This is a genomic window from Pseudomonas nunensis (genome assembly GCF_024296925.1).
In the GTDB taxonomy this organism is placed as follows: Bacteria; Pseudomonadota; Gammaproteobacteria; order Pseudomonadales; family Pseudomonadaceae; genus Aquipseudomonas; species Aquipseudomonas nunensis.
Map to the genome: position 1 here is coordinate 401,088 of NZ_CP101125.1, position 57,671 is coordinate 458,758.

Annotated in this window: 37 protein-coding genes (2 of these 37 cut by a window edge); 20 read left to right on the forward strand and 17 right to left on the reverse strand. The window is 60.5% G+C overall.

Annotation, left to right across the window (positions count from 1 at the left end; translation table 11 throughout):
* A protein-coding gene (gene pobA, locus NK667_RS01870) for a 4-hydroxybenzoate 3-monooxygenase (RefSeq protein ID WP_413786138.1) crosses the window boundary here: on the reverse strand, window positions 1-322 show its start. 863 nt of this gene lie to the left of the window's left edge; only the first 322 of its 1,185 coding nucleotides appear in the window; its start codon is at window positions 320-322; the stop codon falls past the left edge of the window.
* Window positions 323-510: 188 nt separating this feature from the next.
* On the opposite strand from pobA, the gene NK667_RS01875 reads away from it, so the two are divergent.
* Window positions 511-1,407, forward strand: coding sequence for a helix-turn-helix domain-containing protein (locus tag NK667_RS01875; protein WP_054045115.1), 897 nt, complete (start codon window positions 511-513; stop codon window positions 1,405-1,407).
* Window positions 1,408-1,416: 9 nt separating this feature from the next.
* Here the strand turns inward: NK667_RS01875 and NK667_RS01880 are convergent, their stop codons facing one another.
* Together NK667_RS01880 and NK667_RS01885 are read right to left on the reverse strand one after the other, a co-directional pair.
* Window positions 1,417-1,593, reverse strand: a complete 177-nt coding sequence (locus NK667_RS01880) for a hypothetical protein (RefSeq protein WP_166656028.1) — start codon at window positions 1,591-1,593, stop codon at window positions 1,417-1,419.
* A 355-nt stretch (window positions 1,594-1,948) separates the two neighbouring features.
* Entirely contained in the window at window positions 1,949-2,854 is a 906-nt protein-coding gene (locus NK667_RS01885) for a LysR family transcriptional regulator (protein WP_054613693.1), read from the reverse strand.
* Window positions 2,855-3,120: 266 nt separating this feature from the next.
* Here NK667_RS01885 and NK667_RS01890 point away from each other — a divergent pair, with 266 nt between their 5' ends.
* Together NK667_RS01890 and NK667_RS01895 are read left to right on the forward strand one after the other, a co-directional pair.
* Window positions 3,121-4,002 carry an MBL fold metallo-hydrolase gene (locus NK667_RS01890; protein WP_054613694.1) on the forward strand — a complete coding sequence of 294 codons (882 nt, stop codon included), beginning with the start codon at window positions 3,121-3,123 and terminating at the stop codon, window positions 4,000-4,002.
* Window positions 4,003-4,218: 216 nt separating this feature from the next.
* Window positions 4,219-4,833 carry an NAD(P)-dependent oxidoreductase gene (locus NK667_RS01895; protein ID WP_054613695.1) on the forward strand — a complete coding sequence of 205 codons (615 nt, stop codon included), beginning with the start codon at window positions 4,219-4,221 and terminating at the stop codon, window positions 4,831-4,833.
* Between the two features lie 164 nt (window positions 4,834-4,997).
* Here the strand turns inward: NK667_RS01895 and NK667_RS01900 are convergent, their stop codons facing one another.
* Window positions 4,998-5,879, reverse strand: a complete 882-nt coding sequence (locus tag NK667_RS01900; RefSeq protein ID WP_054045108.1) for a LysR substrate-binding domain-containing protein — start codon at window positions 5,877-5,879, stop codon at window positions 4,998-5,000.
* A 159-nt stretch (window positions 5,880-6,038) separates the two neighbouring features.
* Here NK667_RS01900 and NK667_RS01905 point away from each other — a divergent pair, with 159 nt between their 5' ends.
* From NK667_RS01905 to NK667_RS01930, 6 genes are all read left to right on the forward strand, one after another.
* The gene (locus NK667_RS01905) at window positions 6,039-7,676 is read left to right on the forward strand and encodes a 5-guanidino-2-oxopentanoate decarboxylase (protein ID WP_054613696.1); all 1,638 of its coding nucleotides are present in this window, start codon (window positions 6,039-6,041) and stop codon (window positions 7,674-7,676) included.
* Window positions 7,673-9,121 (forward strand): aldehyde dehydrogenase family protein, encoded by a 1,449-nt coding sequence (locus NK667_RS01910; RefSeq protein WP_054613697.1) that lies wholly within the window; start codon window positions 7,673-7,675, stop codon window positions 9,119-9,121. Before NK667_RS01905 ends, NK667_RS01910 begins: the two co-directional genes overlap by 4 nt.
* A gap of 217 nt (window positions 9,122-9,338) precedes the next feature.
* Window positions 9,339-10,442, forward strand: a complete 1,104-nt coding sequence (locus NK667_RS01915) for an ABC transporter substrate-binding protein (protein ID WP_054045101.1) — start codon at window positions 9,339-9,341, stop codon at window positions 10,440-10,442.
* A 195-nt stretch (window positions 10,443-10,637) separates the two neighbouring features.
* Window positions 10,638-11,549 carry an ABC transporter permease gene (locus NK667_RS01920; RefSeq protein ID WP_054045100.1) on the forward strand — a complete coding sequence of 304 codons (912 nt, stop codon included), beginning with the start codon at window positions 10,638-10,640 and terminating at the stop codon, window positions 11,547-11,549.
* Complete coding sequence (locus NK667_RS01925) at window positions 11,546-12,394, forward strand: ABC transporter permease (RefSeq protein WP_054613698.1); 849 nt, start codon at window positions 11,546-11,548, stop codon at window positions 12,392-12,394. The genes NK667_RS01920 and NK667_RS01925 overlap by 4 nt, the downstream gene beginning before the upstream one ends.
* 15 nt (window positions 12,395-12,409) lie before the next feature.
* Window positions 12,410-13,465, forward strand: a complete 1,056-nt coding sequence (locus NK667_RS01930) for an ABC transporter ATP-binding protein (protein ID WP_054045096.1) — start codon at window positions 12,410-12,412, stop codon at window positions 13,463-13,465.
* A 136-nt stretch (window positions 13,466-13,601) separates the two neighbouring features.
* Here NK667_RS01930 and NK667_RS01935 read toward each other — a convergent pair whose 3' ends face one another.
* On the reverse strand, window positions 13,602-14,531 hold the full coding sequence (locus NK667_RS01935; protein WP_054045094.1) for an AraC family transcriptional regulator: 930 nt from the start codon (window positions 14,529-14,531) through the stop codon (window positions 13,602-13,604).
* Window positions 14,532-14,867: 336 nt separating this feature from the next.
* Between NK667_RS01935 and NK667_RS01940 the strand changes: the two genes are divergently transcribed.
* Both NK667_RS01940 and NK667_RS01945 read left to right on the forward strand, forming a co-directional pair.
* Entirely contained in the window at window positions 14,868-15,221 is a 354-nt protein-coding gene (locus tag NK667_RS01940; protein ID WP_054045091.1) for a putative quinol monooxygenase, read from the forward strand.
* 41 nt (window positions 15,222-15,262) lie between these two features.
* Window positions 15,263-15,493: a hypothetical protein gene (locus NK667_RS01945; protein ID WP_054045089.1), complete on the forward strand. Its 231-nt coding sequence runs from the start codon at window positions 15,263-15,265 to the stop codon at window positions 15,491-15,493.
* On the opposite strand, the gene NK667_RS01950 is transcribed toward NK667_RS01945, so the two are convergent.
* The 9 genes from NK667_RS01950 to NK667_RS01990 all read right to left on the reverse strand — a co-directional run bounded on the left by NK667_RS01950 (window position 15,494) and on the right by NK667_RS01990 (window position 33,919).
* Window positions 15,494-16,123 carry a flavin reductase family protein gene (locus NK667_RS01950; RefSeq protein ID WP_054613699.1) on the reverse strand — a complete coding sequence of 210 codons (630 nt, stop codon included), beginning with the start codon at window positions 16,121-16,123 and terminating at the stop codon, window positions 15,494-15,496.
* Window positions 16,124-16,377: 254 nt separating this feature from the next.
* Complete coding sequence (locus NK667_RS01955) at window positions 16,378-16,611, reverse strand: hypothetical protein (RefSeq protein WP_054045085.1); 234 nt, start codon at window positions 16,609-16,611, stop codon at window positions 16,378-16,380.
* A gap of 454 nt (window positions 16,612-17,065) precedes the next feature.
* On the reverse strand, window positions 17,066-18,388 hold the full coding sequence (locus NK667_RS01960; protein WP_054613700.1) for an MFS transporter: 1,323 nt from the start codon (window positions 18,386-18,388) through the stop codon (window positions 17,066-17,068).
* A gap of 317 nt (window positions 18,389-18,705) precedes the next feature.
* On the reverse strand, window positions 18,706-20,040 hold the full coding sequence (locus NK667_RS01965) for a sigma-54-dependent transcriptional regulator (RefSeq protein ID WP_054613701.1): 1,335 nt from the start codon (window positions 20,038-20,040) through the stop codon (window positions 18,706-18,708).
* Window positions 20,034-21,800 carry a sensor histidine kinase gene (locus NK667_RS01970; RefSeq protein WP_054614068.1) on the reverse strand — a complete coding sequence of 589 codons (1,767 nt, stop codon included), beginning with the start codon at window positions 21,798-21,800 and terminating at the stop codon, window positions 20,034-20,036. The genes NK667_RS01965 and NK667_RS01970 overlap by 7 nt, the downstream gene beginning before the upstream one ends.
* Window positions 21,801-21,885: 85 nt before the next feature.
* Complete coding sequence (locus tag NK667_RS01975) at window positions 21,886-24,639, reverse strand: RHS repeat domain-containing protein (RefSeq protein WP_249574210.1); 2,754 nt, start codon at window positions 24,637-24,639, stop codon at window positions 21,886-21,888.
* Between the two features lie 112 nt (window positions 24,640-24,751).
* Window positions 24,752-27,598 (reverse strand): RHS repeat-associated core domain-containing protein, encoded by a 2,847-nt coding sequence (locus tag NK667_RS01980; RefSeq protein ID WP_054613703.1) that lies wholly within the window; start codon window positions 27,596-27,598, stop codon window positions 24,752-24,754.
* Window positions 27,595-32,052 (reverse strand): SpvB/TcaC N-terminal domain-containing protein, encoded by a 4,458-nt coding sequence (locus tag NK667_RS01985; protein WP_054613704.1) that lies wholly within the window; start codon window positions 32,050-32,052, stop codon window positions 27,595-27,597. Before NK667_RS01985 ends, NK667_RS01980 begins: the two co-directional genes overlap by 4 nt.
* A 343-nt stretch (window positions 32,053-32,395) precedes the next feature.
* On the reverse strand, window positions 32,396-33,919 hold the full coding sequence (locus tag NK667_RS01990) for a fumarate hydratase (RefSeq protein ID WP_054045073.1): 1,524 nt from the start codon (window positions 33,917-33,919) through the stop codon (window positions 32,396-32,398).
* A gap of 484 nt (window positions 33,920-34,403) precedes the next feature.
* Here NK667_RS01990 and NK667_RS01995 point away from each other — a divergent pair, with 484 nt between their 5' ends.
* Genes NK667_RS01995 through NK667_RS02005 form a run of 3 tightly spaced genes read left to right on the forward strand, consistent with a single transcriptional unit; the run spans window position 34,404 to window position 37,219 of the window.
* Window positions 34,404-35,510, forward strand: coding sequence for a GGDEF domain-containing protein (locus NK667_RS01995; RefSeq protein WP_054613705.1), 1,107 nt, complete (start codon window positions 34,404-34,406; stop codon window positions 35,508-35,510).
* On the forward strand, window positions 35,503-36,438 hold the full coding sequence (locus tag NK667_RS02000; protein WP_054613706.1) for an iron-sulfur-binding ferredoxin reductase: 936 nt from the start codon (window positions 35,503-35,505) through the stop codon (window positions 36,436-36,438). The genes NK667_RS01995 and NK667_RS02000 overlap by 8 nt, the downstream gene beginning before the upstream one ends.
* Window positions 36,439-36,469: 31 nt before the next feature.
* Entirely contained in the window at window positions 36,470-37,219 is a 750-nt protein-coding gene (locus tag NK667_RS02005) for an enoyl-CoA hydratase (RefSeq protein ID WP_054613707.1), read from the forward strand.
* 209 nt (window positions 37,220-37,428) lie between these two features.
* On the opposite strand, the gene pyk is transcribed toward NK667_RS02005, so the two are convergent.
* Window positions 37,429-38,880: a pyruvate kinase gene (gene pyk / locus NK667_RS02010; protein WP_054045066.1), complete on the reverse strand. Its 1,452-nt coding sequence runs from the start codon at window positions 38,878-38,880 to the stop codon at window positions 37,429-37,431.
* 157 nt (window positions 38,881-39,037) lie between these two features.
* Between pyk and NK667_RS02015 the strand changes: the two genes are divergently transcribed.
* Together NK667_RS02015 and NK667_RS02020 are read left to right on the forward strand one after the other, a co-directional pair.
* Window positions 39,038-39,424, forward strand: a complete 387-nt coding sequence (locus NK667_RS02015) for a tetratricopeptide repeat protein (protein WP_054045064.1) — start codon at window positions 39,038-39,040, stop codon at window positions 39,422-39,424.
* A gap of 248 nt (window positions 39,425-39,672) precedes the next feature.
* Window positions 39,673-40,032, forward strand: a complete 360-nt coding sequence (locus NK667_RS02020; protein WP_054613708.1) for a PilZ domain-containing protein — start codon at window positions 39,673-39,675, stop codon at window positions 40,030-40,032.
* A gap of 149 nt (window positions 40,033-40,181) precedes the next feature.
* Here the strand turns inward: NK667_RS02020 and NK667_RS02025 are convergent, their stop codons facing one another.
* A complete protein-coding gene (locus tag NK667_RS02025) occupies window positions 40,182-40,547 on the reverse strand; it encodes a DUF6124 family protein (protein WP_054613709.1) in 366 nt (121 codons plus the stop codon).
* Window positions 40,548-40,999: 452 nt separating this feature from the next.
* On the opposite strand from NK667_RS02025, the gene NK667_RS02030 reads away from it, so the two are divergent.
* The 4 genes from NK667_RS02030 (at window position 41,000) to NK667_RS02045 (ending at window position 56,329) form a co-directional block, all read left to right on the forward strand.
* Complete coding sequence (locus tag NK667_RS02030; protein WP_236708549.1) at window positions 41,000-44,119, forward strand: Ig-like domain-containing protein; 3,120 nt, start codon at window positions 41,000-41,002, stop codon at window positions 44,117-44,119.
* 138 nt (window positions 44,120-44,257) lie between these two features.
* Window positions 44,258-47,860 (forward strand): Tc toxin subunit A, encoded by a 3,603-nt coding sequence (locus NK667_RS02035; RefSeq protein ID WP_054613710.1) that lies wholly within the window; start codon window positions 44,258-44,260, stop codon window positions 47,858-47,860.
* A gap of 47 nt (window positions 47,861-47,907) precedes the next feature.
* Window positions 47,908-52,017 carry a Tc toxin subunit A-related protein gene (locus NK667_RS02040; RefSeq protein ID WP_054613711.1) on the forward strand — a complete coding sequence of 1,370 codons (4,110 nt, stop codon included), beginning with the start codon at window positions 47,908-47,910 and terminating at the stop codon, window positions 52,015-52,017.
* Window positions 52,010-56,329: an Ig-like domain-containing protein gene (locus NK667_RS02045; protein ID WP_054613712.1), complete on the forward strand. Its 4,320-nt coding sequence runs from the start codon at window positions 52,010-52,012 to the stop codon at window positions 56,327-56,329. The genes NK667_RS02040 and NK667_RS02045 overlap by 8 nt, the downstream gene beginning before the upstream one ends.
* A 16-nt stretch (window positions 56,330-56,345) precedes the next feature.
* On the opposite strand, the gene NK667_RS02050 is transcribed toward NK667_RS02045, so the two are convergent.
* Window positions 56,346-57,671, reverse strand: the 3' portion of a protein-coding gene (locus tag NK667_RS02050) for a DUF58 domain-containing protein (protein ID WP_054613713.1). 6 nt of this gene lie beyond the right edge of the window; only the last 1,326 of its 1,332 coding nucleotides appear in the window; its start codon lies beyond the right edge, outside the window; it ends in the stop codon at window positions 56,346-56,348.

Genomic DNA, 57,671 nt, shown 5'->3' on the forward strand with positions numbered 1-57,671 from the left:
CGCGGGTGACTTCGGTCTGGCCGTAGATCATCACGGTTTTGCCGCCGGTCAGGGCCTGCAGATCGATGTGCACCTGGCGACCATCGAGGGCCAGGTCGAAGCCGCCATGCACCAACCCTTCGGCGTCCATGCGCTGACCCACGCCAGCCTGGCGCAGGAGCTCTACCATGCCTTGTTCGAGGACGCCGGCGCGAATTCGGCCGAGCACATAATCGGGTGTCTGGCGTTCGAGAATGACGGTGTCGATGCCGGCGTTGTGCAGCAATTGGCCGAGCAATAAACCGGACGGACCGGCGCCAATGATGGCGATTTGGGTTTTCAGCGTTTTCATTGTTTTTATGACTCGCAAGCTTCACGCGACCAGGGCCGGTGAATAATTTTTATGGATCGAGTGCTTGCATTTTTCCCTCGCGAGTCTGTCAATTGAAGGTGAAAACTGAGCCGATACCTGTACATTCTGCCAATCGGTGCGATTATCGCCCCGTCTACCTCGAGGCCTGGATTGAAGTGATGAACAAGCCTGACCTGCCTTCGATTCCGGTGTTCAAGCTCTACGGTGAAAGCCTGGACTGGCCGACCCCCGACTTGTTGCACTGTGAAACCATTTCCAAACGCAGCCGCGAACATCAATGGGAAATCAAACCCCACCGCCACGCTGATCTGTGCCAATTACTCTTCGTCTTCAAAGGTCAGGCAGAGCTTGAAATCGAAGGGAAACGCACACAACTGACCGAGCCGGCGATGCTGATCCTGCCGCCGCTGTCAGTGCACGGTTATCGTTTTTCCGAGGACGTCGAAGGATTTGTCGTAACCCTCGCCGCGCCGCTGGTGGCGCATTTGCAGTCGCAACTGGGCAATTCGGTGAATGCCCTGGCCCAGGCCGAAAGCTATCCGGCGGGCAAGGACAGCGAGTACCTCAACAGCCTGTTTGCCGCGCTGCAAAGCGAATACACCGGCCATCAACCGGCCCGGGAAATGCTCATGCATTCCCTGGTCAGCGTGATCATGGTCTGGGTCAGCCGCCAGGTGCTCCAGCGCCGCAGCGCCACTCAGCGTCCGCAGCGGGCGCGGGAATACCTCAACGGTTTTATTCAACTGGTGGAAGAGACCTACCGCCAGCACGTCAAGGTCGAGGACCTGGCCCATCGGCTGGGGATTTCCGTGTCCCACCTCAACGGCACGTGCCGAGAGCTGGCGGGGCAACCGGCGTTGCAGATCATGCACGAGCGGCAGTTGCTGGAGGCCAAGCGCTTGCTGACCTATACCAGCATGACCATTTATGAAATGTCCGACGTGTTGGGGTTTTCCGATCCGACCAACTTCACGCGTCTGTTTCGACGCCGGGTGGGGATCTCGCCCAAGGCGTTCCGCGACCGCTTGAAGGCCGATCAGGACAACGAGGCCTGACGGGCTGCGTTAGCGCAGGGCGTTGAGGGTCGCGTTGTGGGGAATGCAGCGTTCGTAGTTGCAGCTCGCAAACTCACGGGGCAGGTTTCGCAACTGCTCGACCCGCCAGGCTGCGGTGCCATACAGCGCCAGCGTCGCCGCGCAGGTGATGAAAATGGCGAGGTATCTTCTTGTTCTGATGTTCATGGCGTTGACCTCTGAACGAATACCCTTGGGTACTTACATTCAGCATAGGTCAGCGCTCATGAGTTGCCAGCCAGTCGGGTCATGGATGTAACCCGATATTCAGAACACTGATATCTCCCTTGTGGGAGCGGGCTTGCTCGCGAAAGCGGTGTGTCAGGCAACGTTGATATCGACTGACACGACGCCTTCGCGAGCAAGCCCGCTCCCACAGGGGATTTTTGTGTTTGGTGGGATGGCATTTATTCCGCCAGACCATTGTGGGAGCGAGCCTGCTCGCGAAGGCGATTATTCATTCAACACTGATGTTGACTGATCCACCGCTTTCGCGAGCAGGCTCGCTCCCACATTGATCTCCTTAAAGTCCTATATCCCAGGCAGGTTCTTCGGGGAATCTGAGCACCAGGAAGTCCAGCATGCTGCGCATCGTCGCCGGCATGTGCTTGCGGGAGGCGTAGACCGCGTACATGTTCATCTGCCGGGGTTCGGCGTGGGGCAGCAGGCGGATCAGTTCGCCGCTGTGGATGTGCACGCCGGCCTGGTAGCTGGGCAGCATCGCCACGCCGGCACCGGCCATGGTCGCGCGCAGCAGGGTGCTGGCCTCGTTGGCGCTGATGTTGCCCTGCACCGGCACCGACACTTGCTCGCCGTCCTGCTCGAAATGCCAGAGGCTTTTGCCGAAGTAGGAGTGGGTCAGGCAGTTGTGCTGGCTCAAGTCCTCGACCCGTTGCGGCGTCGGGTGTTCTTGCAGGTAAGCCGGGGAGGCGCAGATCACCGAGCGGCACACCGTCAATCGGCGGGCAATCAGGTTCGGGTCGAGATCGTTGCTGGTGCGGATCGCCAAGTCGATGCGCTCGTCCACCAGGTTCACCGTACGGTCGATCATCTGCATGTCGATGCTGACGCCGGGGTAGCGCTTGACGTAATCAGCCATGGCGTCCGCCAGTTGTGCCTGGCCGAATGAGGTGCTGACGCTGATGCGCAGCAGGCCACGGGGCGCTTCGTCCGGTTCGCTGATGGCGGCCTGCATGTCGGTGGAAAGATCGAGCATCTGCCGACAGCGCGGCAGGATTTCGCTGCCCGCCGCCGTAAGGCTCAATTTACGCGTAGTGCGATGCATCAGCCGGGCGCCTACCCAATCTTCCAGTTCCGCCAGATAGCGCGACACCACGGGCCGTGACAGGTCCAGGTGATCGGCCGCCGCCGACTGGCTGCCCAGGTCCACCACCGCGACAAACACTTGCATTGCTTGAAGCCGATCCATGATTTGCCCACTTTTAGAAACAAACTATGTTCCAGCATCGCATTTTTTGTACCGAGTTTGGCAACTAAGCTCTGTGCCCTATAGGAACTCGTAGGACCTTGTAGGAGCTGTGTAGGAGCTGTCGAGTGAAACGAGGCTGCGATCTTTCGAGGTTTACTTGAATCTGAAGCGAAAGATCAAAAGATCGCAGCCTCGTTTCACTCGACAGCTCCTACCAGCTCCTACACAGCCATCGGCCGCCCTGGCCATCGATAACGGAGCTATAGATGATCGGTTTCACCGCACTCAAGCGCATTCTTCTGGCAACCGCCACTCTCGGTTTCGCGGCCCACGCGGCAGCGGCCTCGACCTTGACCCTGGATGTCTACAACCCCGGCGACAAAGCGATTTTCCCGGTGACTTCGGTGCTGGTCAGCGGCGAGAAAGACGCGATCCTGGTGGACGCGCAATTCGGTAAATCCCAGGCCGAGCAAGTGGTGCAGAAGATCCGCGCCAGCGGCAAGCAACTGACCACCATCTACATCAGCCACGGCGACCCGGATTACTACTTCGGCCTCGACACCCTGACCACCGCGTTCCCGAACGCCAAAGTGCTGGCCTCGCAGCCGACCGTGGATCACATCAAAAAAACCGTCGAGGGCAAACTCGCCTTCTGGGGCCCGAAAATGGGCGCTGACGTGCCGGCCAAAACCATCGTGCCGGGCGTGCTCAAGGGCAACAGCCTGCTGCTCGAAGGGCAGAAATTGCAGGTGATCGGTCTGGACGGGAAGCAACCGGATCGCAGCTTTGTGTGGATTCCGTCGATCAAGGCTGTGGTCGGTGGTGTGGTTGTCGCGGAGAACATCCATGTATGGATGGCCGACACCCAAACCGCGCAGTCCCACGCCGATTGGCTGACGACCCTGCATTCGATCGAAACCCTGAAACCGACAACCATCATGCCGGGTCACTACCTGGGTGAGAGCGCTCGTTCCCTGGCGGCTGTGAAGTTCACTGCTGACTACATCAAGGCCTTCGACGAAGAAACTGCCAAGGCCAAGGATTCTGCTGAACTGATCGCAGCGATGAAAAAACGCTACCCAAACCTGGGCGAAGAAAGCTCGCTGGAACTGAGCGCCAAAGTCGCGAAGGGCGAGATGAAGTGGTAAACGGATTTAGTGATTGAAGGGCTTTTGTGGCGAGGGAGCTTGCTGTGGCGAGGGGGCTTGCCCCCGTTGGAGTGCGAAGCGCTCCCCCTGCATACCTTCAGTCACTCCGTATCTAGAGGTTTTGCGACTGCTTCGCAGCCGAACGGGGGGCAAGCCCCCTCGCCACAAAGGTTTCGTTGTTCACACGCTTCACATATCCCCAAACTGGAGAACGTCATGAGCAAAATCGCAATCATCGGTGCCACCGGTCGTGCCGGTAGCCAACTGTTGGAAGAAGCCCTGCGTCGCGGTCACAGCGTTACCGCCATCGCCCGCGACACCTCGAAAATCGGCCAGCGTGCCGGTGTGGTCAGCAAGAATGTCGATGCCCTGGATGCCGAAGCGCTGCAAGCCGCGGTCGCCGGTCATGATGTGGTGATCAGCGCTGCACACTTCTCGACCCTGTCGGCCAGCGCCGTGATCGGGCCAGTGAAGAAGGCCGGGGTTAAGCGTCTGTTGGTGGTGGGTGGTGCCGGTTCGTTGCTGCTACCGAATGGCGGTCGTGTGATCGACAGCGAAGGCTTCCCGGAGGAGTACAAGGCTGAAGCCAGTGCTGGCGCGTTGTTCCTGGAAAACCTGCGCAAAGAGCAGGAACTGGACTGGACGTTTGTGTCGCCATCGGCGGAGTTTGTTGAGGGTGAACGCACCGGCAAATTCCGCATCGGTAAAGACGATTTGCTGGTAAGTGCTGAAGGGCGCAGCTGGATCACGTTTGCCGATTATGCGATCGCGCTGCTGGATGAAGTTGAATCGCCGAAGCATTCGCGGCAGCGGTTTGCGGTCGGCTACTAAGCCGCTGATGGACGCTAACTTGTAGCAGCTGGCGAAGCCTGCATTCGGCTGCGAAGCGGTCGTAAACCCGGTATCTACGGTGTTTCTGACATACCGAGGTGAATGGTTTTACGACTGCTGCGCAGCCGAACGCAGGCTTCGCCAGCTGCTACGGTGGCTTCGGTTCAGCGGGCTTGAGCCTGCTCCACTAACCACCCCAACAATTCCTGCAACTTCGGTGAAGGTGCCGGCTTCTGCGGCAATACCAGGTAATACCCCAGCCCGGTTTTCACCTTCAATTCGAACGGCATGACCAACCGCCCGGCGCTCAAGTCATCGCCGATCAACGACCAATCCCCAATCGCCACACCCGTCCCTTGGGACGCCATCGACATCGCCAGATCCAGCGTTTCGAAATGTTGACCCTTGCTGACATTGTTCAAGTGCACATCGGCGCTGGCCAGCCACGCCTTCCAGTCCCGTTCGTCGCGGGTGGGGTGCAGCAGCATGTGTTGTTCCAGATCTTCCGGCGCCTGCAACGGCACCGGTCCTTCGAGATAGGGTTTGGAACACACCGGCGTCAGTTGCTCATCGAACAACCGATGGGACGCCAGTGACGTCTCCGGCGGTACGCCATAGATCACCGCTGCATCGAACTGCTCGCGATGAAAATCCACGCCATGGCGCACGGTGGTGGTCAACTCCACTGGCACATCCGGTCGTTCCTTTTGCCATTGCATCAGGCGCGGCAACAACCAGCGCATGACGCAGGTCGGGGCCTTGAGTTGCAGGGTTTCGCGCTTGGCGCCGATCTGTTCTACCGCCTCGCCGATCAGGCCGAAAATCTGCTGCACCCGTGGCAGCCACTCGCGTCCTTCAGCGGTTAAATCGAGGCCGCGGGCCTGGCGGATAAACAACTCATAACCCAGATGGTCTTCCAGCCCGGCGATCTGGCGACTCACCGCGCCCTGGGTGATGTGCAACTGCTCGGCGGCCCGGGTGAAGTTGCAGCACTGTGCCGTGATCAGAAAAGTGTGCAGGGCGGGCAGGGGAGGCAGTCGTTTCATGAGGACCCAAGGTATGACGTGAGGACATGGCTAGTATGACTTTTTATCCATTGTTGCGGCTACGTGTCGCCCGTTCCAATGAGGCCATCCCTGGGCTTGCCTTCGCATCATAAACACTGCGCAGGCCCGGCGTCTCAAACGAACAAGAAGGGCAAAGACATGGCGACGTGCGGCGAAGTATTGGTCAAGTTACTTGAAGACTACGGGGTCGAGCAGGTGTTCGGCATTCCCGGGGTGCATACCGTTGAGCTGTATCGCGGGCTGGCCCGTTCGAGTATCAACCACGTCACCCCGCGTCACGAACAGGGCGCCGGTTTCATGGCCGACGGCTATGCGCGCACCAGCGGCAAACCGGGCGTGTGCTTCATTATTACGGGTCCTGGCATGACCAACATCACTACGGCGATGGGCCAGGCGTATGCCGATTCGATCCCGATGCTGGTGATCTCCAGCGTGCAGACCCGCAACCAGTTGGGCGGCGGGCGCGGCAAGCTGCATGAGCTGCCGAACCAGAGCGCATTGGTCGGCGGCGTGGCGGCGTTCTCCCACACCCTGATGTCGGCGTCGGAATTGCCGGGCGTGTTGGCCCGTGCATTCGCGCTGTTCCAGGCCGGGCGTCCGCGCCCAGTGCACATCGAAATCCCGTTGGACGTGCTGGTCGAAGAAGCTGACGACCTGCTCGCCAGTGTCCCGGTCAACATCGACCGCGCCGGTGCTGCGCCGACCGCCGTGTCGCGCATGACCGAATTGCTGGCCGGCGCCAAACGCCCGCTGATCCTGGCCGGTGGCGGCGCCATCGATGCCGCCGCCGAGCTGACGGAACTGGCTGAATTGCTCGACGCGCCGGTCGCACTGACCATCAATGCCAAGGGCATGCTGGAATCTAATCATCCGCTGCTGATCGGTTCGACCCAAAGCCTGGTCGCCACCCGCGCCCTGGTGGCCGAGGCTGACGTGGTGCTGGCGATCGGCACTGAACTGGCCGAAACCGATTACGACGTGACCTTCGCTGGCGGTTTCGAAATCCCCGGCGAACTGCTGCGCGTCGACATCGACCCGGACCAGACCGTGCGCAACTACCCGCCGCACGTGGCGCTGGTGTCCGACTCGCGCAATGCCGCCCAAGCCTTGCTCAGTGCCTTGTCCCACAAATCCCTGGCCGAGCGCCGCAACGATTGGGGCCAGGTGCGTGCCGCGCGTCTGCGTGAAGAACTGGCCGCGTCCTGGGATGCGCCGACCCTGGCCCAGACCCGTTTCCTCGAAACCGTGCTGCACGAACTGCCGGACGCGGTGTTTGTCGGCGATTCGACCCAACCGGTGTACACCGGCAACCTGACCTTCAACCCCGAGCGTCCGCGCCGCTGGTTCAACTCGTCCACCGGTTACGGCACCTTGGGTTACGCCTTGCCGGCAGCGATTGGCGCCTGGCTCGGTGGCAGCGTCGAGGGCGGTTCGCGTCCTCCAGTGGTGTGCCTGATCGGCGACGGCGGCCTGCAATTCACCCTGCCGGAACTGGCCAGCGCCGTCGAAGCGCGCACGCCGGTGATCGTCCTGCTGTGGAATAACCAGGGCTACGAAGAGATCAAGAAATACATGGTCAACCGCGCCATCGAACCGGTGGGCGTGGACATCTACACCCCGGACTTTATCGGAGTGGCCAAGGCTTTGGGCTGTGCGGCAGAAGCGGTCAACGGTGTCGAGCAACTGCGCAGCGCCTTGCGTGCCGCCACGGATCGTCAAGGTCCGACCCTGATTGAAATCGATCAGACCCAGTGGATGAAGGCGGTGTCGAAATGAGTTTTCCAACCACTCTGGACGGTCTGTACATCGACGGCCAATGGTCTGCTGGCCAAGAACACTTGCGCGTGATCAACCCGGCCACCGAAGCCCTGTTGACCACTGTGAATGGCGGCGATGAAAAAGCTGTCGATCAAGCGGTTCGTGCGGCGACTAATGCGTTCAGCGATTGGTCGAAAACCACCGGCAGCGAGCGCGGTGCGATCCTGCGCCGCATCGCCGCTGGCGTTGCGGCCGGTCGCGAACAACTGATGCATTTGCAGTCGAGCAACAACGGCAAGCCACTGTTCGAAGCAGCCATCGACGTCGACGACGTGATCGTCACGTTCGAGTACTACGCCGGTCTGGCCGAAGGTCTGGATGCCAAGCAGGACAGCAGCGTCGAATTGCCAACCGACGACTTCAGCGCACGCCTGCGCCGTGAGCCGTGTGGCGTCGTCGGCCTGATCGTGCCGTGGAATTTTCCGATGGTCACCACCGCCTGGAAACTCGCACCGGCCCTGGCTGCCGGGTGCTGCGTGGTGCTCAAGCCGTCGGAAGTCACGCCGCTGCCGGAGCTGGAACTGGCCGCGATCATCGCCGAGGCCGGGTTACCTAAAGGCGTGTTCAACCTGGTGTGCGGTACCGGTTTGGCCGTTGGTGCGCCACTGTCCGCTGATCCGCGCATCGCCAAGATTTCCTTCACCGGCAGCAATGCGGTGGGCGTCCAAGTGATGCAACGGGCCGCCGAAACCGTGAAGGGTGTAAGCCTGGAACTCGGCGGCAAATCCTCGCTGCTGGTACTCAAGGACGCTGATATCGAACTGGCTGTTGAAGTCGCCTGTGGCGGCGGTTTCTTCAATGCCGGGCAGATGTGTTCCGCCACCAGCCGCGTGCTGGTCGCCGATGAACTGGCGGATGAGTTCCTGATTCGTTTGCAGGCCCGCGCCGAAGCGATTCGTGTCGCCGACCCGTTCGACCCGAACGTGGAAATGGGCGCACTGGTCAATCAGGCGCAATACCAGCGCGTGCTGGGCCACATCGATCGAGGTTTGAGCATCGGCGCCAAGCTGATCTGCGGCGGCAATCGTCCCGCCGATCTGCCACGCGGATATTTTTTGCAGCCGACAATCTTCACCGAAGTGCCCCTCGACAGTGCGCTGTGGTGTGAAGAGATTTTCGGGCCAGTGATTTGCGTGCGCAGTTTTGCTTCCGAAGCCGAGGCGATTGCCCTGGCCAACGACAGCCAGTTCGGCCTGGTGGCCAGCGTGGTCAGCCGTGACGCCGAAGCCGCGGATCGGGTCGCCAACGCCCTGCAAGCGGGCCTTGTGTGGATCAACGCGCCGCAAGTGATCTTCCCGCAGACCGCGTGGGGTGGTTACAAGCAGAGCAGCATCGGCCGCGAATTGGGGCCGTGGGGCTTGCAGGCTTTCCAGGAAATCAAACATGTGATTCGCGCCGTCTGAAGGCACGAAAAAGGTGAGTGCATGCCTCGTATCGAGGCATGCACTGGTGTCATGGCTTCGATGAGTTTTTATCGATAGTCAGGTGTTTTGCACGACCTCAGGATGAACTCACTGGTTCTGCCAAGCCCCCGAAAATACGAGGGATAAAGCCGATCCGGCCGCGCGGATGCAACAGTTTCGACCTGCCTTATACCTACAAAAACAAAGGGAGTCCGTAATGGGCGAGCATGATCTGAACAGACGTCAATTCATCAAAACCGTGGGTGTGGCCTCGGTGGCAGCGGCGGCCATGAGCTTGCCCTTCGTCAAGGCCAACGCCAGCGACACCCGCTTTCAGGGCAAGACCCTGCGTTTGCTGACTTGGTCCGATGACACCGGGCTGGCGGCACTGCGCAATATCGCGGCGACTTTCGAAGCCAAGTACGGCTGCAAGGTTATCGCTGACCGCACCGGCAGCACCTCGGAAATGGTCGCCAAACTCAAGGCCGGCGGTGATCGTCCGCAGTACGACATCATCACTTTGGCCGGCGTCGGCGCTGAAGGCCTGGCCGCCGCTGACTTGCTGGAAAAACCCGACCTCAACCGCATCCCCAACCTGGTGGACGTGCCGGAGAAATACCGCACCGGCGCCAACGGTCACGGCATCGGTTACCTGTTGTGGTGCAACAGCCTGGTCTACAGCACTCGCACCCAGACCGAGGCGCCAACCAGCTACGCCGCGCTGTGGGATGCCGAACTGGCACCGAACATCTTCCTGCCGCCGCCGAACTGGACCGAAGCGATGGACCTGATCATCATCGCCGCCAAACTGGCCGGGGGTGACGAACACAACATCGAGCCGGGCTTCAAGAAACTCGCCGAGCTGAAGGATCGCGTCGTCACGTTGGGCGAAAACCCGAACCAGATTGCCGAGCTGTTCCGCACCGGTTCCCTGGACATGGGCGGCCTCTACGCTCCGGCGTTTTTTCCGAAACAGATCCGCGACCCGAACTACGGCCTGGGCGCCACTTTCGGCATGAAGGAAGGTTTCTACACCGACCTGATGCTCTCGGTGATGCCGAAGAATCGTCCGGGCGACACCGACCTGGCCTATGCCTTCATCAACCACTCCCTGGACCCGCTGGTGCAGGGCAAGATGGCCGAAGACATCTACAACGGTCCGGTCAACGCCAAGGCAATCATCTCCGCCGAAGCGCGCAAGAGCCCGTTCATCCTTACGCCAGAGCAGATTGCCGACAAGGCGATCATGCACGACAACGCCTTCCTGGCCACCGTGCATGACCAATGGATTCGTCGCTACACGGAAATCTTTTCTTCCTGATCGAGTGGTGAACACTGATTTCGAAATCACCACAAATCCCCTGTGGGAGCGGGCTTGCTCGCGAATGCAATCTGTCAGTCGCCATGGATATTGACTGACCCACCGCTTTCGCGAGCAAGCCCGCTCCCACAAGGAGATGGAGGTGGATTCAAAAGTGGTGTTTACCAGCTGCTTTCCATTGACGAGACCCTTGCTATGGAACACCAACCACATCTGACTCATCCGGTCGCCGTCGCGCCAGCGCGTTCGCGCCGGGGTGTGTCGCCGACTACCCGCGCCTGGCTTTTCCTGTCGCCGTCGATGCTGTTTCTCGGCGTGCTGATTGCCGCCAGCCTGCTGGTGCTGCGCATGAGCGTCGGCACCAAGGGCGCGGAGTGGACCGGGTTCAGCCTCGCCAGCTACGCGCAGTTGCTGGAACCCTACTACCTCAAATCCCTGATGCTGACCCTGCGCCTGGCGTTGTTCAGCGCGGTGATCGCGGTGCTGTTGGCGATCCCGGTGGCCTACACCATGTCGCGGCTGACCTCGCCGTTCGTGCGACGGATTTTCCTCGCGGCGGTGTTGCTGCCGTTGCTGGTCAACCTGCTGCTGCAAAGCTACGGCTGGCTAGTGATTCTCGGCCCGGCCGGGATGCTCAATCAGGCGCTGTTGGGGCTGGGCCTGATCAAGCGACCGATCATGCTGCTCTACAACCAGAACGGCGTGTTGATGGGTCTGGTGCAAACCGCGTTCCCATTGGCCGTGTTACCGATTGCCAGCGCCATGCGCGGTGTGGCGCGCACCTATGAAGAAGCCGCCGCGACCCTCGGTGCCAGTCGCTTCCAGGTGTTCCGCCAGGTGGTGTTGCCGATGAGTTTGCCGGGGATCATCACCGGCGCGACGTTGGTGTTCGCCTACAACGCCAGCAGTTTCGTGGTGCCGTTGCTGCTCGGTGGCCGTCGCGTGCCGATGCTAGCGGTGATGGTGCATGACCAGATCGCCCCGCTGATGAACTGGCCCGCGGCGTCCGCTGCCGGTGTGGTGCTGATTGTCACGACGCTGGCGATCATGACCTTGTCCGAATACATCACGGGCCGTCGTCGGCGCATGCTGGAGGCTTCGCAATGAGTACGTTGACCAAGAAACGTTATGGCCTGCTGCCGGGCGAAACCGGCAAGTTCGCCGGCATCCTCTCAGGCTTCATCCTGCTGTTGGCGGTGTTGCCGATTCTGACGATGATCGTGATGTCGTTCAGCGGCGCGTCGAACCTCGACTTCCCGCCCAGCAGCTACAGCCTGCAATGGTATCGCGCGGCCTGGCAGACCTTTGTCTCGCCGGACGCCAGCGATGTGCTGAGCCTCGGCAAAGCCATGACCACCAGCCTGATGGTCGCGTGCCTGACCATGGTCTTCGCCACGATCATCGCGGTGCCGGCGGCTTATGCGCTGACCCGTTGCGAGTTCCGTGGCAAAGCCGTGGCGTTGCAATTGATGTCGCTGCCACTGGTGTTCCCGATGGTGGTGTTGGGCCTGGCGCTGCTGCTGGTGTTCGACAGCCTGCCGTTCCAGATCACCACCTCGCGGTTGGTGATTGCCCACGTGATCCTGGCGTTGCCATTCGTGGTGAAAAACTGCACCGCGGCGATGCTCTCCATCGGCAGCGAAGTCGAAGAGGCCGCGCAAATGCTCGGCGCCTCGCCGACCCGGGCGATTGTCGATGTGGTGGTGCCGCTGATGAAATCGGGGATTCTGGCGGGGATGCTGCTGGCGTTCATCGTCTCGTTCAACGAATTCACCGTGACCTATTTCCTCTACACCATCGACGTCATGACCGTGCCGATCTGGATGTACAGCCGCACCGTGTCATCCCTCGACCCAACCGTTTTCTCGTTTGCCGTGCTGATCGTGCTAATCGACTTCGTCCTGATCTGGGCGCTGGAGAAGCTGGTCGGTGAAGGTGGCGTTTCGTTCTGATTCTTGAGGTGCAACATGACTGGTCTGATTCTGGAAAACGTCGAGAAACATTACGGCTCGGCCTGCGCGGTAAAGGATGTAAACCTGCATTTGCCCGAGGGCAAACTGGTGTGTTTCCTCGGCCCGTCGGGCTGCGGCAAAACCACCTTGCTGCGGATGATCGCGGGGCTCGAAACCCTGTCCGGTGGCGAGATTCGCCTGGACGGCGAGGACATCGGCCACACCCCGGCGCACTTGCGCAACTTTGGCATGGTGTTCCAGTCGCTGGCGCTGTTCCCGCACATGACGGTGGGGGAGAACATCGCCTATCCGCTGAAACTGCGCGGCGTGAGCAAGGCTGATCAGCAGGCGCGGGTGGTGGAGTTGCTGGAACTGATTCAACTGAAGGAAATGATTGATCGCCCGGTGGCGAAACTCTCCGGCGGTCAACGTCAGCGCGTGGCGATTGCCCGGGCGATTGCCTCGCGGCCGAAGATCCTGCTGCTGGACGAGCCGCTGTCGGCGCTGGACGCCAAGTTGCGCGAATCGATGCAGGTGGAAATCCGTCAACTGCAACAGCGTCTAAACATCACCACGATCATGGTGACCCACGATCAGCGCGAGGCCATGACCATGGCCGATATCGTGGTCGTGTTGGGTGAGCATAAGGTGCAGCAAGTGGGCACGCCGATTGAAATCTACCGGCACCCGGCCAATGAATTCGTCGCGGACTTTATCGGCTCCGGCAACATCTTCCCGGCCACTGCGCTGGGCAATGGCAAGGTTGGATTGCCGGGTGGTGATGCACTGGAGGTGCCGATCTGCAGCAGCATTGTGGTCGGGGAGAAGATCAAGATGCTGATTCGCCCGGAAGACCTGCAACTGTCGCATCCGCAGGCGACGGCGGGGAATCGCTTGCTGGGCAAAGTGACGTTTGTGCGGGACATCGGCGCGACGATTGAAACGACGGTGGAGTGTTCCGGAGTGTCGTTTACCGCGTTGAGCACGCCGTGTCAGGGGTTTGGGTTGAGTATTGGCAATCCGGTTTCGGTGACCCTTCCGGCGGAGGCTTGTCGAGTCCTTAGCGCCTGACCTTTAGCACTGGGTTGTCTTTGCTGGCCTCTTCGCGAGCAAGCCCGCTCCCACATTGAATCTGTGGCGTTCACAAATCCAATGTGGGAGCGGGCTTGCTCGCGAAGGCGTCAGTCGCCACACCAAATAATCCGGATTAAACCGTCAATCGCAACCGCGCCAGATCCCTTAACGGCGGAGCGCCGAACAACCGGCTGTACTCCCGGCTGAATTGCGACGGACTTTCATACCCCACCCGATACCCCGCCGCCGACGCTTCCAGCCCTTCGGCGAGCATCAACCGCCGCGCCTCCTGCAAGCGCAGCTGCTTCTGATACTGCAACGGACTCATCGCCGTCATCGCCTTGAAGCGGTGATGCAGGGTCGACACGCTCAGGTTCACTTCCTTCGCCAGATCATCGATGCGCAGCGGCTGTTCATAGTGGCCGTTGAGCCATTTGATCGCCTGGCTGATGCGATGGCTCTGGCTGTTGGCGATGGCGATTTCATACAGGCGATGGCCCTGCTGGCTGCGCAACAGGCGATACAGGATCTCGCGGCGAATCAACGGCGCGAGCATGGCGATGTCTTTCGGGGTGTCGAGCAAACGCGCCAGGCGCAGCACCGCGTCGAGCATCGCGGCGTCCAGCCGTTCCACGTACAAGCCGCGCCCGGTGGGGCGGGTGGGTACGCCCATGGGCCCGGCGTCGGCGATCAGCGCGGTGATTTCAGCCGGGTCGATGTCCAGTCGCACGGCGAGGATCGGCTCTTCGGAGGTGATCGTCACCACGCGGCCGCTGACCGGCATCGACACCGACACCACCAGGTAATTGAGCGGGTCGTAGGTGAAGACCTCGTCGACCAGCCGAACCTCCTTGCGCCCTTGGGCCATGATGCACAGCGCCGGTTGCGCCAGCCCCGGAGAAAACTGGTGGGTCTGGCTGTAGCGGGACATGAACAGCGAGCCGACGGCAGTCGCATAATTGCCATCTTCCGTCGTGTTGCGGCGGATGATCGCGGCCAGTTCCTCGCGCTGTTTCTCCATGTCGGCGTCCAGCGGGGCTTCAAAGTGATCGAACGACGACATGCGGGGACTCCTCGTTGAGGCGTTGTTGATGGGGCAGAGCTTAAGTTTGTGCAATCGAGGGCGGTAGACACATCCTGCCTGATGCTTGCCTGATTCTGCACTGGGTTGTATCGATGCGTTGCCCTGGCAGTGCCGGCGGGTTGAAACTTGCTTGAAACCGCTGTGTCATCGGTGGGACATGCCTGGGGCGGCATTTCAGGGCGGTTTAGCCATCCTCGCAGGATTGTGCAACAAGCTGGCAGGAATCGACTAACGGCTTACCCTTCGCGCCGCCTAACCTTGGATCCTGTCGCAGCCCGTCCCTGGCTGCCTCGCAACTCCTTGGGAGGGTTGAACATGTCTACGCAAATTCCCGTCAGCCATATGGCCTTCGTTCGTGCCCGCGCCGGGCGTTCGGCGGAACTCGGTGCACGCCTGAGCGCGTTGATCGAGCCATCGCGCTCAGCCAGTGGTTGCCTGAGCTTTGCCCTGCAACACTCGCAATGCGATCCCGACCTGTGGCTGGTGTCCGGCTTCTGGACCCATCAACAGGCCATGACCGCGTATTTCAGCACCCCCGCCATGCAGGTTTTCGCCGATCTGGTGCAGGACTTGGTGGTCAACAGCCTGGATTTCCATACCTTCAAGGATGTTTCTGCGGCCCAGGCCCTTGGTCAGACCAAAGCACAGGTGCACAAACTGGTCGGTTGAGGGTTTAATGGCTGCATTCTCAATTAGCCAGGATGCGCGATATGGCACGCAAAGCCTTTGATCACTTCGAAGCTGTTTCCGCTGTAGTACCGGGCGAGGGTGGTTATCACGCCGCGATCGCCGTCAAAGCCATCGGTGGCACCGGTGCGCCACGCTTTCATAAAGTGCTTGAAGATCAAATCTTCAAGACGGCCAACGAAGCCGATCTGGCCGCCGCCAAAGAGCTGACCCGTCTCAAAGACGTCAAAGAAGACGCTGATCTGCTCTGGTAGTTATTTTTTCGCCCCTGGGCGATACATCTTGAACAATGCCTCTGGCCCCAGCTGAAAGTAATCCGCCGGCCCGCCGCCGCGCAGAATCGGTTCTGCCGCGGCGGTGTCGTACACCCCATCCTTCAACAGCCACTTGGCGATATGCACGGCGACCACTTCGCCGAGAATCAGCCAACTCGGCACCACATCCCCATCCGCACGCTGCAACTGAATGATCTGCGTGACCTTGCATTCGAAGGACACCGGGCTTTCAGCGACCCGTGGCACCTGAATGATGGTCGAGGCTGCTGGCGTCAATCCGGCCAACTCGAATTCGTTGGTTTCGGGTGAAACCATGGCGCAGCTCTGGTTCATCTGCTCGGCCAGTGGCCGGGTGGCGAGGTTCCAGGCGAACTCACCGGTCTGCTCGATGTTGTTCAGGCTGTCTTTGCGCCCGACACTGGAAAACCCAATGATCGGCGGAATGTAGTTGAACGCATTGAAGAAGCTGTAGGGCGCCAGGTTCAGGTGGCCGTTGGCATCTTGCGAGGAAATCCAGCCGATGGGGCGCGGGCCGACGATGGCGTTGAACGGGTCATGGGGCAGGCCGTGGCCGTTGGCGGGTTCGTAGTAGTGGATGTCGTCGGGCATGTCTGGGATTCCTGGGGCGGTGTTCGGGATGCGGCCATAGTGCTGGGATGAACGGTTTATTTCCAGTCGAACAGAGATCCCTGTGGGAGCGGGCTTGCTCGCGAAGAGGCCCTGTCAGTCAGCATTGATGTTGCCTGACACACCGCATTCGCGAGCAAGCCCGCTCCCACAGGTTGTGTGGTGGTTTTGGCAATTTGCTTACCCCAAAAACGACTAAGCCCGGCCGAAGCCGGGCTGTTCAATTCCTCCAGGTGTTAACCGATAGCACCCGCGGTGCCGGTTTTATCAAAGCCGTCAGCGGCGATCGCGCCGGCGGTGCCGGTGTGGTCAAAACCATCCGAGGCGACAGTGGCCGAGTGGGTTTGCTCGATGGCGGCAGTGGCGCCAGAGATGAAGTCAGCGGTGCCGGTTTTATCGGAACCATCGGCAGCGTAGGTGTTGGCCGCCAGTACGGTCAGGGCCAGGGCGAGGAACAGTTTGGTTTTCATGATAATAACTCCAGCTTCGTTAAAGTTGATTTAAAACTCCAGCTTCAGGCTAAAAGGTATCGATTAAGTCGATGTTAAGGCCGCTAAATGTTCGCGCTTTCAGTGCTTGAGCGGGCGTATCGCAGTTAATCGATCAGACAGGGTCAGGATGTGTGTCGAGCATTAACCGATGATTAATCCCGGATAACAGTTTTTTCATGTCCCAGGCCTTGGTGGTTTTTGGGGCTGCAATGGATATACGTGGGGAATGGGGGGATGGATGCGCGGGGTGGCGAAAGATTTTTACTGGAGGAGCTTGGCTTTAGATCGAGGTGTGGCCTTCGCGGGCAAGTCGGGTCGCCGCATCGCTCGCTCCTACAGGTTTATGTCGTTCACACATTCTGTGAACGACTCAACCCTGTAGGAGCGAGGCTTGCCCGCGAAGAGGCCTGTACAGCCAATACAAACCTTGCTGTCAGTCCGTCTCGATCCGCGAATGCTTGCGGGTGTCTTTCATGGTCACGTACACCAGCAACGACACGGCGATGCACGCGGTGACATACCAGTAGTAACCGGTTTCCATGCCGATGCTCTTGAACCACAGCGCGATGTATTCGGCGGTACCACCGAAGATCGACACGGTCAGCGCATACGGCAGGCCGACGCCCAGGGCACGGATCTCGGTCGGGAACAGTTCGGCTTTGACCACCGCGTTGATCGAGGTGTAGCCGCTGACGATGATCAGCGCCGCCATGATCAGGAAGAACGCGCCCCACCAGGTCTGGATCGTGTGCAGGGTGGTCAGGATCGGCACGGTGAACAGTGTGCCCAGTACGCCGAAGGCAATCAGGATCGGCCGGCGACCGACCTTATCCGACAAGCCGCCGATGATCGGCTGCAGGCACATGAACAGGAACAGCGTGGCCGCCGAAATGCTGGTGGAGTCGGTGATGCTCATGCCGACGGTGTTCACCAGGTATTTCTGCATGTAGGTGGTGTAGGTGTAGAACGCCAGGGTGCCGCCCATGGTCAGGCCGACCACGGTCATCAGCTCTTTTGGATGGCGCATCAGCATGCGCATGGCGCTTTCTTTCTTCTCTTTCTTGACCTTGTTGAACGACTCGGTCTCTTCCATGCCACGACGCAGGTAGAGCGCGACAACCGCACACAACGCGCCGATGGCAAACGGGATGCGCCAGCCCCAGGCGTACAGCTGTTCGGTGGTCAGCACCTGTTGCAGCACGATCAGCACGGCCAAGGCGATGAGCTGGCCGGAGATCAGCGTGACGTACTGGAAACTGGAGTAGAAACCGCGACGTTCCTTGGTCGCCATCTCGCTGAGGTAGGTCGCCGAGGTGCCGTACTCGCCGCCGACCGACAGGCCTTGCAGCAAGCGGGCGAACACCAGCAGGATCGGCGCGCCGATACCGATGGTTTCATAGTTTGGGCTCAGGGCGATCAGCAGTGAGCCGAAGCACATCAGGTACACCGAGGCCATCAACGCGCGTTTACGACCGGCGCGGTCGGCGTAGAGGCCCATCAGCCAGCCACCGATCGGACGCATCAGGAAGCCCACGGCGAAGATCGCGGCGGTGTTCATCAGTTGCGCGGTGGAGGAGCCGGCGGGGAAAAACGATTTGGCGAAGTACAGGGAGAACGCGGCGTAGACGTACCAGTCGTACCACTCGACCATGTTGCCGACCGAGCCGCTGAAGATCGATTTGATCCGGCTGGCGGTGGTTCTTTCTTTGGCAGGCGCGACGGCCGACCCGAGGGGCAGGGCGTTGGAGTTATCCATTGAAGGATCCTTCGTTTAATTGTTTTTGTGGAGCGCGAGTAAACGCAGCCTGCAAGGGCTATAGCAGGAGGTGTGCCAAGGGGAGGAGGGCCGGTTTAGAGGGGGTGGAATGTTTGGCTGAGCGGATAGCCGCTCAAGGCGTGCATGGGGGTGAGCGGATTTCCGCCGATCAATTGTGGCGAGGGGGCTTGCCTGTGGCGAGGGGGCTTGCCCCCGTTGGAGCGCGAAGCACTCCCCGGCGTTTTTCCAGACACATCACATCTGCAGATTTTACGACTGCTTCGCAGCCGAACGGGGGCAAGCCCCCTCGCCACAGGTTATGTGTCGGAAATGAACATCTCCCGACTCAACCCGTGCCGCTGCAGCTTTTCATTAAACGTGCGCCTCGGCAGTTGCAGCTCTTCAAGCACCGCTTTCACATCGCCCTTGTGCCGGGTCAACGCTGCGCGCAGGCAATGGGCTTCGAAGGCTTCCTGCTGCGCCGCCAGCGACTGGCCAGGATCAATCCCAACCGGTTCCGGCTCACCCAACCCCAGCACCTGACGCTCAGCCACGTTCGCCAGTTCCCGCACATTGCCCGGCCAATCGTGGCTCAGCAGATGGCTCAGTTGCGGGCCGCTCAACGGCGGGAAGGTCCGGCCCAGGCGTTCGGCGGCATTTTGGGCAAAGGTTTCGAACAACAACGGAATGTCTTCCCGACGTTCGCGCAACGGCGGCAGACGCAATTCGGCGACGTTCAAGCGATAGGCCAAATCCTCGCGAAAGCGCCCGGCCCGGGCTTCGTCCAGCAAGTCGGGTTTGGTCGCAGCAATGATCCGCAAATCCACGCGAATGCTCTGGTTCGAGCCCAGCCGCTCCAGCTTTTGCTCCTGCAATACCCGTAACAACTTGACCTGCTGGGCCAGGGGCATGCTTTCGATTTCATCGAGAAACAGCGTGCCGCCGTCGGCGTATTCAAGCTTGCCGATGCGCTTGCCCGAAGCGCCGGTAAACGCGCCGCTCTCATGCCCGAACAACTCGGCTTCGAACAACTGCTCCGGAATTGCCGCACAGTTCAGCGCCACGAACGGCTTGTCCGCACGAGGGCCGAAGTCGTGCAGGCAACGGGCAACCAATTCCTTGCCGCTACCGGTTTCGCCACGGATCAACACGTTGACTGGCAGCGTCGCCAAATCCAGCACTTGCCGACGCAACGTCTGCAAGCCACGGGACACGCCGAGCAGCGTGGCGTCGAGTTTGGCGCGGTTATCGGCCTGAACATGCAGGGCACGGTTTTCCAGGACCAATCGACGTTTTTCCAGCGCCCGGCGCAGGCTACCGAGCAGGGTTTCCGGGCTGAAAGGTTTTTCGAGGAAGTCGTAGGCGCCGTCGCGCATCGCTTCGACGGCCATCGGCACATCGCCGTGGCCAGTGAGCAAAATCACCGGCAAGTCGGCATCGCGGCGCTGTACTTCGGCCAGCAGTTCCAGGCCGGTTATGCCGGGCATGCGCACGTCGCTGAGGATCACTCCGGGGAAATGCGCCGGCAGGTGCGCCAGGCATTCATCGGCGCGACTGAACAACTGCACATCGAAACCCGACAGGCTCAGCCACTGTTCGACGGCGCTGCGAATGCTGCTTTCGTCGTCGACCACGATCACCGAATTCAGCATGAGACGGGCTCCTCCAGGTCAATCGGCAAGGTCAGGGTGAACACCGCGCCATTGTCGTGGTTGTCGGCCGACAGGCGTCCGCCGGATTCATGCGCGATGGCAAACGATACCGCCAGCCCCAGGCCCAAGCCGTCGCCCACCGGTTTGGTGGTGAAGAACGGATCGAACACGTTCGGCAGGTTTTCTTCGGCAATCCCGCCACCGTTGTCGGAAACGCTCAAACGCCACAATTGTTCATCGGCTTCGAGGCGGATTTCCAGGCGTTTGCAGGGTTTGTCGTGCACCGCGTCGAGGGCGTTGCGCAGCAGGTTGATCAGCACTTGTTCCAGGCGAATCGCATCGCCACGCACCCACGCCGGGCGGGTCAGGTGCAACACCGTGCTGACGTTTTCATCCCGCAGGCGTGCGTCGAGCAGCTGCAAGGATTGATCGACCACCGCCGCCAGGTCCAGCCGTTCGCGCAGGCCGCTAGGGCTTTTGCGGGCGAAGGTTTTCAGGTGACCGGTCAGCGCCGCCATGCGCGTCAGCATGTCGTCCACAGGTTTCAGCGCTTTGTAGGCGTCATCGACCCGACCGTGATCGAGCAGCAGCCGCAGCGTTGCAAGCTGCATGCGTTGCGCGGTCAGCGGTTGATTGATTTCATGCGCCAGCGCCGCCGACATCTGCCCGAGTGCCGCGAGTTTGGCCGATTGCACCAGACCGTCCTGGGCAGTACGCAGGTCGCGGGTGCGTTCTTCGACCAATTGTTCGAGTTCTTCGCGGCTGCGCTGACGCATTTTCGCCAGACGCCAGCGCTGGTTGAGGAACAACAACAGAAACACCAGCGCCAGCCATGAGCCAGCGGCGGCGAGGCCGGCATTGCGGCTGTCTTCGAAGGCGATTTGCGGGCGGCGCAACAGGTGCAAGGTCCAGCCTTCGGCGGGCAGCGGCAGGGATTCCCACAGGTAATCCGCCGTACCGTCGGGGCCATCGACCCGGGCTAGGTCGCTGTTGTCATCGAAGCGCCGCACCGATTGATACTTCAGCGGCGTCAGCGGTTGCTTGTCGTATTGGCGGGTGGCCTTGAGCTCGGCGTGATCGCTGTCGCTCAGTGGCTTCAACTGCCGATAACGCCAGCCCGGCTGGTTGGCGATGAAGATGATTCCGCGCGCATCGCTGACCAGCAGGGTATCGGTGCCCTGACTCCACTCGCGCTCAAGTTCGGGGAATTCGAGTTTCACCACCATGGCGCCGAGGAACTCGCCGTTGTCCCGGGTCACCGCGCTGGACAGGAAGTAACCGGGAATCCCACTGGTGACCCCGACCGCATAAAAACGCCCGGCGCCCTGAGTGCGGGTCTGGCTGAAGTAAGGGCGGAAGCCGTAGTTGTGGCCGACGTAACTGCTGGGCATCCGCCAATTGCTGGCGGCCACGGCCAGGCCCGTGTGGTCGAGCAGTTCCAGGGTCGAGGATTGCGCGGCGCCGTTGATCTTTTCCAGTTTGCGGTTCAGCAGGTCCTGCTGTTCAGGACTCACCGCGCCATCGAGGGCCGAACGCAGTTCCGGGTCCAGCGCCAGCACGGCGGGCAGGGCGCGATAGCGGTCGATCAGGGTGTGCAGGGAATTGGCGTACAACGCCAGTTGCTGGTTGGCGCGGGCCGCGTCGTCTTCCAGAGCCTGGCGTTCGGCGTGACGCATGGCCAGACCTGCCGCCAGAACCGCACCGGCAACGATCAGCAGGGTGTAAAGCGTCAGGCGCAAGGTACGGGAAGTCGCAGGCATGGCGTCGTAAACAGTCAGCAATACGGGCGCGCACCATAACATGCCGCTGTGTGTGAGCTGCGTTGCCAGCGTGAAACTCGTCCGCTCAAGCGGCCGCTTGACGGTTGTTCCTGTGGTTACGAATGGTATTCACGAAGCCGTACAGCGTGCCGGTGATTTTGTTTGTTTCTTCCTGTAGCTCCTGGATATCGATCCCGCCGACGCGGTTGACGGACAGTGCATCGGCAAACTCGTGAATATTCCCCATGCTTGATTCAATGGCTCTGCCGAGGCCGAGAATTTCGCTTTCGAACCGGTCCATTTTGTCGCTGGATTTGTCCCTGCTGGCCCCGATGGTTTCGTCAATTATTTCCGGTAGTCCCAGTATGACGCTGACACCACTGCTGATTGCGCTCACCGCTTCGGCGGGCATTCCGGTCAGTGTTCTCTTCAACAGTTCACTGGAGGCAATGGCAGTGGCTTCTTTGGTCAATTTCAGCTGCGAGTTGCGCGAGCCAAGGTTCATGTTCTGATATTTGGCTTTGATGTATTCAACCAGGTCCATCTGCTTGTATTCAGCTTTGCGTATGATTTTATCCGTCGTCAGTTTTTTCGTTTTCAGATTGACCGAGGCGCTTAAGCCGCTTCTTTCGGCCACGTAATCCACCAGGCCGCTGACGGCGGCTTTTGCGGCAAACCCTATCCCCGCAGCCACCACGTTACCGACGCCTGGGGCCGCCACGCCCAGCGCCTGGGCCCCGACACCGACGGCAATTCCGACGCCGTAACTGATGGCTTTGCCCGCCACCAACACCATTGTCCTGCGTGCCGCTGCCGCCGCGACCTCCGAGCCTGAACCCATCCTGCCCAACTGCTCGCTGGCATCACGCACCCGGCGTTTGGTGATTCCGAGTATTTCTATCTGACGAATGACTTGCTTGTTCAGTTGTCGTTTCACCCGATCCGTTGCGAGTCTTTGCATGCTGTTGGCATAGCTGTGCTGTTGCGAGGCAATTAGCCTGCCCACCCCGGTTACTAACGCTCTCGGCCATCCCATTTCGCCATTGATATCGATGAAGTTGATCGGATTGTTCCCCACCATCGCATACAGGTTGAGTCCATCCACATCACCGCCCGGATCGGCACTGATCCAGCGCTGTATCCAGGGTGCGTAGTAGCGGGCACCGTAAAAATACAGTCCGCTCAGGTCCATTTCCCGGCCCGAGTAGCGAAGGGTCTTGTAGTCGGCTTCAACCTTCGAGCGCGCCGCCCACCAGGCCGTGCCACCGAATGGATAGAAAATTTCCTGGCTGATTTTCAGACCTTGGCGATCCAGCTCAAGGCTGCTGGTACCCAGTTGATCGTCGTAGCTGTACCGCAACTGATCAGACTCGACACCTGGCGGTTGACCAGCGACCCAATGCAGGCAGCGCGCAGTGCCAGCCGCCAGGGGCAGAGTCAGGACCTGTAATAGTTCGCCAGTACTTTTGCTGATGATCTCCAGCCCCGGCAGGTAACGCACTTCATGGCGGTGGGTGATTGAGAGGGTGTGGGTGGTGTGGCACTTGAGTACGCGATCGCCCTGACTGTAGAGATAGGTTTCCTCATCGTCGGGCAAGCCATTGCTGTGGCTCAGCAGGGTGACTTTGCTCAACTGGTCCCGCGCATTCCAGGTCAGGGGCTGACCCGGTTGCAACGCCATCTGGTTGCCGTGACGGTCGAACAACTGGCTGAAGTCCGGCTCCGGATCACCTTCCTTCCAGCGCACACCAAGGCTGCTGGCCCGATCGATACGCATCCGGCTGGTGTAGGTGTTGTTGCTGCGCACATGACGCAGCTCGTCAAGGTTGTTGCCCGCGTCGTATTGGTAATGCTCGACGTAGTTGTAGCGGCGGCCGGGATCGATGGGGCTGATCAGCTCGGGCAAACCTGGACGAAGATTCGGCACCTCAGCTTCGAAACCGCTGGCACTGGTCAGGCGGTAGAGGGAGTCGTAGGTAAACTCCCGGTCGCTGTCTACCCGTTGATTGGCGAAGTACACCGTTTCCACGCTCGGGTCCGCGATCTGCAACACATTGCCCATGCGGTCGTAGTTGTACAGCAGGTGTTGTTGCAAGGCCTGGCCGGGTTTGCCGGACTGGAGGGTCTTCAACAGGCCATCGGCCGGGTCATAAGTCCAGGTGCTGATCACCTCATTACCCGCGGTCTGTTGCTCGATCTGGCCGGCGGCGTTGTATTGCGCATCTCGCAGGATCATCTGCGGCTGGCTGTCGCTCTTGAGTTGTAAAAGCGCCTGCTTGAGCTGTCCGGCGATGTCGTAGCGCAGGTCCTGGCGATGTTCGCCGGCATCGGTCTGCAAAAGTACAACGCCCAGGGGCGACCAGGTTCGGCGGCTGAGGTAAGTGGAGTCATCGGCAAAGGTCCGTATTTCGCTCGACGGTTGCCCTTGCAGGCTGTAACTGCTGACGGCGAGGAGGCCGGCAGGATCGACCTGCGTGAGCAACTGACCGCGCAGGTTGTGACCGGGCGATGCCGAGTGGTTGGCATAGGTGAAGCGGTCGACCGGTTGTGCGTTTTCTTCGACGCAGACCACGCGTAATTGTTCATCGTAAGTACTGCGCCAATGACTCCCGCGCGCGTTCCAGTGTTGCAGCACTTCTGAGTGTTGTCCCACCAGGTTCAAGCGCCAACCGGCATCGACGCTGTCCACTTTGAGCTGTTCGCCGGTCAGGTTGTAGACGCTGGCGAGGTTGGATTTGGGGGCGGTGTCGAACAGGCGCGGATCCCATTGGGCGACCAGTCGCCCGGCGCCGTCGTGGTGTTGCCGGGTGATGAGCCGTTCAACGGGACCGTCGGCCATTTTACGCAAATAGGCGACCTGCCTTGCCGGCAACGTTCGAGGGTCATGAACTGACAGGGACGGCGTGTGCCGATGCACCGATCTGTTCATAAAGGGTTACCCCGTGCGCCACTCATCTTCGCGAGGCCTTTGCGGCGGCCGTTCTTTGCTTCGCCAAAAACTGGTTGTCCGTGCTGCCAGCCTCCTTATACGCAGCAAGCCCCCCTTTAAGGTGACGGATGCTATGAAGCGTTTCTGTCGTTGCCTGTTGCAGTCCCGCCCGCGTAATCGGTGCTCGCGCGCCGTTGGGGCCGGGATCCAGGTGGACAACGTTGGTGCCCAGCGAATCGAAAGCGGCTTCCATCCAGGCGCTGCGTTGCAAGGTAGTGCTTTCCCAGTCAGCAAACATACCTTCGATTTTTGCGATCTTGACCGGGTCGAGCCGGTTTTTGATGTCCTCGGCTTCTACCGCCCGTTGAAACAGGTTGAGTGCGCCGGGGAGAATCGATATCCACGCGCCCAGCGCACGACCGACGGCGAAATCCGGATTGAGGATTGAGTTGAGCGCCGGATCAATCAATTCATCCTTGATGCTGTTCCAGTTGGGCTGTATTTCGTTGGCGGCATCCGGGATACCCAACGCGCTATCGATCGCGGCCACAGACATCGCCGAGGTTTGTGGAATGAGCGGGCCGACCCGTCCCATGTTTTCCGAAAAGTTTGCTGCGCGACCGCCAAAAAGTTGAGCGTTGTCTGCCAGTGCGCCGCCCAGCCCGGACACCGCGTCTGTCATTGAACCGGCAATATCTCCGCCAAAATTACCGCCCGTTGCTGCCTCAATGTACGGCAATCTTGACATCCTGCCGACGCGGGTCGCGTGTGAGGCATCCGGAATGAGATGGCCGACTTGCGTACCGCCGATGTTGCCCGCCTCATAGCCTAGTGTCCCGAAGGCCACCACGTTGACGGCATTCATCAGCAGATTGCGCTTGATGTTCTTTTGTCGGTAGACGTCATGGAGCTGGCCGCGTGTCCTCGCGGTAACGTCACCGAGGATGGAAAGGAAGCCCGCGTAAAGGGTGATCACGCTTTCCGCTTTGGCTCCACCTTCAGGATCCACATAGCGCAACGGATTATTCCCAACAAATCCATACAGGTTCAGCCCATCCACGGCGCCGCCGGGATCGGCACTGACCCACCGCTGCAACCACGGCGCGTAGTACCGCGCGCCGTAGTAATACAACCCGCTGACATCCATTTCCTTGCCCGAATAACGAATGGTTTTGTAATCGGCCTGCACCTGTGACGTCGCCGCCCACCAGGCTGTACCGCCGAAGGGGTAGTAGATTTCGTGGCTGATTTTTTCGCCGTTACGGTCCAGTTCAACAGTGCTGGAACCCAGGAGATCGTCGAGGCTATAGCGCAATTGATCCTGCTCGATGGCCGCTGGTTTTCCCTTGACCCAGTGCAGGCAACGGACATTACCCAGGGTGATGATATGCAGCTCTTCGGCGTCGTCCACCGTGCGGATTTCCAACCTCGGCAAGTAGCGTACTTGCCGAACATGGGACGCAGATTGCGCCTGAGTTACCAGCCGCTTGCTGACCCGCACGCCTTGGCTATAAACGTAGGTTTCCTCGTCATGGCCCCCGCCGTCCCGTTCGACCAGCCGCGCCACCGCCAGTTGATCGCGGCTGTTCCAGGTCAGCGGTTGGCCTCTTTGCAAGGATCGAAAATTCCCGTGGGCATCAAACAGCTCGTCGAACACCGGCTCGGGCTCGCCGTCTGTCCAGCGCACACCGCGATTGCTGCCAGGGGCGATGCGTGTGATTCGGGTGTGATTGTTGCCTTCGCGCACATGACGCAGCAGTGTCAGGTTGCTTGCCGAATCGTATTCATAGTGCTGGACATAGTTATAGAGGCGGCCCGTATCGACAGGCGTCACCATGGCGGGCAAACCTGGGCGCAAATGGGGAACATCGGCTTCGAAACCACTGGCGCTGGTCAGTTGATACAGCGAGTCATACGTGAAGGAGCGATGACCGTCGACACGCTGGTTGGCGAAATAGACCTCGGTGAAGACATGGTCATCGATGCGGGTAACGTTGCCCACACGGTCATGGAAATATTCGAAGTCTTGCAGCGGCTGTTCGGTGTTCTTTTGCGCTTTAAGCCGAAAGAGGCGCCCATCGGCCCGGTCATAAGTCCAAGTGCTGATCACACCGTTGCCCGCGCGCTGTCCGATGATCTGCGCGTCGGCGTTGTACCGCACGTCTGTGAGGATGTCTTTCACCACAGTGGCCGTGGCGATCTGCAAACCGACCTGCGTGAGCTGCCCGGCAATGTCATAGCGCAGCTGCTGCCGATGCCCGCCGGCATCGGTCTGATCCAGCAGCGCGCCGAGCGGGCTGAAGGTTCGGCTGCTCAGGTACGCCTTGCCATCGGTGAACGTGCGGGTGTCACGCAATGCCTGGCCCAGCAGACCATAGCTGTCCAGAGTCAGGCGACCGGAAGGGTCGACCTGCTCGATCATCTGACCACTCAGGTTATGTCCGGTATCGGCCGAAGCGTTGGCGTAAGTGAAGCGCTCGATGTTCGGCTGGGCGTTCTCCTCGACGGCGATGACGCGCAATTGCTCGTCATAGGTCATGCGCCAATGGCTGCCCCGCTGATCCCAGCGGTGCAGCACTTCACCGCCCACACCACTCAGGCTCAGGCGCCAGCCGCCGTCGACGCCGTCCACCCGCACGACTTCGCCGCTCAACCGCAAGCGTGTGGACAGATTGGGTTTCGGTGCGGTTTCGAAGAGCCTTGGGTCCCATTGCTCGATCGGCCGGCCAGGCACGTCATGGTGCTGGCGGGTGATGAGTGTTTGCGCCGAGGCACCGGCCACGGTGCGCAGGTAAGCGACCTGGCGAACGGGCAGGCCGCGACTGTCATTCACCGCCAGCGAAGGCGTGCGCGAATTCACCGTGTTCATGGCTCAAGTGCCTCGGTGTCGTTGAAGTCGTGACTGGCGCGATACCACGGGTGCAGGGTTTCGAAAGACTCGTAGCCCTTGGCGCTGATCACTTTGATCGGGCGGCCCAGCGGGTCGTAGAACTGCTGGTCGTGATAGCCAAACTGGCGGAAGGACTGGTCGCGTACGTAGCCATGGGCATTGCAGAAATAGGGGCGAAACACCCGCGTCACTGCGCCCTTGTTGTTGTATTCAACGCGCTCGCTGATCCGCCAGCGTGGGGCCGCGTGTTTTTCCAACGGCTTGCCGTCCACCAACTCCAGTTCGAGGTTGGCATCGATGCTGTAGGCCATCCCCGGCTCGACTTTCTGTTGGGTTTGCAACGCCCGGCCGAAGCCATCCACGCAGGACTTGATGATGTGGATCTGCTGCAATGGATCATCGGGGTAGCGGTCGGCGGTGAGCACCACGCTGTGCACCGGTTCGCGGGGCGTTGCGTGAATCATATCCTTCAGCGTCTGCAGGGCCGAGGTACCGGACTTTAGCCGGGCCAGGCGCACTCGGGCGCTGGCGCGAATATGCAGGCTCGGCAACACAAAGCCTTCCGCGATCCAGCCGGCCAGCCAGTCAGCTGTTTGTCGCACGGATGCGTCGAGTTGGCCCATCCAGCTGAACAGGTCCTTGCGCAATACGCTGGCGGCTTTTTGCAACGCGGCTGGCGGGTTGTCGATGGCCGGATCTGGCAGCGGCGAATCCGGGCGAACGTATTCGCTCAGAGGCCTGAATCCGGCACGTGCGCCATCTTCTGTGCCGTAGAAGCTGATGGCAAGCGGTTGGCCGGACGGTTCGTATATGGCTTCCTGAATGTTCTCGTTGGCGTCGATGATGCGCAGCGGTTGCAGTGCGTGGTAATCGTATTCGACGCGGGTGGTGCAGCCATCCGGGAGCACGACCCGGATGACTGCCATGCAGTAGGCATCGTATTCGGCCTGGGTGAATTCGTGACTCTCGGTTTCCTTGTATTCGCGCACAGTGTAGAAGTCTGCCGGGCCGCCATACCTGGCAAACCCGTAGTTCGCGGACCACAGGTTTTTCTTCTGGTCTTCTGCCGGGTCCGGCTCAAGAAACAACGGCATCGGGGCGTAATGGTTCAACGCCAGTTCCGCCCGGATGTCGAACGGCGGCGGCAGTACGTCGTAAGCATTCAGTGCTGTCTCATCCAGTTGCGCGATTTCCCGGGGCGCGGCCAGCGCTTCAAATTCTGCGCTGCCGTCCGGGAGCAACGTGGCGCGATCGAGGGTTTTCAGATAGCGCTGCACCGCTTGCGTTGTCAGTATCCGCGCGTTGTTCCAGTCAGCGCTGTTGTGATGTTCGAGCATCGACTCGTAGCTGATAGTTTCCGGGTTGAGTCCTGACGGCAATGAACCCTTGGGCAGTTTCAAGGCGTTGCTGCGCTGCCGATACGGCAAGCCCAATCGCCAGGTCTGGGCTTCGGTCAGATGAATGAATTCGGCGCGGGTTTCGCTCAGGTAATAGAACTGCTGGGCCGGGTCATGGGCGTCGCGCCACCAGGCTTGCTCATCCGGGTCGTCGAAGGGCGGCGTGTCCTGCTCGGTACGACGTCGCGCGTAATGCAGGGTCAGCGTATGCACCGGCAGACCAAATTCATCCTGCGCCAGGGTGATGTCATGCTGGCAAAGTGGGTCGTCGATGAAGCGTTCGTACTGGTAGCTGATGGTTTCCAGCAGCGAAGGCAGCAGGGTCCCGTAGGGTGAATGCGCTTCTTTGATCCGCAGTTCCCGGACTTTGTAACGGTGTTCTTGCACCTGATAGGGCCGGTCGTCGTTCAGCGCATAGGTTTCTGTGCGCAACACCGAGCCGGCGAGGGCCCGGGCGATTTCGCGGCGGGTGGCTTCGGCCGCTGGCGTGACTGGTTCATCGACGCCATCGTTGGCGTGGTAGCGGCAGAACAGCGTATCGCCCAGCGGCCGCGCCTCAGAATCATTCCTGAAAGCGCCGTCGCGGGACATGTCCACGCCCAGTCCGGTATGGAACCAGGTGCAGACCAGCGCTGGCGCGGTAAAAGCCTTGTCTTCTTCCAGGCTGACTTCGCTGTCGGTCTGGCACACGAGGCCGAAGCCACGCAATTCCCGTTCGAAACCGTCGTAGTGGGCCTGGGCAAAACGGATCGATTGGGTGAGCTCGCCGCCGGTGATTTCGTCTTTCTGGGTTTGCCGCCTGACCACCTGGATCGGAAACGGCAGGTACGACACCGGGAGCATTTTGAGTTTGAGTAATTGAGCCTTTTCGTCCAGCCACTCCTGGGCAGAGCTGCGATAGCGCACGTCGGTGCTGCAACCCATATTGTTGTTGCTACTGCTCAGCAGGTAGGGCCGGGCGCCGACAAAATCATAGCGCCAGTGCCGTGGCTTGATGTGCGGCACCGTCAGGATCAGGCTGGCACAACCCAGGCCTTGCAGGTCGGCGAGGGTGACCTGGCACAGGTTGTCGTAGCGCACCCCTTCGGGCCAGGACACCTTTAGCGGGGTTTGCTCCAGACCATTGCCGCCACGGTTGTAGTAGATATCGAAACCGTTGCTGTTGAGGTAAATCAGCGACGGCGCGCCGCTGCCGTCCAGATCGGCAATGCGCACCCGCGCGGCATCGAACTCGGCATAGCTGAAGGGCAGGGCGCTCATCACAAACCCCCGGCCAAATCGCCCGTGACCGAGGTTCGGCCAGCATTTGATTTCATTGTGGCGAATGCGGCACAACTCGCTCATGTCGCTGCCGAGCATATTGCCGAGAAATACCAGCTCGGTCGGCGAGTCGCTGAACAGCGGCAAGCGGTCGTCATCGACTTCATGGGGCACGTCTTCGCCTTTGGCAAACCCCTGCTCGCGGCGGTTGGCGTACAGGCGCACGCTCTTGGGACCGATCAGCGCCAGTGAGCTGAGGCCGTCGCCGGACAAATCGCCCATCTGCGCCAACGTGTGGAAAAACTCCAGCGGGAACGCTTCGAACGGAATGAACCCGGACCAACTGCGATCCGGGTTGAGGGTGTGGAAACCGCTCGCGCCCGGTTGGGCGATAATCCAGTCCAGACGGCCGTCGCCGGTCAGATCGGTCAGGGTTTGCAACACCGGTTTGTTGCTATCGGCGCGCGGCAGTGTGCTCAGCAACGTCCACGGCCCATAGGCGACATCATCACTGTCGGCCTCGGCGCGCAACGGTTCGCGGTAATACCAGGCCTGGTCGTAGCGGCACACAAATCCCGGCAAACCCTCGCCGAACAGATCGACGCACTGGTAGCGTTGCCCGTTCTCAAGGCCGGGCATGTTGTCGAACGCAAAAAATGTCGCCGGTTGGGGATTGAGTTCGAACGCCGAGTAATCGAATTCCACCGGTGGCCGGTTTTCCACCGTGCCGCTCGCGTCATACGCCTGATAGTGCGCGGCCATCAATTGGCTGTAGCCCAGCGAAGTGGAGCGGTATTCCAGTAACAGACGTCGTACCAGCGCCGGTGTCGCCCCCAGCTCTTCGGGGAAGTGATGGAACATCAACACCTGATGGCACAGGCGCCGTGTGCCCACTTCGAAGCCATCACCGTAGGTGTGAAACGGATCGCTGCGAACCGGCCAGTCGCCCGCTGCATCAAACGGTGGTTTCTGTTCCCGATCGAGGGTGCGTTCGCCGTAGTCGAACACTAGATGAAAGTGCCACGCCGCCGATGCCTGTGCATCCCAGCCATACAAATGAGCGCTGGCCTCGACGTTGCCATAGAGCACGCGATGCAGGTAGCGCTGGGCTCGGTAGTCGTGGGGCTGGCCGGATGCTTGAGTCGTGTCCTCGGTCTTGTACTCGTAAGCGATGTGCTCGCCACGGGTGTTCAGGCTTTCCTGCAATAGCCAGGAGGCCACGTTTAGCGGGTTTTGCGGGTCGGTGATGCGGGCGGTTTCGGCTTTGCCAAAAAGGTGCAGGCTGCCGTCGCTACCGTGTATCAGCCAGAACCCTTGAGGGTTGGCGCCTGAGCGCCACAACTCGATCAGCTCGAAGCTTGTTTCGACGCGAGGGAAATAACGCAGCACGCTGTGCGGGCCAATCATCAAACCGCGGTATTGGGTTTCGATCCGCGACTTGATCGCCCCTTGTGCATCGCGTTCGGGGCGCCACTGCTGACCATCGTGGCCGATCATCACGTCGTCTACGGCATAGCGCGGCACACCCTTGTTGGTCTGGCGGGAAATGGCAGCGTTGTTCACACCCCAGCCGATCCCGAAGGGGCCGTTGCCAGCCTGGCTGTCGTAGCTCAACGTCAGGCCAGGGTCGAAACCACGTCCGGGGGAAATCGGCAGTGTCAGCTCGAACGAGGCACTGCCGGTGAAACCGACCGTGCCACTTTTGCTGACCATGGCAATCGAGGCATTTCTGGAAATGGAGGGCGTGGTAATGCTCAGCGACGCTTGATCTTCCATTTTGTTGATCCTGTCCCGTCGCGGCGAAAGGTTTCGCGGTGGGTCAACGCTATCAAGATGGTGGCGCTGCGTAACCTGTCAGATCTGACAGGTGGGGGCGGGTTTTCTAGAACGAATGGGGTGTTGGGCGGGGTGGGTTATAACGAACAAACACTGTGCCACTGTGGGAGCGGGCTTGCTCGCGAAGGCGGTGTGTCATTTAGCAATGATGTTGACTGACACACCGCCTTCGCGAGCAAGCCCGCTCCCACAGTGGTTTTGTGGTGTTTCAATAATTAATCGGCAAAAAAAACGGCCGGGTCATCTGGGGAGATGACCCGGCCGTGTCTGGAAGGGGAAGCGCTTACTGCACTTCTACTGCCAGGCTTTCACTGATCTTTTGCTGCCAGATGGCAGGACCGGTGATGTGTACCGACTCGCCTTTGCTATCAACCGCAACGGTCACCGGCATGTCTTTCACGTCGAACTCGTAGATGGCTTCCATCCCCAGTTCGGCGAACGCCACGACGCGGGATTTCTTGATCGCTTGCGCCACCAGGTAAGCCGCGCCGCCGACTGCCATCAGGTACACGGCTTTGTGGTCCTTGATCGCTTCGATCGCGGTCGGGCCGCGCTCGGATTTGCCGATCATGCCCAGCAGGCCGGTTTGCTCGAGGATCTGACGGGTGAACTTGTCCATCCGCGTGGCGGTGGTCGGACCGGCAGGGCCAACCACTTCTTCGCGTACCGGATCAACCGGGCCGACGTAGTAGATGAAGCGACCTTTCAGGTCCACCGGCAGGGTTTCACCTTTGTTCAGCATCTCGACCATGCGTTTGTGCGCGGCGTCGCGACCGGTGAGCATCTTGCCGTTGAGCAGGACAGTTTCGCCCGGCTTCCAGCTCTGCACGTCTTCCGGGGTCAGGGTGTCGAGGTTGACGCGACGGGCCGACGGGCCGGCTTCCCAGACGATTTCCGGGTAGGCGTCCAGCGGTGGCGCTTCCAGCGAGGCCGGGCCGGAACCGTCGAGCACGAAGTGCGCGTGACGGGTGGCGGCGCAGTTCGGGATCATGCACACCGGCAACGAAGCGGCGTGGGTCGGGTAATCCATGATCTTCACGTCGAGCACGGTGGTCAGGCCACCCAGGCCCTGGGCGCCGATGCCCAGTTGGTTGACCTTCTCGAACAGCTCCAGGCGCATCTCTTCGATACGGTTGGACGGGCCGCGCTTTTTCAGCTCGTGAATGTCGATGGATTCCATCAACACTTCCTTGGCCATCACCGCGGCTTTCTCGGCGGTGCCGCCGATGCCGATGCCGAGCATGCCCGGTGGGCACCAGCCGGCGCCCATGGTCGGAACGGTTTTCAGAACCCAGTCGACGATCGAGTCGGACGGGTTGAGCATGGCCATTTTCGACTTGTTCTCGGAACCGCCGCCCTTCGCCGCCACGTCCACTTCCACGGTGTTACCCGGAACGATGGAGTAGTGGATAACGGCCGGGGTGTTGTCCTTGGTGTTTTTACGAGCGCCCGCCGGGTCGGCGAGGATCGAGGCACGCAGGACGTTTTCCGGCAGGTTGTAAGCCTGGCGCACGCCTTGGTTGATCATGTCGTCCAGGCTCATGGTGGCGCCATCCCAACGCACGTCCATGCCCACACGGACAAACACGGTGACGATGCCGGTGTCCTGGCAGATCGGGCGGTGGCCGGTGGCGCACATGCGCGAGTTGATCAGGATTTGCGCCATCGAGTCGCGGGCCGCTGGCGATTCTTCGCGCAGGTAGGCTTCGTGCATCGCCTGGATGAAATCCACGGGGTGGTAATAAGAAATGAACTGCAGGGCGTCGGCAACGCTCTGAATCAGGTCGTCTTGCTTGATCACGGTCATGAGTCGCGCTCCTCTAAAAGACGGGAACATTCAATAAGGTGCTTGCAGCTTGGGTGCATCGGTCGGTTGCAAGCACCTTTACAAGGCACGCCGGGGCTGCTGGCGCGACGCTAAAAAGGCGCGGCAGTATAACGCGCCTCGGTTCCGGGCACACCCGCCGACAGTCAATCGTTGGTCGCATACGGTAAGCACGGTTCCCTGTAGGAGCTGTGTAGGAGCTGTGTAGGAGCTGTCGAGTGAAACGAGGCTGCGATCTTTTGATTTTGATTTGATTTTTTAAGATCAAAAGATCGCAGCCTCGTTTCTCTCGACAGCTCCTACCAAGGGAAATATACGGTCGGACAGGGGGATGTCAGTCAGTGTTCTGACGCCATTTTTCCGCTCCCAAAATTGAATGGTCATTTACCGGTCGCGCCACTAAAGTGGCAATCGGCCTGTAGAGTAGGATTCTCTTTCAGCCTCTTTTTCTTCGGTGAGTCATCGATTGACCCATAACGCCATCCAGCGCCTGTTGCTCAAACGTTTTGCCCTCGCGGCCGGCACCTATGCCCTGGCATTGCTGCTGCTGTGGCTGGCGTTTTTCACCGGTCACTACGATGTGCCCCTGGCCGGCGTTGCCGTCGGCAGTGCGTTGGTGGTCATCAGTCAGGCGGCGTTGTTTGCGGTGTTCTACAGCGGTTGCAACCTGCGTTTTGCCGACCCCAGCCTGACCGAAGTGCAGGTATTGCTGGGCCTCGGTTGGCAAACCTGGCTGATCGCGCATCTGGACGAGGCCCGTGGCGCGTTTCTGGTCTTCTACATATTGATTCTGCTGTTCGGCCTGTTCCATCTGTCACGCCGTGCCTTTGTGCGGTGTGCGTTGCTGGTGTTCTTCAGTTTCAGCGCCATCACGCTGTGGGAGGGCTACCACTTCCAGTTGTCCGACCCGGCCCTGTCGTTGTTACAGGTATGTGTGCTGTTTATCGTGCTGGTGTGGCTGGTGCTCTACGCCCGTTACGTCCAGGCCTCGCGCCAACTCATGCGCCAGCGACGCTTTGCCTTGCAGGCGCATCAGGACACCCTGCGCGGGATGATGCGTCAGCTCGAAGACTTGGTCGCCACCGACGAACTCACCGGGCTGTTCAACCGCCGCCACTTCCTGCGCCTGGCCTCGCGCGAGCTCAACGCCATGGAACCTGGCGTGGTGCATGGCCTGGCGCTGATCGACCTCGATCACTTCAAGCGCATCAACGATGTGCACGGGCATGCCGCCGGCGATCAGGTGTTGCAAGCCTTCGCCGGAGTGGCCACGGCCTGTCTGCGCGAGGGCGATGTGTTGGCCCGTTACGGCGGCGAAGAATTCGTGGTGTTGCTGCCTTACTGTGACGCCGAACGCCTGACGTCCTGTTGCGAGCGGCTGCGCATTGCTTTTACCGATGTCGAGTTGTTCGGCCTGGACGTGAGCAACCTCAGCCTGTCCGCCGGCATGACTTTGCTGGAACTGGGGGACGACCTCGACGACGCCTTGCAACGGGCTGACCAGGCGCTGTACCGCGCCAAGCGCGACGGGCGCAATCGTTGCGCGGCGGCCTGGGAGAACGTCGATGCCTGAGTTGCGGGTCGACGAACGCCAGTGGTCGGTGGCGGCAGGCAGCAACCTGCTCGATGCCTTGAATCAGAACGGCGTGGCGGTGCCTTACAGTTGCCGCGCCGGCAGTTGCCATGCGTGCCTGGTGCAATGCGTGCAAGGTTTGCCCAACGACAGTCGCCCCGATGCCTTGAGCGCGGAGCAGCGTCAGCAAGGCTGGCGTCTGGCCTGTCAGTGTTCGGTGGTCGAGGACTTGCAGGTGCACACTTTCGACCCGCAACGGGACGGAAGCCCGGCCGAGGTCGCCGCTGTCGACTGGCTCAGCGCCAACGTATTGCGGCTGCGCCTGATCACCCAACGCCCATTGCGCTACGGCGCCGGCCAGCACTTGGTGTTATGGGCCGGCAACGTGGCGCGGCCGTATTCCCTGGCCAGCCTGCCGGATGAAGACCGCTTCCTGGAGTTTCACCTCGATTGCCGCCAGCCCGGCGAATTCAGCGACGCAGCGCGCCAGTTGCAGATTGGCGATGCAATCCGTCTCGGCGAACTGCGCGGCGGTGCCCTGCATTACGACGCCGACTGGCACACCCGACCGCTGTGGCTGATGGCGGCCGGCACCGGTCTGGGGCCATTGTTCGGCATCTTGCGCGAAGCCTTGCGCCAGGATCACCAGGGCGCCATCCGCGTCATTCACCTGGCCCATGACGCCAGCGAGCATTATTTGGCCAAACCCCTGCAAGCCATGGCCGTTGGCCGGGAAAACCTCTCGGTCGAACTCTGGACCCCGGCCGAGTTGCCGCAGGCGTTGGCGCAACTGCGGCTTGTCTCCCGGCAAACCCTGGCCTTACTCTGCGGTGCCCCCGACAGTGTCGACGCCTTCGCCAAGCGCCTGTACCTGTCGGGACTGCCGCGCAATCAACTGCTGGCCGACGTCTTCCTGCCGCGTGGTTGAGCGCTGATCGTTTAATGACGCGAGAGTGCCCATGACCGAAGCCATCCAACTTGAACGCGAGCGCGGTCTGCTGACGCTGCGCCTCAATCGCCCGGACAAGAAAAACGCCCTGACCCGCGCCATGTACAGCCGCTTGGCCGAAGCGCTGAAACAGGCCGACAGCGATCCGGAAATCAACGCGGTGCTGATCACTGGCAGCAGCGAATGCTTCACCGCCGGCAACGACATCGCCGACTTCATCCAGCAGCCACCGAGCAGCCTCGACAGCCCGGTGTTTCACTTCATGCTCAACCTGCTCGAATTCAGCAAACCGGTGATCGCCGCCGTGGCCGGCCCGGCGGTGGGGATCGGCACGACGCTGTTGCTGCATTGCGATCTGGTCTACGTCAGCCGCGATGCGCGGTTGCGCATGCCGTTCGTCAATCTCGGGTTATGCCCGGAGTTTGGCTCCAGCCTGATCCTGCCGCGTTTGCTTGGCCAAGCCAAAGCTGCGGAATTATTGTTGCTCGGCGAAGGATTCACGGGGGAACAAGCAGCGGCTTGGGGGATTGCCACCGAAGCGCTGGGCAGTGGCGAAGCGGCATTGGCCAAGGCGCGAGAGATGGCGTTGAAGTTTGAAGCGTTGCCGATCGAAGCGGTGCGCATCAGCAAGCAATTGATGAAAGCCCCGGATCGGGAACTGATCCGCCAGGTGATCGAGGAGGAGGGCGCGCTGTTCACCCAACGGCTGCGCTCGCCGGAAGCGATGGCGGCGTTGTCGGGGTTTATTAACCGGCATTGAATGTGTGGTGGTCGGGCTGGCGCCTTCGCGAGCAAGCTCGCTCCCACAGTTGATTGGGGTGTTTCCACATTTTGTGTCCCCCCGCAAAACCCCTGTGGGAGCGAGCTTGCTCGCGAAGGCGTCAACCCAGACAACACATCCCCAGGATCAGAAACCAAAAAGCCCCGCCATTCACATGGCGGGGCTTTTGACTTTCAACAACCGGTCACTCAGACCATCGGGTCGCCAACGTGCAGGATTTTCATGCCGTTGGTGCCGCCGATGGTGTGGTAGCTGTCGCCCTTGGTCAGGATGACCCAGTCGCCTTGCTCGACTACGCCGCGCTTGAGCAACTCGTCCACTGCGGCCTGGCTAACCTGCTCAGGCGGCAGCGAGGCCGGGTCGAACGGTACGGTGTAGACGCCACGGAACATGGCCGCGCGGGCCTGGGTTTCGCGGTGCGGGGAGAACGCGTAGATCGGCACCGACGAACGGATGCGCGACATGATCAGCGGCGTGTAGCCACTTTCGGTCAGGGCGATGATCGCCTTCACGCCCGGGAAGTGGTTGGCGGTGTACATGGCCGCGAGGGCGATGGACTGGTCGCAGCTTTCGAAGACCTTGCCGATGCGGTGGCTGGAGGTCTTGCTGGTCGGGTGCTTTTCAGCGCCGACGCAGATACGCGCCATCGCTTGCACGGCTTCCAGCGGGTACAGGCCAGCAGCACTTTCGGCCGAGAGCATCACGGCGTCGGTGTAGTCGAGCACGGCGTTGGCCACGTCGGAGACCTCGGCGCGGGTCGGCATCGGGTTCTGGATCATCGACTCCATCATCTGGGTCGCGACGATCACAGCCTTGTTGTGGCGGCGTGCGTGCAGAATGATTTTCTTCTGGATGCCCACCAGCTCGGCGTCGCCGATTTCCACGCCCAGGTCACCACGGGCAACCATCACCGCGTCGGAAGCCTTGATCAGCGCATCGAGGGTGTCGTCGTCAGCCACGGCTTCAGCGCGTTCAATCTTCGCCACCAGCCAAGCAGTACCGCCGGCCTCGTCGCGCAGTTGACGGGCGTATTCCATGTCGGCGGCGTCGCGCGGGAAGGACACGGCGAGGTAGTCGACTTCCATTTCGGCGGCGAGCTTGATGTCGGCCTTGTCTTTTTCAGTCAGGGCTGGAGCGGTCAGGCCACCGCCGCGACGGTTGATGCCTTTGTGGTCCGACAGCGGACCGCCGATCAGCACGGTGCAGTTCAGTTCGGTGGCGGTGGCGGTATCGACGCGCATCACTACGCGGCCGTCGTCGAGCAGCAGCTCGTCGCCTACGCCGCAGTCCTTGACCAGGTCCGGGTAGTCGATGCCGACCACTTGCTGGTTGCCTTCGGTCAGCGGATGGCTGGTGGAGAAGGTGAACTGATCACCGATCTTCAGCTCGATCTTCTTGCCGGCAAATTTGGCGATACGGATTTTCGGGCCTTGCAGGTCGCCCAGCAGGGCAACGAAACGGCCGTGCTTGGCGGCGAGGTCACGCACCAGCTTCGCGCGAGCCTTGTGCTCGTCGGGGGTGCCGTGGGAGAAGTTCAGGCGGGCGACGTCCAGGCCAGCCAGAATCAGCTGTTCGAGAACTTCCGGCGAGTTACTGGCCGGGCCAAGGGTAGCGACGATTTTGGTGCGACGGACGGACATGCATAGACTCCTGAGTTCAAGCGCTGAGTGAGGCTACTATGCTCTCTGGTTGTAGTCATTGTTCATGTGCACTACTTATTCGTTTCTTTCTTTAAACGAACATTCCTGAAGATTTCCGCCAACGGGTCGATACAGAGCTCAAGACAGGAGAACCCCCATGCGATTCGTGCTCATTGCCGCCCTTGCCATCAGTGCCCTCAGCGTCACGGGCTGCACCCGTTGGTCGATGAACCATCATTTGAATAATGCCTACAGCGCCTATGACCGCGGCAATTGCGAGCAGGTGATGCTCGAACTGTCCAAGGTCGACCGCGCCAGCCGTGCCCGGCCTTATGTGCGACCGGAAGTGTCGATGATGCGCGGCCAGTGCCTGGAACGGCAGAAGCTGTTTATCGACGCAGCGCAAACCTACCAGTACATCATCGCTTCGTATCCGCAAAGTGAATACGCCTACCGTGCCCGTGCGCGGCTGGAGACTCTGGAGTCGCTGGGCCACTATCCGACCCGCAGCGCAGCAGCGGTGGTGCGGCCGACTCGCTTCTGATGATAGATCTCATACAAAGTCTGCCTGGCTGTATAGGGTGAGCTATAGTCGAATAAATCGGTGTTGGAGCCTTGCCTCTAAACCGACGTAACACCTGCGACTGGCAGCGGTAGACGTGGCGGCGGCTTGCATGGACTGTCACACCGGAAGTGGGGAGAGCGTGCACATCCTGCCTGTATAAAGAGCAGAAGGCCCGTTCCGAAGCATTAGTGCGGCTCTGCTTAAGAGCCTTGCGTAGCGAATTCAGCATGTTTACCGACCGCCGGATCGAGCGGCATCAACTGCCGTATTTTCTGAAAGTGTTCAACAGCGTCACCGACAAACCCATTGGTTTTCTGGGCAATGTTTCAGAAGACGGGATGATGCTCATCAGTCAGTTGCCGATGATGATTGGCGCTGACTTCGACTTGCGCCTGAAAATCCCCGCCAGCGAAGGCTGCATGCAGGTCATCGACTTGCGAGCCAGTTGTCTGTGGTGCCATGAAGACGCGACCCCTCACCACTATGACGCCGGGTTCAGTGTGCAACGGGCACCGCCGGAGTATGGGCAACTGGTGAGTGCGTTGCGCCAGTACTTCAGTTTTCAGCCGTTGCCTGCTTCGGCCTGAGGGGTGTGGTGTTGCTACTATTGCCATCGCGAGCAAGCTCGCTCCCACAGTGGTTTTGTGTTGATCACAACCTGTGTGACCAGCCCCGATCCCCTGTGGGAGCGAGCTTGCTCGCGATGGCGTCAGTAGAACCAACTTAAATCTAAAGGCTAGACCCCAGTCACCGCCGGCTCACTTTCCAGCGTCTTCTCCACCAACAACAACCCCATCTCACTCAACTGATAAATCGCCATCGCCAGGTGCCGTGGCTTGTCTTCCAGGCTTTCGGCCAGGTCGAGCAGCAGGATGTTGACCGAAGAAAAGGTTTCGTAGGTCTGGATGGTAATGGCCTGGGGATTGGCTTTAGGGGAGACGGTGAACATCTGCATGGCTCGATCCTTTGGCGCGTGCAAGTGGTGAGAATTGGGTTTGAGGTAATGGTCGAGGGCGCGGTCGGCAGCCTCGCGGAATTTCTTTGCATCGAGGGTGGCCGAAAACGAGTCCGTTTTCGGCGGATTGGGTGTGGCTTTGAACATAGTCATATCTCCGTGGAGCTGCCACCGACTCGCGACTAAACGAAGGGGTGGCGGCTGAACACAGGTTAGTCGACCGGCGAAGATACGAAATTCCGGCGCGCCCGAGGGCGCCCTGTGCACAGCCACCATAACGTTCAGGAAGGGGGATAGGGACATCCCGACCGTCTGGAGAAATGTGCAACTTCGTACCACCGCCGGGCGACTAAACCCGATCGCTGCGAATCAGCGATACGGATCAAATTACGGGGCAGGCCAAAAGTGCACAAGCCGGCCGATTCTGGCGCAGCTGTAGGCAAAGGCGCAAGGCTTCGTAGGCCTCAAAAAGCGTGGGAAAAGTCCGTAGGACCATTCGTCGGGACTGTCAGTTTTTACAGGTATCGGAACAGGCAATTCCCGGATTTAAATGACTTCAATGCACAGGCCCGTGATGCCTGACGTTGGAGGACTCTAGAATGTCGGATCAACCCGAACTGCCCGAACCCGTTAATACCAGCGACACCACCGGCATCCAGGGCGCACTGCGGCTCCTCAATGCGCCACGGCAGGGGGCGCTTGTCAGCCGGAACGGGTTTATCGTCAGGGGGCCGGACTTTCACAGCGTCAATGATGAAACCGTCAAGTTGCACCTCTACGTCTCCAGCGCAGGGACCAATCGGTTTGTCGGTGAGCGCGTGCATTGGCTGCAGCCAAATGTCGTTCCGTTTACAACGGATTGGAACATGCCCACGCCCGCTTGGGTGACGAGCCGTGCAAGTGCTTATTTTCTCTATCAGTTCAAGCTCAAAAGTGGCGGCGAGTCTGACTGGTACGACTCCGGCTGGTTTGAAGTTGCAACGCCGCCGGTCATCACATCGCATGTTTCGAATCAGGCGCAGGATGTTGTCAGGCCTACGCTCAGAGGCACTGGCGAGCCAGGTTGTCTGGTAAGGGCTGTAAAGGTGTTCTCGTCGTCGATTGATTATTTAAGCCAAATTGCGATCGTCAACGATGACCGCACTTGGGCATTGCCCCTTACGCGGGATTTGCCCGACGGTGCCTTTGAGTTCGAAGTCAGAATGTGGCTTCCGGCAGCGGTGGAGTCCAGCAATGTGTCTACTGGCTTCATTTACAACCTGCTGGCCATCCCTGTTATCGCCCCGCTGCCCGACAATGGTTTTATAAAAGTCCCCAGACTCGAGATTTCAGGCACAGGCGTTGCCGGTGCTCAGGTCGATATCCACAAGAGCGGAGATGGGACGACCGTCTACGGCACGGTGAGCGTACAGGAGAACAAAACCTGGAAAGTAACCCCCTCCCGGGATTTGCCTCAGGGGGCTTTCCAGCTGACGGCCAAACAGCGCAAGGATGGCAAGACACGTACTTGGGCCTCTGCGGTTTCTGCCTTTGGCCTGTTCCCCTTGACCATCACCGGCACCACGGCTGAACAAGATACGGCCTTTACCCTGAGCGGCACCGGCGGGCTGGCCAACGCAGACGTTGTTGTATATCTGGACCTGACAAACACCCTGATCGGTAACGGCAAGGTAACGTCAAATGGCAGTTGGAACGTCGCCATCAGCGGTTTGATCCCTGGTACCCGAAGCCTGACGGTGCTGCAAAAACACTCCTCGTACACCTCGGATCGCAGCGTCCCGCGCGCCTTCAAAATCCGGCCACCCAAACTGACCCAAGTTAACGTGGAGCCGTTGCCCAACCAGGCTGCGAAATTTTCGGGGGCGGGCTACGACGGGGCCACGTTGGCGCTCACCTACATCAGTGGGCCGGAGAACAAAAAGTTACCAGAGGTACCAGTTGTCAACGGAGCCTGGCAGCTCACCACTGCAGCCTGGGCGCCCGGAATTTATTTCTATTCGGCGATCCAGAAGGTTTCCGATAACGCCGGCGGCTGGATCCCTTCGCAGGACCTCATCTTTACTTTCCCCATCCTTCCACCGGAGCTTAAGCCAGTACCCGATCCCACCAATGTGACCTACACGCGGGATTACACACCGACGTTTTCCGGCAACGGCGTGACCGGCGCTACCGTGATGGTCAGGATCCCGGGTGGGGCGATAGCGGCGCCGGATACCCCGGTGGTGAACGGGCGCTGGTCGAGCCAGGCAATTGCTGTCTGGGGGCCAGTGTTCGAAAGACTTGTGCACCTCAGGCAGGCGCTGAACGGACAGGAGTCCCCCAGTTGGATTGAAATAAAGGTGACCATCCCGCCGCTGGCGCCGCAGATCACAGACGTGGTACCTGACGGGTTATCACCCACTTTTACGGGCAACTGTTGGCAGTCGGGGGCGGTTGTCAACCTGGCTTTCAGCGATAACCCGAGCATGGTTGAAACGGCAACGGTGACGGGGGGCACCTGGACCTTTCGCCGTGCCGGCTCATTCGCCCCCAACGTGACCCATACGGTGACCGTCACCCAGGTCGCGGCGCAGCAAACTTCACCGCCGACCACGCGAACGTTCGAGGTGAGCCGAACGCTGCTCAAACCCATCATCACCTATCCCATGAGGGAGATCGAGGTGGAGCTCGACCTGAACGTCACCGGCCGGCAAGGCGTGGCCGGAGCATCACTTCAGCTTCGTATCGACGGCATCAACGCAGGGGCGGCCAAACAGCTGGACAGCGATGGCGACTGGTCCGTCGAGCTCAAGAACCTTGCGTTCGGCCGACGAATCCTGGACGCACAGCAGACCCTCGACGGTCGGCCTTCGGAGCGCAGTGAATCCGTCCCTTTTTATGTGGTGTTGATGCCTCCGCTCTTCACCACGCCGCGGCCGGGTAGTGATTTGCCGCGGGTATCGACGATTTCCGGTGAGGGTTTGCCCGGTGCAAAAGTCGAGGTGTGGCTGGATGGTCGCGATGATTTTTTGCTCACAGGTGTCACCGTCAATCCCGCTGGCCACTGGGAAGGGCCGGTCACATTACCCGTCGGGGTAACGAAGTTGCGGGCCAGGCAGGCCATCGGGCAAGTGGTTTCCAACGACGGCCCGTTATTGACATGCAACGTGGTGCCCGTTGCGCCCTATATCGAAACACCGGTCGAGGGTGGGCATATTGGCCGTTCGACCGTGGTGTCCGGGTTCGGTGTGCCGGGGGACACGGTCACCATTCTCCTGGGCGAGAACAGGCTCGGCAGCGCTGCTGTGCTGGAGGACCGCACCTGGTCGGTGTCCGCGACGCTCACGCAACCCGGCGGCGCGCAAGTGCTGGTCGTGGTGGCCTCGCTTGACGGGTTTGAGTCAGATCGTTCCGCCCGACGGCCTGTAGTGCTCGGCAGCTATATGCCCATCATCGATTCGCCGCAGGCGGGACGCTGGGTCAGTGATCCGGTCGCCTTCAGCGGTCAAGGCCGAGCGGGCATCGGCCAGTTGGTGAGCTGGTTCAACCCCGAACAGTCATGGGCGCCGAACCTTTCTGTCAGTGCGCAAGGCTGGCAAGGGCTGGCGGTGCGGGCGCTGCCGGCGGGCGGTAATTGGTGTCGGTTCAAGCAGACCATCATCGATAGGGCTGATGCCTCGACGATTTCCGACTGGGGTGAGAGCGGCCGTTTTGAAGTCCTCGGCCCACCCTCGCCGTGAGCGCCATTACCCGATAAACGGACACTTCTACTGTCAGTTATGACAGTAGACGACTTCGGCCCTCTCGCGCAGATTGGCACTACAAGATGAATGCCCAGACTTCGGTTCGGGCGTTTATACCCATCAAGGAACCTGGTCATGGCTGACTCCCGAAATCGTCCTATCCAGCAATTGTTTGAACAGGTCTTCAGTGAGGAGCAACGCGCCAGCCATGCCAGCCTGTCGGCTTACATCGAGCAGGGCGGATCGATCTTTCCTCTGGTAGAGCAGGGCGTGCACGGGCTGGTGCGCGATTACGGATTGGGCCGTGAGGAGGCGCAGCAATTCTTGCGCCGGGCTAACAGCCTGGCCGTGTATGTGCGTCGCCAGTTTATCGAGCACAGTCTGACAGCCTCCGGGGAACATGCCGGCACACCGGCCAGCGGGCTATTGTCATTGGTTGAGGGGCCGAACTATGAGCGTTTGTTCACCCCCAACTTTGACCAATTGTGCCCGCCTGACGCTCTGGAGTCGGAAACGTCGCCCGTGGCGTATCTGGTGGAGCTGTTGCGCTGGATCCGTGACCGCATCGAACCGCTCGGCTCGGACCAAAAGTTGCGCTTGCATGATCGTCGCAAAGATCTGAAGCCGTTGCGCATCGATTTCAACGCGGTGCACCAATCGGTTTCCGCGGTGGACATCATCGTCTCGGTGCTGGAGACCTTCATCAAAGGCGAGAACGCTACGCCCGATCTGGAACTAGCCATGATCGAGGCCCGCTACCCTAATGGGCTGCCTTATTACCAGCACTGGGTCACGCTGGACGCGGTCGCGCGTCATCACGGTTTGTCGGTGGGTAACGTTACCCATCTGGTGGATGTGTCTTCTCCTTATTTCCTCCAGCCCCAGGCCTGGGCCAACGATGCAAAACGGGCCTTGGCCCACGCCTCGCGGTTGGGGCCTTATCAGCGGACTTTGTTGACTGAGCCTTTGGTGGTCTCGGCGGGGAGGGATGCCTTTTACCTGCGCAATTTCGGCGCAGGGGATGTGTCCTGGCAAAACCTCAATCAAGTGCTGTTTTTCGGTGAGCGTACCAAGCTTGATGCCCGGGGCGTCGAGGCGCTGCTGTCGGTGCGTGATTTCGCCCCGACCCGCTCGGCCAATGTCACGGTGTATCAGCCGCCATTGCCGACGGCAGAAAGCGATCGTTCTGGCTCGGTTTACCTCAATGGCGGCGCCTCTCCGGCGATCACCATTAATTACAGCGAGGCGGGCGGGGCGTTCCACCGCTTGAGCGCGGATCCGGCTAGCGCATTTGCCCGTTATGACCGAATGAACCGCAAGCTGCGCCTGGATCAATGGCTGGAGCTACCCAGTGAACAGGTGGACGCGCTGCTGGTGGCGGCGATGACGGCCGAAAAGCGCGGCACCACAAACACATGGCAGATAACCGCTTCCACGGTCCATGCCCTGGGCCTGTTTCAGTCATTGCGCGAGCGCTACGGTTGCACCGCGCATGACTTCGCGGTGTTTATCGATGAAGTCGGGATCTACGGGCGGGGCGATGGGTTGTCGCAGTTCGACCAGGTGTTCAATAACCAGGGCGACTATCGCGAACCCCTGATGCTGGATAACGCAGAGTTCCCGATCGTCCCGGCGCCGGGGGCCACGGATCTGACGATCATCCGCCTATGCAGCGGCCTGGGCATCGACCTCAAGACCTACCAATACCTGGCCCTGGCGATTGCCCCGGCGCATAACCGCACCACCACGTTGCTGCGCAGCCCGGCGATCATTTCCGCGTTCTACCGGTTGGTGAAGTTGCCGCGCCTACTGGGCATCACACCGGTTGAGGGCGTGCTGATGCTGACCCTGTTGGGTGGCGAAAACTGGGTCAAGGGCCTGGCGGGCGTCCCGACGATCAAGGCGACCCCTGGCAGCGACACCGTTCCCGATGTGCTGAACCTCATTTATGCCTTGCATGCTTGCGTGGGCTGGTGCCGGGATCGCGAGTTGCCTGTGCTGTGGATGTTGCAACAGGTGTCACCACCGGCAGCGTTGGCAGTGGCCTCCGAGAAGGAACTCCAGTTGTTTGAGCAGGCGGGCAATCTGTTGCCCGCCGCGCTGCTCACTCAGAGCGCATTTTTGATGGTGGGTGTGCCGCCGCTGGTGGGGGCCGACTGGCTGGACTTGCTGACGATACTGATCGATACCTCCGGATTGTTGATGGGGTTTGCCGGCACTGATGCCGAGTACCTGACGTTCGCCCGCGAAGAACTGGATAAAGCGGTTCACGATGGTCTCGGTGAGGAAGACGCCTCGGTGCGGGCGGTTATTGTGGAAAGGATGCTTACGGTTCTGTTGCTGGCCCGGGATGCCCAGGCGTCGGTGGTCAAGGAATGCCTGGCGGTTTACACAGGCCTTGATGCCGAGCGGGCATCCCAAGTGCTGATCTGGGCAAACAGTTCGGTCTACCAATTGCTGCGCCAAGTGCAAGAAAGGGTCGAGCGCGAGTTGGCGGGTACGTTGAGTAACGAACCGGATCCCGCGCTCACCTTGCTGGCTGATGTACGGCGACGCAGCAACGTCGTCTTGCAACTCGACCTGAGTGCCGCGCTGCTGCAGGACTATTTGCAATATGGCTACACGGCGTGGCTGGGCCAGGACGACCGGCAGGCTTTTTCGGTGCGCACCCTTTATTACCTGACGGCACTGACCCGGGCCTTTGAACTCGGTGAGCAGCCGGCGGGGAAACTGCTGGACTACCTGCGCGAGGTCAACTCCCTGCCGGATCCGATTTCCGATGAAGCGCTGGGGCTCGCGCAGAAGGCGGCCTCGATCCGCCTCGCCGCGTTTTTCGACTGGAGCGTTGAGGAGGTGCGAGCGTGCGTCATGCATATCGACCCCGAAAAACGCCTGTTGAAAAACCTGACTCAACTGGACCTGTTGATGCGCATCCGGGTGCTGTCCCGGCACACCGGCATGGACGCCTTGACGATTTTCCGGGTGGGCAATCTGCCATTGACGGTCAATGAGACGGTCAATAAAGAGGCGTACCGGCTCGCCGCTGAAAGTGCTTTGCTCAGCCTCACCGAAACCCGTGCTCCGATGGCGGCCTACAACGACGAGGTGCCCGAGCCCATCGTCATGCTGACCTGCACTGTGGATAAGACCGAGGTGGTTGCCAACAATCCGGACGACGAAATCATCTTTACCGTAACGCTCACAGACCCTGGCGGCACGGTTGTGCCGCATGTGAATGTTTACTGGCAGGCTAGCCTCGGCACGATCGCAACGCAGGCGACCGACGAAAGAGGCCAGGTCAAGGCCGCGTATGCGGGCAAGGTCATGGGGACGGAGGCTCCGCTGTTCTGGCTGGACCTGATGGAGCCCGTGTATGCCCCGACCATCAACATCATCGCCGACGTGAGAACCCTGACGATGCTGTCGGCGTCCATGTCGCTGGTACCGACGGATCCGGTTGCGACGGGCCGGGAAGTCGAGTGTTACGGCACCCTGATGGATCAGTACAACAACCTTGGCAAAGATCAGTTGGTGCTCTGGTTTGTGGAACCGTTCAGCGGCACGACGGGTTCCGCGACCATCCGGCCGGCACAGGGGCGCAGCAATCAGCAGGGCCTGACGCGGGCCTTTGTCTCCAGCGCCGACGGTGGGCGCTTCATCGTCAGGGTGCTCATCGAGAGTGCGGAGGTTTTCGTGGTGTTCGACCCCATCACATTTGCCCGTCCTGATGCCGAATGACACGGCTGGATGACGGTTTGCGCCCGACGGGCACAGGAGCAAGGAACATGGCACAGCACAACATCGGCGGTCTGCTGGAAAAGCGTCGTTTGGCACTGGTTGAGTTCTGCATCGGACAAGTCGGCAAAACCGGCTTGGGCAAGTTCAACTTCCTGAGGACGCCGGGGGATCTGTTCGAATTCCTGCGCCTGGATCCGCTGGACAGTTTTACGGTGCAGAGTTCCCGGGTGGCCGAGGCAACCAGTTGCGCCCAACAATTTATTCATGCGGCTTATCGCCAGCTGGAGCCGGGCTATGGTCAACAGCCGTTCACGCCCGAGCAACTGCAACGTTGGGAAGAGGGCCTGCAACTCTGGCAGCTGTACAACAACTATCCGGACTGGGCGGCGGTGACACAAATCGGGTTCTACCCGGAGGACTTCATCAACCCGTTTGTGCGTCAGCGCAAGACCGGCCTGTTCAAGGGGCTTGAAAACGATCTGAACCAGACGCGTCTCAACAGTGACTCAGTGCAACGGGCCTTGCAAAACTACCTGCAAGCCTTCGAACAAACCTGCAACCTGGATGTGCTCAGCGGTTACATGGACGGGGCCACGCCCACCCGTGCCGATTATTACTTTATTGGCCGTCAGCGTGTGCCACCGTTCCAGTACTTCTGGCGTAGGGCCGAGATTGAATTGGTGCCCGACTGTACCGCCATCAACCCGGTGGCGTGGGGGGAGTGGCAACCGGTGGAGATCGGCACGGGCGATGATGTGCTGGACATTCGCCCTGTGTTTTGGGGCGGACGCCTGTGTGTGGTGTGGGCGCAGTGGCGTGACCGGATTGTCGAGGTGCTCGACGGCCAGTCAATCGTACGCTTGCCCTACAAGCTTGAGATCAATCTGGCGTTCATGACCCAGAACGGCCAGTGGTCGGCACCGTTGAATCTGCATACCGGCGAGCCTTCGCAAGATTTGTCCGCCGAGTGCCGGTTGATTGCGACGGTAGCGGTCGATGGACGGCAGCCCAAAGGCACGTTGGGCGTGATGCTGGTGTGCGAAGCCCCTCATTCAGACGTTTACGTGACGCGCGACGCGCTGATGCGTCCCGTGCCGGGAGACGACGGCACCTGGCTGACATACCTGGCGCTTTATCGCTTCACCGATGCCTTGGCCGTGCAGCATCCACTGTTCGCGCAGAACCAGCCGACGGCCAGCGCCGAGGTCACTGCGGCTGGTTCAATGACGAGCTATTACGGTGTGCAGGTGTTGTATATCAGCGGCAGTGACACGAATCGGTTGGTGGTCAGAGGTGTGTGCAAGCCCACGTCGCTGGCCCCTGCGAATGCCACGTTCACGTTGACGTTGCTGAACCCGTCTGGCGGCGATCCCAAGTCGGTCAACCTGAACGCTTCGAGTGCCGGCGGCTGGGTGACGCCTTGGATGCTGCTCGAACGGACGGCTGCGTTTGACGCCAATCCACGGTTCACATTGGCCGGCACCCCGACCTACGGCACCACGACATTTACCTTGGAGATGAGCGGCCTTCCCTGGTTCGTACCAGCGGCCCTGGAAAAAAACACCGCCAACGCCGCGCAATTCATCGCCTTCAAACAGCCCGGCACTCTGGCCCATGCTCGCCTCAACTCCTTGTTCGGGCCTGAGCTGGTGCAGCGCGCGAATGTTTCGGTGGATGCCGTCCTTGACTGGGATACGCAGTTCCTGGCGGAACCTCCACCCGATTCCGCCGCCCTCGACGAACCGAACGGTGCCTACAGCGGGGCCAATGGTTTGTATTTCTGGGAGCTGTCCTTTCACCTGCCGCACCTGGTCGCCACACGCTTGCGTGCCGAGGATCGCTATCAGGAAGCGCAGAACTGGCTGCATTACCTGTTCGACCCGCGTGCCACGGCCGACGCGGTATCCAATCCGCCGCAAGTCACTGACAAACCGGCGTATTGGCGCTGTCGGCCGTTGGTCAGCGACGGCAACCTGGGTTGTGAAACCCAATTGCCGCTCGATCCGGATGCCATCGGCTACTCGGCGCCCCGGCACTTGCGGATTCTGGTGTTCGTCGAATACGTGAAAAACCTGATTGCCTGGGGCGACTGGTATTACCGTCAACTTACCCGGGACAGTCTGGTCGCGGCCAAGTTGTGCTATGTGCAGGCCGAATTTCTGATGGGCAAGGCACCAGTGGCGAGGACGGTCACGGACTGGGAAACACACACGGTCGAACAACTGCTGGCTTACAGCAGCACGCGTCCGGCGCTGGAGCAGTTCGAGAAAACCCTCGATATTTCCCTGGCCGATATTCCGCCTTCAGCGCCCGCAGCACCCTTGCTCGGTCTGCTGGCTAACCGGCCATTCAAAACGCCGATCAACGAGCCGTTGCTGGACCTGTTCGATCTGCCGGGTCGGCGTTTGAATACCTTGCGCAACAACCTGACCCTGGATGGCAAACCGCTGAATATCCCGCTGTTCAGCCCGCCGACCGATCCCAACCAATTATTGCGTGCCCTGGCGGCCGGTGGCGTCGGTGGACCACGACCGATGGGCGGACGCCTAGTGGTGGGCGCCTTTCATTGGCGTGTGACATTCGAGGTCGCGATACGCGCTGTGCAGGCATTGCAAGACTACGGCAGCCAAGTGCTACGCCTGCTTGAACAAAGGGACCGGGCTGAACAGGAGGAAATGCAACAGAACCATCTGGTGGAACTGGGGGATTACGCACGTACGGTTCAGCAGCAAGGCATCGCCCAGATGGAGGCGTCTATGACTGCGTTGCGCCAAAGCCGCGCCACGGTGCAGGAGCGCGCCGACACCTATGCCCGCTGGTATGAGGAAAACGTCAGCGCGGTGGAATACGAGGTCATGGAAAGCCTGCAGACGGCCAAACAACTGCACGTGGCGTCGACCGCACTTCAGACCGTGGGTGCGGCAATCGACGCCCTTCCGAACATTTTTGGCGTGGCCAATGGCGGCCACCGCCCTGGTTCCATTGCCTACGCCGTGGGTTATGGCCTGGAACTCGCCTCGGCAGCGGTGCAAATCGATGCCGACAAGCAAGCTGTCACCGAAAGCTATCGACTGCGCCGTCGCGAATGGGAACTGCAGCGTAACCAGGCCCGGGCGGAGACGCTGGCCATCGACGAACAGATTACCGCGCAGCAGATCGCGATCGATGCGGCCAGGTCGAGCCTCGATCAGACGCTGCGCGGTAATGCTCAAGCGCTGACGGTGTACAACTTCCTGAAAAAACGCGCGACCAACGCGGAACTGTACGGCTGGCTGCTGGGCCAGCTCAAGGCCTTGCACTACCAGGCTTACGACGCGGTGGTCAGCCTTTGCCTGAGCGCCCAGGCCTCCCTGAGCGCTGAAACCGGAGATTACGATTCAACCCCGGCCATGCCCCAGGTGTGGCTCGACAACCGTTATGGATTGACGGCCGGTGAACACTTGCGCGAGTACCTGTTGCGCATGGAACGCACGCATTTACAAAGCCACGAGCGTCGTCTGGAACGGGTCAAGACCGTTTCCCTGCGGCGATTGTTCGACGACGCCAGCGATCCACAACCGGTGCATGCCAACTGGACCGCGGCGCTGGCGAAGTTGCAAGACACCGGCGTCCTGGAGTTCAAGCTGACGCAGTTGCTGTTCGACCGCGAGCATCCCGGCGACTACTGCCGGCTGATCAATTCCGTCGAGGTCGACCTGCCGGTGCTGCTCGGGCCTTACGAAGATGTACGTGCGACCTTGCAGCAGATTGGCAGCATGACCGCCACTAAAGCGTCGGCCCATTCAGCCGAGTACTTGCTTTGGCCTGAAGATGCGGTGGCGCCGGCCGATGTGCACTTCAACTTGCGCAGCGGGCAACAGATCGCATTGTCGGTGGGGATTGCCGACAACGGCATGACGGCCATCAAACCTGATGAAGGCTTGCTTAATCCGTTCGAAAACACAGGGGCAGTGTCGCGCTGGCAGCTGAATTTCCCCTGGCCGAAAAGAGAGTCGCAAATCGCGACGCTGAGCACTGTGACCGACGTCATTGTGCGTATCTGCTACAGCGCCAAGGGCGGCGAGCCGAGCTTCAGGCTCGCCGTGGAAAACCTCGTGAACATGGCTGAAACCCCCGAACTGAAACGTACAGGTAGAGGAGAAAGCGGTCATGCGTGATCCCGTCGTTCAGGCCAATTTCAATCTGGTGGTCAATGGTGATTTCAGTCAGGCCACCGACAACTGGACCAAGCATCCGGCCAATACACGAGAGGTCAGCCTTGCCGAGGAAATGTATCAGGGGCAGATGACCCGTTTTCTCCGGGTCGGTAACGGCGCGTCGGTCAGTCAGGTGGTCAAGGTTCCCAAGGCACTGGGTGCCGAGGCCCGGTATGTGCTCAGCTTTCTGTGCGAGGTGCGGTACAGCGGGACCGGCCGGTTGTTGATCGAGATGGTCGACCAGCCCGAGAACAATCAGGAAGTCGCGTTGCGACTCGGCCAGGCGCGGCACGAGGAAGAGGACCGGGCGCGTCTGCTGGACGGGCAACCGCTGGCGTTTTTGCCGATCGTGTACGAAGTCCCGCTGGACCTGCCGCTGCAAAGCCAGGACTCGATTCGCTTGAGGGTTTACAGCCCGACGGGTGGAACCGGCAATGTGTCGGTGTGCATCACTCGAATCCACCTGGCCCTGCATTTGCCACCGATGGTGCTGCAAACGCTGAAGCTGGATGAAGAGGTGTTGCCGGCGACCGGCGTGCTGCCGTTGTGCCTGGGGGCGCCCATCGTTTCGCCGCATCGTTTGGCGTTTGTGCCGGTGCCGGACCATCCATGGCTGGGCACCCAAGCGGCCTTGACCGTTGACGACAACCCCCGGGGCGTCATTCGTTCGGAGCCGGATTGGGGCGTGGATCATCCGCTGGAGTCAGCGTGGACGATGTATACACCATGGTTCGATGATGAAGGCCCGCATCTGTTCACGATGCAATTGGTCAACCAGTACACCGCCGAGCCTTACCCGATCGCGGTGTCGCTGGGCCACCATCGTCTGGTGTTCCGTGAAGAGCTGGAGGCCGCTTATTACCCGGTGCTGGAATACGGGCAAACCGTAAGCCTGGGGGTTCAGGTGGCGTCGTTCTATACCGGTCAGACACTCGACGGGCGCGCGGTGAGCTGGGCGGTGGTCGGGCAGGGCGTCCAAGGCGCGAGCCTGACGGATGAGGATGGCTGGGCGTACTTCGAGTATGTGCCGATGGCGGCGGGGGACTTCACCATCGAAGCGACGGTCGCCAGTCCCTATTACGCCAGCGGTAATGTTTCAACCACACTGCCGGTGCGAGTGTTGGCGACCGATCCGTGGAACACGTTGTTGTCCGTTGTCGAAGGTGTCGAGACACGCTGGAAGGAAAAGACCGGCTACCCCAATCGCGGCAGCGGTTATCCGCTCCAGGTGAGGCTGCCGGCCGACCATCTGTTGTCGGGTAGCGAGATGCATCTGTATTGGAGTGGCGATTCCGCCGAACAGTTAGGCGTCGCCGTCAACCCGGCGCTGGGATCGGCGGTGCCGGTCAATGGCCGCGACCTGCTCTGGACACTGACCAGTGAGGATCACCTCGACGGTCGTTTCGAACTGTGGATGGTTTGCTCGAAGCTGAAGTTGTCGTCGCCAAAAAAAACCATGTCGCTGGCACGCAATCTGGTGCGCATTGGCGAGTGGCGTGAGGCCAACAAGTTTCCGGTGGTGGATGAAAACGAAAACGTGCTGCTGCGGATTCAGGCGGTGCATGTGCTGGTCAGCGGCGACGGCGACCCTGTGGTCAATGCCCTGGTCGACTGGATAACCCCCGAGGGTCCGATGCCGACCGTCACCACCGGGACCGGTGGTTGGGCCAGTTTGCAGTACACGCCCGGGAGCGACGGGGATCTGGTGGTCACCGCTCGTGTCCGTGCGCATGAAGAAGCCGTGGCGGTCGAGCATGCCTTCAATGTCAAAGCCCTGGCCTCCAGTCCATGGAAGAGTGAGGTCAGGATCCTGCTGGATAACGTCGAGGTCGATCGGGTGGTGCTGGGCCTGCTTTGCTGGCGTGGTCGTTCTCATCAACTGAGAATCGAGCCGTTGGCGGGCAGCACCTTGATCGGCCAGCCTGTCACCCTGAACTGGCGGGGTACGCCAACGGCCATCGGGCTGGTGGCGAGCGACATCGGAACCCCCCGGACTCTGACCGCCACAGGCCTGGAGTGGACGTTGGCATCTTCGCTTCCAGCCAGTGTCAGCAGCCTGTTTGAGCTGACATTGAGCAGTACGCGGTTGGCCTCGGATCGGGATCTGTTTGGGCGTCTGATCGCAACCGATCTGGCTGAGGAGGCGAGCCTGATCTTGGATCAGGTCGCTGCGGCGCCTGGCGATCAGGCGCTCTATCCGTGCCTGGGGGCGGTGCATCGGTTCAGTCTTTTGCCCCATGCGCTGAGTCCGCTGGTGGGGCTTTCGACGACGCTGGCATGGACGGGAATGTCGCCCGAGCAATTGGGGGCGAGTGTCAATCCGCCGCTGGCGCAGTCGCAGGTGTTCGGCGACGGCGGCACGCGCTGGTCTTTGGACTTCACCGCCAGTGCGGCGCCGGGCATATTTGCCCTGGCACCGGAACTGCCGCAGTTGGGTCTGCGAGCGACCGCTAACGAGATGATCCTGGCACACAACAAAGTCAGGATTGAGGCGTGGCGTGAGACGGCGGTGGATCCGGTAGTAGGCCAGGAACCCGTCTGGATATGGATCCGGGCTTTTTCCCATTTCACCGACCGCGCGGTTGAACAGGTCAGCGTGAAATGGCTGGCGGGTGAGCAATCCACTGAGGTGAAAACCGACGCCGAAGGTTGGTCCGGTTTCGCCTTTGCGCCCACGGTCGCGCGGCAGCAGCCGATAGAGGCTGTGCTCGTCAGTCCTTACGACGGTTACGAAGACAAACGTTCGATGATGGTCACCGTGCTTGCAAGCGATCCCTGGGAAGGGGTGACGGTCAGCTTTGACGGTCAGCCGCCAGTACCCTGGGGCAGGAAAACCAGTTTCCCGCGCCGCAAAGGTAATCACGAGCTTGAGGTCATGGCGGCCGACAGCAGTCCTTTGTTCGATCAGGATCTGGTGCTGGGGTTGACCGGCACCGGGCCGGCGGAACTGGGTATTCGTTTTGATCCCATGAATGCGCTCGGGACGGCGCGCCGGTTTTCCAGTGTTGGCCTGCGATACGGCTTCGTGGTCGGCGATGTGAAGGACGGTGCGTTTGCCCTGCGCCTGGCCGCCAGCCGACTTGCCCGGTTGTCCCCGGCCAATGCCATGTCGCTTGGGTCAGGGATTCAGGTGGTCAAGTTCCGGGTAAGCAGCCAGGTGACCCAGACACTGGACTGGGGACAGACGCTGGTGGAACAGGTCACGGTGGTATCGGCGATCAGTGGCAAGCCGATGGCGGGTTTGGCCGTGACCTGGCGCAGTCCTGGTCTTGGTGAAGTGACATCCGTGACGGATTTCTATGGTGTGGCGAAGATCAACTTCATTCCGACGCAACCGGGCGTGGCGCAGTTGACGGCGACGGTTGGGGATGCGCTGTACTCGGAGTCGACCACCCTGGACTTCACCCTGAACGAACCACGCAAAATCGTTGAGTTGATTGAACTGGCCGCCACCGAGCAGGAGCCTGCGCGCGTACGGATCAAGGTGGCCTCCAGCCGCACCGGCGAACCGCTGCAAGGCGTGAGTGTGATGTGGGAGTTGAACGGTTCACGCTTACCGTCTGGTTTGACCGATGCCGACGGGTTTGCCTGGTTGGACTTTACGCTGGTCGTCGAACAGGAGAACACGGTGGTGGCCATGGTGGAGGGTGGTGAGGGTGGTTGGGACATGGCGCTGCTGGGTTTGGATCAGGTGATAGTGCCGGTCATCGACGCCCTTGTCTGTGACAGAATCCATAGCTTCACCGGTTATAAGGTGACCGCCCGGGCACTGGTGCTTGAATCGGTCAGTGGCAAACCATTGCAAGGCATAAGGATCAATTGGAGTTTTGCGGGGCAGGCACTGCCGGTTTCCACCTCCGGCACTGGCGGCATCGCACTGATAACTTTTGAGACGCGCCCCGCCGGTGAGCTTGATCTGGTGGCTTCACTGGCGTCCGGCCTGCCAGGGAGCAAGACACAGCGCATCAGTGTGGAGCCGTTGCCCACGGTGTTATTGCGCGGTATCTACGCGTCGCCCGTTTCTATCCGGGTAGGCCGGCCATCGGCGATCAGGGTACAGGTGGTCAAGGGGCTGACGACGCCGGTGGAGGGGATTTTGGTGAGATGGATGGTCAATGGCAACCCGCGGGAGCAGACCTACACTAACGATCAGGGCTGGGCTCAATTCAACTTCGTGGGCACGACGGCTGGCAATGTCGCGATTGCGGCGGCGGTAGACAACCCAGTGGGCACGGTGACGGTGTCTACGACGGTCCAGGTGACCAACACCTGATAGCCATCGTGACGAGTTAGAGGGCTCCGGCCTTTTTCCAGCTCAGGTAGCGCGTCACCAACCCGGCCCCCAACTCGGCGGGCCGGGCTTCCAGCACTGGCACTCCATGGGTGTTCAGTCGCTCATGCAGTTCGGCCCGTGCATTCAAGTAATCCACCGTGCCGCAATACATCAACGCTTCGGGCAAGGTTTGCACCGGCGCTTGGCGCAGTTCATCGAGGGTGTCTTCGCGCAGGCTGGCGACCATTACCCGGTGCTGTTGCCCCAGGCGTTGCACGGCGTTGAGCAGTTCATCGTCATCTTCATCGCGCAGGTTGGTGACCAGCACCACCAGTGATCGGCGCTTCTGCCGGGCGAGCAACTGGCTGACGGCGGCCTGGTAGTCGGCGGGGCGTTGGGTGTTGTCGAGGTCGTAGACGCCGTTGAGCAAGACCTTGAGCTGGCCGGGGCCTTTGACCGGGGCGAGGTAGCGCGGTTGATCACAGGAAAAAGTACTCAGGCCCACCGCATCGCCCTGACGCAGGGCCACATAACTGAGCAGCAGGCAGGCATTCAGCGCGTGGTCGAAATGGCTCAGTTCGCCATCCTGGCTGCGCATCCGTCGGCCGCAATCGAGCATGAAAATAATCTGCTGATCCCGTTCGTCCTGATACTCACGGGCAATCGGCGTGCGTTGGCGGGCGGTGGCTTTCCAGTCGATCTGGCGCAGGCTGTCACCTTCACGGAACTCACGCAGTTGGTGAAACTCCAGCCCCAAGCCACGGCGCTGGCGCTGTCGAACGCCGAGTTGGCTGAGCCAGTTATCCACCGCCAGCAACTGGCCGCCGTAGAGGCGGGCGAAGTCCGGGTAGACACGGGTGGTGTCGGTTACGTCTAGCAAGCGTTTGTCAGACCACAGGCCCAGTGGGCTTGGCAGGTTGATTTCGCAGTGTTCGAAGGCGAAGTGCCCACGCCGCAAGGGCCGCAGGCGATAGCGGATCAGGCTGCGTTGGCCTGGTTGCAGTTCGACGGCTTGCGGCAGGTGTTCGACGCTCAGGCCGTCGGGGGCGTGATCGAAGATCTGCACGTTCAGCGGCTGGGCAAAATCATGCTCAACTTCTAACTGCACTTCGCCCCAGCGACCCAGTGCCAGACTGCCGGGCATGAACCGTTTGAGGCGCGGCGAAGGCAGGCGCTTGAGGCGGATGGCGTCGTAGACCGCCAGTACCAGCAGCGCCAGCAACAGCGCCCAACTGATCGATTGCAGGTTTTTCGGTGTCGCAATGTCGAGCGCCCGCAGTGTTCCCAGCGCGATGCCCAGGGCGAGCAGGACGGATAGCCAGATCAGCAAGAGGCGAGAAGG

What these genes read in the sequence shown, in the direction of transcription:
- NK667_RS01875 (WP_054045115.1), top strand. Translation starts at nt 511, where the DNA reads ATGAACAAGCCTGACCTGCCTTCGATTCCGGTGTTCAAGCTCTACGGT.
- NK667_RS01880 (WP_166656028.1), bottom strand. Translation starts at nt 1,593, where the DNA reads ATGAACATCAGAACAAGAAGATACCTCGCCATTTTCATCACCTGCGCG.
- NK667_RS01885 (WP_054613693.1), bottom strand. Translation starts at nt 2,854, where the DNA reads ATGGATCGGCTTCAAGCAATGCAAGTGTTTGTCGCGGTGGTGGACCTG.
- NK667_RS01890 (WP_054613694.1), top strand. Translation starts at nt 3,121, where the DNA reads ATGATCGGTTTCACCGCACTCAAGCGCATTCTTCTGGCAACCGCCACT.
- NK667_RS01895 (WP_054613695.1), top strand. Translation starts at nt 4,219, where the DNA reads ATGAGCAAAATCGCAATCATCGGTGCCACCGGTCGTGCCGGTAGCCAA.
- NK667_RS01900 (WP_054045108.1), bottom strand. Translation starts at nt 5,879, where the DNA reads ATGAAACGACTGCCTCCCCTGCCCGCCCTGCACACTTTTCTGATCACG.
- NK667_RS01905 (WP_054613696.1), top strand. Translation starts at nt 6,039, where the DNA reads ATGGCGACGTGCGGCGAAGTATTGGTCAAGTTACTTGAAGACTACGGG.
- NK667_RS01910 (WP_054613697.1), top strand. Translation starts at nt 7,673, where the DNA reads ATGAGTTTTCCAACCACTCTGGACGGTCTGTACATCGACGGCCAATGG.
- NK667_RS01915 (WP_054045101.1), top strand. Translation starts at nt 9,339, where the DNA reads ATGGGCGAGCATGATCTGAACAGACGTCAATTCATCAAAACCGTGGGT.
- NK667_RS01920 (WP_054045100.1), top strand. Translation starts at nt 10,638, where the DNA reads ATGGAACACCAACCACATCTGACTCATCCGGTCGCCGTCGCGCCAGCG.
- NK667_RS01925 (WP_054613698.1), top strand. Translation starts at nt 11,546, where the DNA reads ATGAGTACGTTGACCAAGAAACGTTATGGCCTGCTGCCGGGCGAAACC.
- NK667_RS01930 (WP_054045096.1), top strand. Translation starts at nt 12,410, where the DNA reads ATGACTGGTCTGATTCTGGAAAACGTCGAGAAACATTACGGCTCGGCC.
- NK667_RS01935 (WP_054045094.1), bottom strand. Translation starts at nt 14,531, where the DNA reads ATGTCGTCGTTCGATCACTTTGAAGCCCCGCTGGACGCCGACATGGAG.
- NK667_RS01940 (WP_054045091.1), top strand. Translation starts at nt 14,868, where the DNA reads ATGTCTACGCAAATTCCCGTCAGCCATATGGCCTTCGTTCGTGCCCGC.
- NK667_RS01945 (WP_054045089.1), top strand. Translation starts at nt 15,263, where the DNA reads ATGGCACGCAAAGCCTTTGATCACTTCGAAGCTGTTTCCGCTGTAGTA.
- NK667_RS01950 (WP_054613699.1), bottom strand. Translation starts at nt 16,123, where the DNA reads ATGCCCGACGACATCCACTACTACGAACCCGCCAACGGCCACGGCCTG.
- NK667_RS01955 (WP_054045085.1), bottom strand. Translation starts at nt 16,611, where the DNA reads ATGAAAACCAAACTGTTCCTCGCCCTGGCCCTGACCGTACTGGCGGCC.
- NK667_RS01960 (WP_054613700.1), bottom strand. Translation starts at nt 18,388, where the DNA reads ATGGATAACTCCAACGCCCTGCCCCTCGGGTCGGCCGTCGCGCCTGCC.
- NK667_RS01965 (WP_054613701.1), bottom strand. Translation starts at nt 20,040, where the DNA reads ATGCTGAATTCGGTGATCGTGGTCGACGACGAAAGCAGCATTCGCAGC.
- NK667_RS01970 (WP_054614068.1), bottom strand. Translation starts at nt 21,800, where the DNA reads ATGCCTGCGACTTCCCGTACCTTGCGCCTGACGCTTTACACCCTGCTG.
- NK667_RS01975 (WP_249574210.1), bottom strand. Translation starts at nt 24,639, where the DNA reads ATGGCCGACGGTCCCGTTGAACGGCTCATCACCCGGCAACACCACGAC.
- NK667_RS01980 (WP_054613703.1), bottom strand. Translation starts at nt 27,598, where the DNA reads ATGAACACGGTGAATTCGCGCACGCCTTCGCTGGCGGTGAATGACAGT.
- NK667_RS01985 (WP_054613704.1), bottom strand. Translation starts at nt 32,052, where the DNA reads ATGGAAGATCAAGCGTCGCTGAGCATTACCACGCCCTCCATTTCCAGA.
- NK667_RS01990 (WP_054045073.1), bottom strand. Translation starts at nt 33,919, where the DNA reads ATGACCGTGATCAAGCAAGACGACCTGATTCAGAGCGTTGCCGACGCC.
- NK667_RS02000 (WP_054613706.1), top strand. Translation starts at nt 35,503, where the DNA reads ATGCCTGAGTTGCGGGTCGACGAACGCCAGTGGTCGGTGGCGGCAGGC.
- NK667_RS02005 (WP_054613707.1), top strand. Translation starts at nt 36,470, where the DNA reads ATGACCGAAGCCATCCAACTTGAACGCGAGCGCGGTCTGCTGACGCTG.
- pyk (WP_054045066.1), bottom strand. Translation starts at nt 38,880, where the DNA reads ATGTCCGTCCGTCGCACCAAAATCGTCGCTACCCTTGGCCCGGCCAGT.
- NK667_RS02015 (WP_054045064.1), top strand. Translation starts at nt 39,038, where the DNA reads ATGCGATTCGTGCTCATTGCCGCCCTTGCCATCAGTGCCCTCAGCGTC.
- NK667_RS02020 (WP_054613708.1), top strand. Translation starts at nt 39,673, where the DNA reads ATGTTTACCGACCGCCGGATCGAGCGGCATCAACTGCCGTATTTTCTG.
- NK667_RS02025 (WP_054613709.1), bottom strand. Translation starts at nt 40,547, where the DNA reads ATGTTCAAAGCCACACCCAATCCGCCGAAAACGGACTCGTTTTCGGCC.
- NK667_RS02030 (WP_236708549.1), top strand. Translation starts at nt 41,000, where the DNA reads ATGTCGGATCAACCCGAACTGCCCGAACCCGTTAATACCAGCGACACC.
- NK667_RS02035 (WP_054613710.1), top strand. Translation starts at nt 44,258, where the DNA reads ATGGCTGACTCCCGAAATCGTCCTATCCAGCAATTGTTTGAACAGGTC.
- NK667_RS02040 (WP_054613711.1), top strand. Translation starts at nt 47,908, where the DNA reads ATGGCACAGCACAACATCGGCGGTCTGCTGGAAAAGCGTCGTTTGGCA.
- NK667_RS02045 (WP_054613712.1), top strand. Translation starts at nt 52,010, where the DNA reads ATGCGTGATCCCGTCGTTCAGGCCAATTTCAATCTGGTGGTCAATGGT.